Annotated in this window: 63 protein-coding genes (1 of these 63 only partly in view); 7 read left to right on the top strand and 56 right to left on the bottom strand. The window is 62.9% G+C overall.

Going from position 1 to position 55,053, the window contains the following annotated elements:
• The 11 genes from B552_RS0121220 to pilM form a co-directional block, all read right to left on the bottom strand.
• On the bottom strand, positions 1–705 hold the start of the coding sequence (locus B552_RS0121220; protein WP_019451066.1) for a glutamate synthase subunit beta. It extends 762 nt beyond the left edge of the window; the window shows 705 of its 1,467 coding nt (coding positions 1–705); the start codon lies at positions 703–705; the stop codon falls past the left edge of the window.
• Positions 706–816: 111 nt separating this feature from the next.
• Positions 817–5,484: a glutamate synthase-related protein gene (locus B552_RS0121215; protein WP_237718306.1), complete on the bottom strand. Its 4,668-nt coding sequence runs from the start codon at positions 5,482–5,484 to the stop codon at positions 817–819.
• Positions 5,485–5,852: 368 nt separating this feature from the next.
• Complete coding sequence (locus B552_RS0121210) at positions 5,853–6,596, bottom strand: transposase (RefSeq protein ID WP_019451064.1); 744 nt, start codon at positions 6,594–6,596, stop codon at positions 5,853–5,855.
• A 64-nt stretch (positions 6,597–6,660) separates the two neighbouring features.
• Positions 6,661–7,797: a deoxyguanosinetriphosphate triphosphohydrolase gene (locus B552_RS0121205; RefSeq protein WP_019451063.1), complete on the bottom strand. Its 1,137-nt coding sequence runs from the start codon at positions 7,795–7,797 to the stop codon at positions 6,661–6,663.
• Positions 7,798–7,863: 66 nt separating this feature from the next.
• Positions 7,864–8,970, bottom strand: coding sequence for a 3-dehydroquinate synthase (gene aroB / locus B552_RS0121200; RefSeq protein WP_019451062.1), 1,107 nt, complete (start codon positions 8,968–8,970; stop codon positions 7,864–7,866).
• Complete coding sequence (locus B552_RS0121195) at positions 8,967–9,524, bottom strand: shikimate kinase (protein ID WP_051003604.1); 558 nt, start codon at positions 9,522–9,524, stop codon at positions 8,967–8,969. Before B552_RS0121195 ends, aroB begins: the two co-directional genes overlap by 4 nt.
• 255 nt (positions 9,525–9,779) lie before the next feature.
• The gene (locus B552_RS0121190) at positions 9,780–11,909 is read right to left on the bottom strand and encodes a type IV pilus secretin PilQ (RefSeq protein ID WP_019451060.1); all 2,130 of its coding nucleotides are present in this window, start codon (positions 11,907–11,909) and stop codon (positions 9,780–9,782) included.
• Positions 11,906–12,418 (bottom strand): pilus assembly protein PilP, encoded by a 513-nt coding sequence (locus tag B552_RS0121185; RefSeq protein WP_019451059.1) that lies wholly within the window; start codon positions 12,416–12,418, stop codon positions 11,906–11,908. The genes B552_RS0121190 and B552_RS0121185 overlap by 4 nt, the downstream gene beginning before the upstream one ends.
• Positions 12,419–12,441: 23 nt before the next feature.
• A complete protein-coding gene (gene pilO, locus B552_RS0121180; RefSeq protein WP_019451058.1) occupies positions 12,442–13,113 on the bottom strand; it encodes a type 4a pilus biogenesis protein PilO in 672 nt (223 codons plus the stop codon).
• Positions 13,114–13,115: 2 nt separating this feature from the next.
• Positions 13,116–13,754 carry a PilN domain-containing protein gene (locus B552_RS0121175; protein WP_026035898.1) on the bottom strand — a complete coding sequence of 213 codons (639 nt, stop codon included), beginning with the start codon at positions 13,752–13,754 and terminating at the stop codon, positions 13,116–13,118.
• Positions 13,755–13,778: 24 nt separating this feature from the next.
• Positions 13,779–14,849, bottom strand: coding sequence for a type IV pilus assembly protein PilM (gene pilM / locus B552_RS0121170; RefSeq protein ID WP_019451056.1), 1,071 nt, complete (start codon positions 14,847–14,849; stop codon positions 13,779–13,781).
• Positions 14,850–15,339: 490 nt separating this feature from the next.
• Here pilM and B552_RS0121165 point away from each other — a divergent pair, with 490 nt between their 5' ends.
• Positions 15,340–17,718: a penicillin-binding protein 1A gene (locus B552_RS0121165; protein ID WP_026035897.1), complete on the top strand. Its 2,379-nt coding sequence runs from the start codon at positions 15,340–15,342 to the stop codon at positions 17,716–17,718.
• A gap of 177 nt (positions 17,719–17,895) precedes the next feature.
• Positions 17,896–18,531: a DUF1120 domain-containing protein gene (locus B552_RS0121160; RefSeq protein WP_019451054.1), complete on the top strand. Its 636-nt coding sequence runs from the start codon at positions 17,896–17,898 to the stop codon at positions 18,529–18,531.
• A 147-nt stretch (positions 18,532–18,678) separates the two neighbouring features.
• Here the strand turns inward: B552_RS0121160 and cyaY are convergent, their stop codons facing one another.
• Positions 18,679–19,014 (bottom strand): iron donor protein CyaY, encoded by a 336-nt coding sequence (cyaY, locus tag B552_RS0121155; RefSeq protein WP_019451053.1) that lies wholly within the window; start codon positions 19,012–19,014, stop codon positions 18,679–18,681.
• 132 nt (positions 19,015–19,146) lie between these two features.
• Here cyaY and B552_RS0121150 point away from each other — a divergent pair, with 132 nt between their 5' ends.
• Positions 19,147–19,404, top strand: a complete 258-nt coding sequence (locus B552_RS0121150) for a lipoprotein (RefSeq protein ID WP_035880145.1) — start codon at positions 19,147–19,149, stop codon at positions 19,402–19,404.
• A gap of 26 nt (positions 19,405–19,430) precedes the next feature.
• On the top strand, positions 19,431–20,690 hold the full coding sequence (lysA, locus tag B552_RS0121145; protein ID WP_019451051.1) for a diaminopimelate decarboxylase: 1,260 nt from the start codon (positions 19,431–19,433) through the stop codon (positions 20,688–20,690).
• 50 nt (positions 20,691–20,740) lie between these two features.
• On the opposite strand, the gene msrQ is transcribed toward lysA, so the two are convergent.
• From msrQ to B552_RS0121105, 8 genes are all read right to left on the bottom strand, one after another.
• Positions 20,741–21,421 carry a protein-methionine-sulfoxide reductase heme-binding subunit MsrQ gene (gene msrQ / locus B552_RS0121140; protein WP_019451050.1) on the bottom strand — a complete coding sequence of 227 codons (681 nt, stop codon included), beginning with the start codon at positions 21,419–21,421 and terminating at the stop codon, positions 20,741–20,743.
• The gene (gene msrP / locus B552_RS0121135) at positions 21,421–22,431 is read right to left on the bottom strand and encodes a protein-methionine-sulfoxide reductase catalytic subunit MsrP (RefSeq protein ID WP_019451049.1); all 1,011 of its coding nucleotides are present in this window, start codon (positions 22,429–22,431) and stop codon (positions 21,421–21,423) included. The genes msrQ and msrP overlap by 1 nt, the downstream gene beginning before the upstream one ends.
• A gap of 94 nt (positions 22,432–22,525) precedes the next feature.
• A complete protein-coding gene (locus tag B552_RS0121130) occupies positions 22,526–23,359 on the bottom strand; it encodes an anti-sigma factor (RefSeq protein WP_019451048.1) in 834 nt (277 codons plus the stop codon).
• The gene (locus B552_RS0121125; RefSeq protein ID WP_019451047.1) at positions 23,359–23,892 is read right to left on the bottom strand and encodes an RNA polymerase sigma factor; all 534 of its coding nucleotides are present in this window, start codon (positions 23,890–23,892) and stop codon (positions 23,359–23,361) included. The genes B552_RS0121130 and B552_RS0121125 overlap by 1 nt, the downstream gene beginning before the upstream one ends.
• A 29-nt stretch (positions 23,893–23,921) precedes the next feature.
• Entirely contained in the window at positions 23,922–24,353 is a 432-nt protein-coding gene (locus B552_RS0121120; RefSeq protein ID WP_019451046.1) for a hypothetical protein, read from the bottom strand.
• A gap of 297 nt (positions 24,354–24,650) precedes the next feature.
• Positions 24,651–25,874, bottom strand: coding sequence for a c-type cytochrome biogenesis protein CcsB (gene ccsB, locus B552_RS0121115; protein WP_019451045.1), 1,224 nt, complete (start codon positions 25,872–25,874; stop codon positions 24,651–24,653).
• A 106-nt stretch (positions 25,875–25,980) separates the two neighbouring features.
• A complete protein-coding gene (locus tag B552_RS0121110) occupies positions 25,981–28,200 on the bottom strand; it encodes a cytochrome c biogenesis protein ResB (protein ID WP_026035894.1) in 2,220 nt (739 codons plus the stop codon).
• Between the two features lie 169 nt (positions 28,201–28,369).
• Positions 28,370–29,029, bottom strand: a complete 660-nt coding sequence (locus tag B552_RS0121105) for a c-type cytochrome (protein ID WP_026035893.1) — start codon at positions 29,027–29,029, stop codon at positions 28,370–28,372.
• Between the two features lie 324 nt (positions 29,030–29,353).
• On the opposite strand from B552_RS0121105, the gene yihA reads away from it, so the two are divergent.
• Both yihA and hemB read left to right on the top strand, forming a co-directional pair.
• A complete protein-coding gene (gene yihA / locus B552_RS0121100) occupies positions 29,354–30,037 on the top strand; it encodes a ribosome biogenesis GTP-binding protein YihA/YsxC (protein WP_019451042.1) in 684 nt (227 codons plus the stop codon).
• 267 nt (positions 30,038–30,304) lie between these two features.
• Positions 30,305–31,297: a porphobilinogen synthase gene (gene hemB / locus B552_RS0121095; RefSeq protein ID WP_026035892.1), complete on the top strand. Its 993-nt coding sequence runs from the start codon at positions 30,305–30,307 to the stop codon at positions 31,295–31,297.
• 182 nt (positions 31,298–31,479) lie between these two features.
• On the opposite strand, the gene dsbD is transcribed toward hemB, so the two are convergent.
• The 34 genes from dsbD to B552_RS0120925 all read right to left on the bottom strand — a co-directional run bounded on the left by dsbD (position 31,480) and on the right by B552_RS0120925 (position 52,447).
• Positions 31,480–33,441 (bottom strand): protein-disulfide reductase DsbD, encoded by a 1,962-nt coding sequence (gene dsbD, locus B552_RS0121090; protein WP_019451040.1) that lies wholly within the window; start codon positions 33,439–33,441, stop codon positions 31,480–31,482.
• A gap of 28 nt (positions 33,442–33,469) precedes the next feature.
• Positions 33,470–33,850: a divalent-cation tolerance protein CutA gene (cutA, locus tag B552_RS0121085; RefSeq protein WP_026035891.1), complete on the bottom strand. Its 381-nt coding sequence runs from the start codon at positions 33,848–33,850 to the stop codon at positions 33,470–33,472.
• A gap of 101 nt (positions 33,851–33,951) precedes the next feature.
• Positions 33,952–34,347: a 50S ribosomal protein L17 gene (gene rplQ / locus B552_RS0121080; RefSeq protein WP_026035890.1), complete on the bottom strand. Its 396-nt coding sequence runs from the start codon at positions 34,345–34,347 to the stop codon at positions 33,952–33,954.
• Between the two features lie 153 nt (positions 34,348–34,500).
• Positions 34,501–35,481: a DNA-directed RNA polymerase subunit alpha gene (rpoA, locus tag B552_RS0121075; RefSeq protein WP_019451037.1), complete on the bottom strand. Its 981-nt coding sequence runs from the start codon at positions 35,479–35,481 to the stop codon at positions 34,501–34,503.
• A 175-nt stretch (positions 35,482–35,656) separates the two neighbouring features.
• The gene (gene rpsD, locus B552_RS0121070; RefSeq protein WP_019451036.1) at positions 35,657–36,280 is read right to left on the bottom strand and encodes a 30S ribosomal protein S4; all 624 of its coding nucleotides are present in this window, start codon (positions 36,278–36,280) and stop codon (positions 35,657–35,659) included.
• A gap of 280 nt (positions 36,281–36,560) precedes the next feature.
• Positions 36,561–36,962 (bottom strand): 30S ribosomal protein S11, encoded by a 402-nt coding sequence (gene rpsK, locus B552_RS0121065; RefSeq protein ID WP_008642963.1) that lies wholly within the window; start codon positions 36,960–36,962, stop codon positions 36,561–36,563.
• 24 nt (positions 36,963–36,986) lie between these two features.
• Positions 36,987–37,352, bottom strand: a complete 366-nt coding sequence (gene rpsM, locus B552_RS0121060) for a 30S ribosomal protein S13 (protein WP_010812377.1) — start codon at positions 37,350–37,352, stop codon at positions 36,987–36,989.
• Positions 37,353–37,371: 19 nt separating this feature from the next.
• A complete protein-coding gene (gene rpmJ / locus B552_RS0121055) occupies positions 37,372–37,488 on the bottom strand; it encodes a 50S ribosomal protein L36 (protein WP_008642959.1) in 117 nt (38 codons plus the stop codon).
• A 31-nt stretch (positions 37,489–37,519) separates the two neighbouring features.
• Positions 37,520–37,738: a translation initiation factor IF-1 gene (gene infA / locus B552_RS0121050; RefSeq protein WP_019451035.1), complete on the bottom strand. Its 219-nt coding sequence runs from the start codon at positions 37,736–37,738 to the stop codon at positions 37,520–37,522.
• A gap of 27 nt (positions 37,739–37,765) precedes the next feature.
• Positions 37,766–39,109 carry a preprotein translocase subunit SecY gene (secY, locus tag B552_RS0121045; protein ID WP_019451034.1) on the bottom strand — a complete coding sequence of 448 codons (1,344 nt, stop codon included), beginning with the start codon at positions 39,107–39,109 and terminating at the stop codon, positions 37,766–37,768.
• Positions 39,110–39,158: 49 nt separating this feature from the next.
• Positions 39,159–39,593 (bottom strand): 50S ribosomal protein L15, encoded by a 435-nt coding sequence (gene rplO / locus B552_RS0121040; RefSeq protein WP_019451033.1) that lies wholly within the window; start codon positions 39,591–39,593, stop codon positions 39,159–39,161.
• 19 nt (positions 39,594–39,612) lie between these two features.
• A complete protein-coding gene (gene rpmD / locus B552_RS0121035; RefSeq protein ID WP_008642953.1) occupies positions 39,613–39,795 on the bottom strand; it encodes a 50S ribosomal protein L30 in 183 nt (60 codons plus the stop codon).
• Between the two features lie 10 nt (positions 39,796–39,805).
• Entirely contained in the window at positions 39,806–40,324 is a 519-nt protein-coding gene (gene rpsE / locus B552_RS0121030; RefSeq protein ID WP_019451032.1) for a 30S ribosomal protein S5, read from the bottom strand.
• A 21-nt stretch (positions 40,325–40,345) separates the two neighbouring features.
• On the bottom strand, positions 40,346–40,702 hold the full coding sequence (rplR, locus tag B552_RS0121025; protein ID WP_026035889.1) for a 50S ribosomal protein L18: 357 nt from the start codon (positions 40,700–40,702) through the stop codon (positions 40,346–40,348).
• 11 nt (positions 40,703–40,713) lie between these two features.
• Positions 40,714–41,247, bottom strand: coding sequence for a 50S ribosomal protein L6 (gene rplF / locus B552_RS0121020; protein ID WP_019451030.1), 534 nt, complete (start codon positions 41,245–41,247; stop codon positions 40,714–40,716).
• A 9-nt stretch (positions 41,248–41,256) separates the two neighbouring features.
• Positions 41,257–41,652: a 30S ribosomal protein S8 gene (gene rpsH / locus B552_RS0121015; protein ID WP_019451029.1), complete on the bottom strand. Its 396-nt coding sequence runs from the start codon at positions 41,650–41,652 to the stop codon at positions 41,257–41,259.
• Between the two features lie 27 nt (positions 41,653–41,679).
• Positions 41,680–41,985 carry a 30S ribosomal protein S14 gene (gene rpsN, locus B552_RS0121010; protein WP_008642942.1) on the bottom strand — a complete coding sequence of 102 codons (306 nt, stop codon included), beginning with the start codon at positions 41,983–41,985 and terminating at the stop codon, positions 41,680–41,682.
• A gap of 9 nt (positions 41,986–41,994) precedes the next feature.
• Complete coding sequence (gene rplE / locus B552_RS0121005) at positions 41,995–42,537, bottom strand: 50S ribosomal protein L5 (protein WP_019451027.1); 543 nt, start codon at positions 42,535–42,537, stop codon at positions 41,995–41,997.
• Positions 42,538–42,562: 25 nt separating this feature from the next.
• Positions 42,563–42,871, bottom strand: coding sequence for a 50S ribosomal protein L24 (gene rplX, locus B552_RS0121000; RefSeq protein ID WP_019451026.1), 309 nt, complete (start codon positions 42,869–42,871; stop codon positions 42,563–42,565).
• A 9-nt stretch (positions 42,872–42,880) separates the two neighbouring features.
• Positions 42,881–43,249: a 50S ribosomal protein L14 gene (gene rplN / locus B552_RS0120995; RefSeq protein ID WP_019451025.1), complete on the bottom strand. Its 369-nt coding sequence runs from the start codon at positions 43,247–43,249 to the stop codon at positions 42,881–42,883.
• A gap of 275 nt (positions 43,250–43,524) precedes the next feature.
• Positions 43,525–43,803 (bottom strand): 30S ribosomal protein S17, encoded by a 279-nt coding sequence (rpsQ, locus tag B552_RS0120990; protein ID WP_008642939.1) that lies wholly within the window; start codon positions 43,801–43,803, stop codon positions 43,525–43,527.
• A complete protein-coding gene (gene rpmC / locus B552_RS0120985) occupies positions 43,800–43,994 on the bottom strand; it encodes a 50S ribosomal protein L29 (protein WP_019451024.1) in 195 nt (64 codons plus the stop codon). Before rpmC ends, rpsQ begins: the two co-directional genes overlap by 4 nt.
• Before the next feature lie 12 nt (positions 43,995–44,006).
• Entirely contained in the window at positions 44,007–44,423 is a 417-nt protein-coding gene (gene rplP, locus B552_RS0120980) for a 50S ribosomal protein L16 (protein WP_006576240.1), read from the bottom strand.
• Between the two features lie 2 nt (positions 44,424–44,425).
• Positions 44,426–45,223 (bottom strand): 30S ribosomal protein S3, encoded by a 798-nt coding sequence (gene rpsC, locus B552_RS0120975; RefSeq protein WP_019451023.1) that lies wholly within the window; start codon positions 45,221–45,223, stop codon positions 44,426–44,428.
• Between the two features lie 9 nt (positions 45,224–45,232).
• Entirely contained in the window at positions 45,233–45,562 is a 330-nt protein-coding gene (gene rplV, locus B552_RS0120970; protein ID WP_019451022.1) for a 50S ribosomal protein L22, read from the bottom strand.
• Positions 45,563–45,571: 9 nt separating this feature from the next.
• Positions 45,572–45,847 (bottom strand): 30S ribosomal protein S19, encoded by a 276-nt coding sequence (rpsS, locus tag B552_RS0120965; RefSeq protein ID WP_008642928.1) that lies wholly within the window; start codon positions 45,845–45,847, stop codon positions 45,572–45,574.
• Positions 45,848–45,869: 22 nt separating this feature from the next.
• A complete protein-coding gene (gene rplB / locus B552_RS0120960; protein ID WP_019451021.1) occupies positions 45,870–46,700 on the bottom strand; it encodes a 50S ribosomal protein L2 in 831 nt (276 codons plus the stop codon).
• A 2-nt stretch (positions 46,701–46,702) separates the two neighbouring features.
• Entirely contained in the window at positions 46,703–47,017 is a 315-nt protein-coding gene (rplW, locus tag B552_RS0120955; RefSeq protein ID WP_006576245.1) for a 50S ribosomal protein L23, read from the bottom strand.
• Positions 47,014–47,634 (bottom strand): 50S ribosomal protein L4, encoded by a 621-nt coding sequence (gene rplD, locus B552_RS0120950; protein ID WP_019451020.1) that lies wholly within the window; start codon positions 47,632–47,634, stop codon positions 47,014–47,016. Before rplD ends, rplW begins: the two co-directional genes overlap by 4 nt.
• Before the next feature lie 12 nt (positions 47,635–47,646).
• Positions 47,647–48,291 (bottom strand): 50S ribosomal protein L3, encoded by a 645-nt coding sequence (gene rplC, locus B552_RS0120945; RefSeq protein WP_019451019.1) that lies wholly within the window; start codon positions 48,289–48,291, stop codon positions 47,647–47,649.
• Positions 48,292–48,560: 269 nt separating this feature from the next.
• Positions 48,561–49,073: a flavin reductase family protein gene (locus tag B552_RS0120940; protein ID WP_019451018.1), complete on the bottom strand. Its 513-nt coding sequence runs from the start codon at positions 49,071–49,073 to the stop codon at positions 48,561–48,563.
• Between the two features lies 1 nt (position 49,074).
• Positions 49,075–50,316, bottom strand: coding sequence for a styrene monooxygenase/indole monooxygenase family protein (locus B552_RS0120935; protein WP_019451017.1), 1,242 nt, complete (start codon positions 50,314–50,316; stop codon positions 49,075–49,077).
• 33 nt (positions 50,317–50,349) lie between these two features.
• On the bottom strand, positions 50,350–51,138 hold the full coding sequence (locus tag B552_RS0120930; protein ID WP_019451016.1) for an SDR family oxidoreductase: 789 nt from the start codon (positions 51,136–51,138) through the stop codon (positions 50,350–50,352).
• Between the two features lie 79 nt (positions 51,139–51,217).
• The gene (locus B552_RS0120925; RefSeq protein ID WP_019451015.1) at positions 51,218–52,447 is read right to left on the bottom strand and encodes a dienelactone hydrolase family protein; all 1,230 of its coding nucleotides are present in this window, start codon (positions 52,445–52,447) and stop codon (positions 51,218–51,220) included.
• A gap of 322 nt (positions 52,448–52,769) precedes the next feature.
• On the opposite strand from B552_RS0120925, the gene B552_RS0120920 reads away from it, so the two are divergent.
• Positions 52,770–53,783 carry an AraC family transcriptional regulator gene (locus B552_RS0120920; RefSeq protein ID WP_019451014.1) on the top strand — a complete coding sequence of 338 codons (1,014 nt, stop codon included), beginning with the start codon at positions 52,770–52,772 and terminating at the stop codon, positions 53,781–53,783.
• 138 nt (positions 53,784–53,921) lie between these two features.
• On the opposite strand, the gene rpsJ is transcribed toward B552_RS0120920, so the two are convergent.
• Together rpsJ and B552_RS0120910 are read right to left on the bottom strand one after the other, a co-directional pair.
• Positions 53,922–54,230 carry a 30S ribosomal protein S10 gene (rpsJ, locus tag B552_RS0120915; protein ID WP_006160488.1) on the bottom strand — a complete coding sequence of 103 codons (309 nt, stop codon included), beginning with the start codon at positions 54,228–54,230 and terminating at the stop codon, positions 53,922–53,924.
• A 79-nt stretch (positions 54,231–54,309) separates the two neighbouring features.
• On the bottom strand, positions 54,310–55,053 hold a 744-nt coding region (locus tag B552_RS0120910), incomplete at its 5' end, for an EF-Tu/IF-2/RF-3 family GTPase (protein WP_019447976.1).

Genomic DNA, 55,053 nt, shown 5'->3' with positions numbered 1-55,053 from the left:
GGAAACCGTTTCGCGGGCGTAGTTCTTGATGCCGGCCGGCAGCTTGTCGCCATCGGTCACCATCACGCCAGCGCGGAACGTCACGCCCTCGGCCTGCATCTGCTCGATGCGGCGGTCGATCAGGCCCTTCTCCATCTTGAAGTCGGGGATGCCGTAGCGCAGCAGGCCGCCGATGCGGTCGTTCTTTTCGAACACGGTCACGTCATGACCGGCGCGCGCCAGTTGCTGCGCAGCGGCCAGGCCCGCCGGACCCGAACCGATCACGGCCACGGTCTTGCCGGTCTTGTGCGCCGGCACCTGCGGCTCGACCCAGCCCTCTTCCCAGGCCTTGTCGATGATCGCGTGCTCGATCGACTTGATGCCCACCGGCAGTTCGTTGATGCCGAGCGTGCAGGCGGCCTCGCACGGTGCCGGGCAGATACGGCCCGTGAACTCGGGGAAGTTGTTGGTCTGGTGCAGGACTTCGATCGCCGACTTCCAGTCCTGGCGATACACGAGGTCGTTGAAGTCCGGAATGATGTTGTTGACCGGGCAGCCGTTGTTGCAGAACGGGATACCGCAGTCCATGCAGCGCGCACCCTGGATCTTCGCTTCGCTGTCCGACAGCGCGAACACGAATTCCTTGTAGTGCTTCACGCGCTTGACTACGGGTTCGTAGCCTTCGTTCTGGCGCGCAAATTCGAGAAAGCCAGTCGCCTTACCCATGTTGCATCCTTGGTCTTGCTTGGCGCGAGGCGGCCGGGCCGGCCTCGCGTGGGGTCAGAATCTTGTTGGCGCCGCACCGTGGGTACGGCGCCATCTCGTGGAGCTGCCTGATCAGGCGGCCACTGCTTCGCGATCGCTGTCGCGGGCGGCCTGTTCCTTCGCGTACATCTCGCCCAGCGCGCGCTTGTACTCGGTCGGGAAGACCTTGACGAACTTGCGGCGTGCCGTGGTCCAGTCGGCCAGCAGCGCCTTGGCGCGCTCCGAACCGGTGTAGCGGAAGTGCTGCTCGATCAGGTTGCGCAGGATCACTTCGTCAACCTGGCGCGTGCCGCCGGACTTGTGCCACTGCGCCTTGGGCTGGCCCTTCTCCTGGTCGGCCGCCGCGAGCACGGCTTCCAGCGCCACCATCGAGGTGTTGCAGCGCTTGTCGAACAGGCCGTCCTCGTCATAGACGTAGGCCACGCCGCCCGACATGCCGGCCGCGAAGTTGCGACCCGTGCCGCCCAGCACCACCACGGTACCGCCGGTCATGTATTCGCAACCGTGGTCGCCCGTGCCCTCCACCACTGCCGTGGCGCCCGAGTTACGCACCGCGAAACGCTCGCCGGCCACGCCGTTGAAGAATGCTTCACCGGCGATGGCACCGTACAGCACCGTGTTGCCGACGATGATGTTGCGCGTCGGATCGCCACGGAACTCGTGCGGAGCGCGCACGATCACGCGGCCGCCCGACAGGCCCTTGCCCACGTAGTCGTTGGCGTCGCCAACCAGATCCACCGTGATGCCATGGGCCAGGAACGCGGCGAACGACTGGCCAGCCGTACCCTGGAACTGGACGTGGATCGTGTCGTCAGGCAGGCCTTCATGGCCGTACTGGCGGGCCACCACGCCGGACAGCATCGCGCCAACCGTACGGTTCACGTTCTTCACCGGCTGGATGAACGACACGCGCTCACCCTTGTCGATGGCCGGACGGGCCTTGGTGATCAGCACATGATCGAGCGCCTTGCCAGCTTCCGCCGACAGGCCGTGATCCTGCACGTCGGTGTGATAGCGCGGCACATCGGCCGGGAACGGTGCCTGGTAGAAGATGCGGCCGAAGTCCAGGCCGCGCGCCTTCCAGTGCTCAATGCCGGCACGCGTGTCGAGCAGGTCGGCACGACCGATCAGTTCGTCGAACGTGCGGATACCCAGTTGGGCCATGATCTCGCGTGCTTCTTCCGCAACGAAGAAGAAGAAGTTCACGACGTGCTCGGGCTTGCCCTGGAATTTCTTGCGCAGCGCCGGGTCCTGCGTGGCCACGCCCACCGGGCAGGTGTTCAGGTGGCACTTGCGCATCATGATGCAGCCTTCGGCAACCAGCGGCGCGGTAGCGAAACCGAACTCGTCGGCGCCCAGCAGCGCGCCGATCACGACGTCGCGGCCGGTCTTCATCTGGCCGTCTGCCTGCACGCGGATGCGGTTGCGCAGGCCGTTCAGCATCAGCGTCTGCTGCGTTTCGGCCAGGCCCAGTTCCCACGGCGTGCCAGCGTGCTTGATCGACGACCACGGCGACGCGCCAGTGCCGCCGTCATGACCGGCGATCACGACGTGGTCGGCCTTGGCCTTGGCCACGCCAGCGGCCACGGTGCCCACGCCCACTTCGGACACGAGCTTGACCGAGATGTCCGACACCGGGTTCACGTTCTTCAGGTCATGGATCAGCTGTGCCAGATCCTCGATCGAGTAGATGTCGTGGTGCGGCGGCGGCGAGATCAGGCCGACGCCCGGCACCGAGTAACGCAGCTTGCCGATGTAATCCGACACCTTGTGGCCCGGCAGCTGACCGCCTTCACCAGGCTTGGCGCCCTGGGCCATCTTGATCTGAATCTGGTCAGCCGATGCCAGGTACTCGGCGGTCACGCCGAAACGGCCCGACGCCACCTGCTTGATCTTCGAGCGCAGCGAGTCGCCGGCCTGGAGTTCCAGGTCGCGTTCGATCACGTGGTCGCCCAGCAGGCCCTTGAGCGTGTCGCCCTGCTTGATGGGGATGCCGCGCAGTTCGTTGCGGTAGCGCTTCTCGTCCTCGCCGCCTTCGCCGGTGTTCGACTTGCCGCCGATGCGGTTCATCGCCAGGGCCAGCGTGGTGTGGGCTTCGGTCGAGATCGAACCGAGCGACATGGCGCCGGTGGCAAAACGCTTGACGATGTCCTTGGCCGACTCCACTTCTTCCAGCGGAATCGCGCGGGCCGGGTCGACCTTGAACTCGAACAGGCCGCGCAGCGTCATGTGACGGCGGCTCTGGTCGTTGATGATGTTCGCGTATTCCTTGTACGTCTGGTACTGGCCCTTGCCGTCGTCGGCACGCACCGAGTGCTGCAGCTTGGCGATCGAGTCCGGGGTCCACATGTGTTCTTCGCCGCGGATACGGAATGCGTATTCGCCGCCGGCGTCGAGCATGCTTTCCAGCACGGGGTTGTTGCCGAACGCGTCGCGATGCAGGCGCAGTGCTTCCTCGGCCACCTCGAAGATGCCGATGCCTTCGACGTTCGACGGCGTGCCGTGGAAGTACTTCTGGACCAGTTCGCGCGACAGGCCGATCGCCTCGAAAATCTGGGCGCCCGTGTACGACATGTACGTGGAGATGCCCATCTTCGACATCACCTTGTGCAGGCCCTTGCCGATTGCCTTGACGAAGTTCTTGACGGCCTTCTCCGGCGACAGGTCGCCCGACAGACCCGTGGCCATGTCGGCCAGCGTTTCCATTGCCAGGTACGGGTGCACGGCCTCGGCGCCGTAGCCGGCCAGCAGCGCGAAGTGGTGCACTTCACGGGCCGAGCCGGTTTCCACGACCAGGCCGGCGGACGTGCGCAGGCCCTTCTCCACCAGATGGTGGTGAATGGCCGACGTGGCCAGCAGCGCGGGAATGGCCACCTGGCCTTCGTCCACGCGACGGTCCGTCACGATCAGGATGTTGTAGCCCGAACGCACGGCGTCCACGGCTTCCGCGCACAGCGAGGCCAGGCGCGCTTCGATGCCTTCCTTGCCCCAGGCGGTCGGGTAGCAGATGTTCAGTTCGTACGAACGGAACTTGCCGCCGGTGTAGTGCTCGATGTTGCGGATCTTGGCGATGTCCTTGAAGTCCAGCACAGGCTGTGACACTTCCAGGCGCATCGGCGGGTTGATGTTGTTCAGCTCGAGCAGGTTCGGCTTCGGGCCGATGAACGACACCAGCGACATCACCATGTTCTCGCGGATCGGATCGATCGGCGGGTTCGTCACCTGGGCGAACAGCTGCTTGAAGTAGTGGTACAGCGTCTTGTTTTTGGACGACAGCACGGCCAGCGGCGAGTCGTTGCCCATCGAGCCGGTGGCTTCCTCGCCGGCCAGCGCCATCGGGGCCATCAGGAACTTGACGTCTTCCTGCGTGTAGCCGAAGGCCTGCTGGCGGTCCAGCAGCGGCGACAGCGGCTTCTGCTCGGCGGCCACGTCCTCGGGCTTGGCGTCGAGTTCGTCCAGCTTGATGCGCACCGCGTCGATCCAGCTCTTGTACGGCTTGGCGTTGGCCAGGTTGTCCTTGAGTTCCTTGTCGTCGATGATGCGGCCCTGCTCCATGTCGATCAGGAACATCTTGCCCGGCTGCAGGCGCCACTTCTGGACGATGCGCGACTCGGGGAACGGCAGCACGCCGGCTTCCGAGGCCAGCACGACGAAGTCGTCTTCGGTCACGTAGAAACGGGCCGGACGCAGGCCGTTACGGTCCAGCGTGGCACCGATCTGGCGGCCGTCGGTGAAGCAGATCGCAGCGGGGCCGTCCCACGGCTCCATCATCGCGGCGTGGTATTCGTAGAAGGCACGACGGTTGTCGTCCATCAGCGTGTGCTGCTCCCAGGCTTCCGGGATCATCATCATCATCGCGTGGACGAGCGGGTAACCGGCCATCGTCAGCAGTTCGAGGCAGTTGTCGAACGATGCCGTATCCGACTGGCCCGGATAGATCAGCGGCCAGAGCTTGGGCAGGTCGTCACCAAGCACGGGCGACGAGATCGCGCCGGTACGCGCGTTGACCCAGTTCACGTTGCCCTTGACCGTGTTGATTTCGCCGTTGTGGGCGACCATGCGGTACGGGTGGGCCAGTTCCCAGGCCGGGAACGTGTTGGTCGAGAAGCGCTGGTGCACCAGGGCCAGGGCCGACACGGCGCGGGCGTCCAGCAGATCCAGGTAGTACTCGCCAACCTGGTTGGCCAGCAGCAGGCCCTTGTACACGACAGTACGGGCCGACATCGACGGCACGAAGTATTCCTTGCCGTGCTTGAGCTTGAGCGCCTGGATTGCGTGGCTTGCGGTTTTGCGGATCACGTAGAGCTTACGTTCCAGCGCGTCCGTGGTCATGATGTCGCGGCCGCGACCGATGAAGATCTGGCGGATCACCGGCTCGGTCTTGCGCACGGTCGGGGACATCGGCATTTTCGTGTCCACCGGCACATCGCGCCAGCCCAGCACGACCTGGCCTTCCAGGCGCACGGTGCGTTCAAGTTCCTGCTCGCAGGCCAGGCGCGACGCGTGTTCCTTCGGCAGGAAGATCATGCCGACGCCGTATTCGCCGGCGGGCGGCAGCTTCACGCCCTGGCTGGCCATTTCCTCGCGGTAGAACTGGTCCGGAATCTGGATCAGGATACCGGCGCCATCGCCCATCAGCGCGTCCGCGCCGACTGCACCCCGGTGGTCGAGGTTCTCCAGGATCTTCAGACCCTGCGAGATGATTTCGTGGGACTTCTTGCCCTTGATGTGCGCCACCATGCCGACGCCGCAGGCGTCATGCTCGTTGGACGGGTCATAGAGGCCCTGGGCCTGCGGGCGGGCGGCGAGATCGGAGGATTGTTGCGAGTGGTCCACGGGCTGAATTCCGGTGAAGGCTGCGCAGCCAGCAAGGCAGACCGAACGGGGTGGCTGTTGCAGGGGCGCCTCTTTGGCGGGCGTGGCAGACAGCGGGACCGCAGCGGCGTACACGAGCGTGACGCGCCGCACAATGACTGTGGGTGGAGCAACTATAAAAGAATCGTCTGATCCCTTGCAAAAATTTTAAATGGGGTCAGAACACATTAAATTTCGCACCGCTTCTGATCACAAATTAATTGGGGACACATTAAGTTTGGTGCACCAAATCCTCATATTGGTGCATTGGCGGAATCGATGGCTTCACCCTTAAGATCGTCCTCTGGCTCCACAGCCTTTCGGGGGCGCCCCTTCGGCAGCGGATGGACACGACGGGGAGCATGGCGTTCCAGTTGCGCAAGGAAGGCGTCGCTGCCAAGCGGCCATCCGCTGTGTGCGTGCTTCTGCAGTGTCGCCAGCGTCTTGCCCGACAACCCTTCAAGCGTCAGCGCCCGGAAGTTCGACTGACGTTCGAACGGCGTATTGCCAAGGTCCCAGTAGGCAGAGTGATCACTTACAAGCGGGCTTGCCTCGATGCCCACGTGATGACGGTAGCTGCTCCATCGATCGGCCTCCGGCGTCATGGCATCGCCCGCGCGCACGGCGTTGGATTCGACATAGAGCATTGCCGGCAGTAGCCAGGTATCGGGTTCGATCACTGCCGAACGGAAGCGTCCTTCCCAGAGCGTGCCGGTGCGGCCTGCCACGCGGTTGAAATGCCGCGCATAGCGGCGGCCCACCGCCTGCATCGTCAGGCTCAGGGAGTCAGACTCTTTGGGCGTGGCAATCAGGTGGATATGGTTCGGGCGCAGCGCATAGGCGTGAATTGCCAGGTCATGCTCGCGCGCGGCCATGCGCAGGCAGTCCAGGTAGTGGAGATAGTCGTCGGGGCCCAGAAATACGGGCTGGCGGTTGTTGCCGCGTTGCAACACCATGGCCGGCAGGCCGGCGGGAGAGAAGCGGGGAAGGCGGGCCATCGGGCATCCTGCGTAAGCGATGCCCGCAATGATACGCTGATCTGTCCCCGTTTATTGGCGCGGGTCAGCTCGTCTCGCTGACCGCGAAGATCCGGCGGTGCTCGCGGATCGCATAACGGTCGGTCATGCCGGCGATGTAATGCGCGATCAGGCGTGGCTGCTCCCCGCCGTGGCCCGCCTGGTACTGCGGCGGCAGCAGCCGCGAATCCTGCATGAATGCGCTGAACAGGTCGGAGATGATCCGCTGGGCCTTGGCCGACATCCGCATTACCAGGTAATGCCGGTACAGATGGCGGAACAGGAAGCGCTTGAGCGCCGCGGCTTCCTCGTGCACCTTGGGACTGAACGACACCAGCGGCCCGGCTGCGCGCACTGCTTCGATCGACTTCGGGTTGGCGGCAACGATATTGCGGCTGGTGGTCTCTATCAGGTCGACGATCAGCGTGTTGATCATGCGCCTGACCGTCTCGTTGATCGCCCGGCGGCCGTTGATGCCCGGGAACACATCATTCACCTCGGCCCGATGGCGACCCCACATCGGCACTTCGTCGAGCTGATCGAGCGTCAGCAGCCCGGAACGCAGGCCGTCATCGATATCGTGATTGTTGTAGGCGATCTCATCGGCAAGGTTTGCCAGCTGGGCTTCGAGCGAGGGCTGCGTACCCTCCAGGAAGCGCCGGCCCAGTTCCCCGAGCGCCGCGGCGTTGACGCGCGAACAGTGCTTGAGAATGCCTTCCCTTGTCTCGAAGGTCAGGTTCAGGCCATTGAAGCCGCCGTAGCGCTCCTCGAGTTCGTCGACCACCAGCAGGCTCTGCAGGTTGTGCTCGAAGCCGCCGTGGTTCTTCATGCAGGCGTTGAGCGCGTCCTGCCCGGCGTGGCCGAACGGCGTATGGCCGAGGTCATGCGCGAGCGAGATTGCCTCGACCAGATCCTCGTTGAGCCGCAGGTTGCGTGCGATCGAGCGCGCGATCTGTGCGACTTCAAGACTGTGGGTCAGCCGCGTGCGGAACAGGTCGCCCTCGTGGTTCACAAAGACCTGGGTCTTGTACTCCAGGCGCCGGAACGCCGTACTGTGAATCACACGATCACGGTCGCGCTGGAATTCGCTGCGTGAAGACGAGGCCGGCTCGGCATGCACGCGCCCGCGCGTGCGCGCGGAGCGGGCGGCATACGGCGCCAGATGGGCTTCAAGGTCGGTCATTTGGGCGGTCATGCGGCAATCCGTTGTTCCGTTGCAGGTTCAGGGTTGCGAGGCATAACCGATCGCTCAGGCGACCGACGCCTCGGTGGGAGGTTTCAATACCGCGTGGCGCAGCGTGTCACGCAGATCGGCATCCGGCACGGTGGTAATGAACGCGGAGCCGAGCTTGCGCAGCAGGATGTACTTGACGCTGCCCGCCTCGGCCTTCTTGTCCACCTTCATCAGTTCGATATAGCGGTCGATGCCCAGATCCGGCGCCACCACTGGCAGCATCGCCGCCTGCGTCAGTTCGCGGATGCGCGCGCGGGTTTCCGCATCGATAAATCCAAGCCGGTGCGAAAGGTCAGCAGCCATCACCATGCCGCAGCCCACGGCCTCGCCGTGCAGCCATTCGCCGTAGCCCATGCCGGCTTCGATCGCGTGCCCGAACGTGTGACCGAAGTTCAGAATCGCACGCAGGCCACCCTCGCGCTCGTCCTGGGCCACCACAGCAGCCTTGATCTCGCACGAACGCCGCACCGCTTCGGCCATCAGGCCGGTATCGCAGGCGTTCAGCTTGCCGATATGGTCCTCGATCCACGTAAAGTAATCGGCATCGGCAATGGCGCCATGCTTGATCACTTCGGCCAGGCCGGCGGCCAGTTCACGCGGCGGCAGCGTGCGCAGCGTGTCGATATCGGCGATCACCGCATTGGGCTGATGAAACGCCCCGATCATGTTCTTGCCAAGCGGATGGTTGATGCCGGTCTTGCCGCCCACCGAGGAATCGACCTGCGCCAGCAGCGTGGTCGGCATCTGTACGAACGGCACGCCACGCATGTAGCAGGCGGCGGCAAACCCGGTCATGTCGCCTACCACACCGCCACCGAGCGCAACCAGCGTGGTCTTGCGGTCGGCGCCGGCCTGCAGCAGCGCGTCAAAGATCAGGTTCAGCGTTTCCCAATGCTTGAAGCGCTCGCCGTCCGGCAGCACCACGGTGCGCACCGACTTGCCCAGGCTGGCCAGCGTGGCCTCCACGCGCGCCGCATACAGCGGGCCAACCGTTTCGTTCGTGACAATGACGGCGTGCTGGCCACGCACATGCGGCGCCAGCAGTTCGGCGCGGTCCAGCAGGCCGCCGCCGATGTGAATCGGATAACTGCGCGTTCCGAGATCGACTTCCAGGGTGATCATGGTTGGGTGTCCTGCGCCGGCGGCTCTGCTTCCGCGGCATCCGGGGCGATTTCCGCGGGCGAACACACAAAGCCGGCCATTTCAAGTTGCATGAGAACCATATTAGCAAGCTGCGCCACGGTCGGCTTGCCGGTTTCGATAATGAAGTCCGCCACCTCGCGATAGAGCGGATCACGCTCGGCGTAGAGGGCCTCGAGGCGCCCCTTGGGGTCCTCGGTCTGCAGCAGCGGGCGGTTGCGGTCGTGCCGCGTGCGCAGCCACAGGTCATGCGGGCTGGCGCGCAGGTAGACGACGGTGCCGTTGGCCTTGAGCGCGGCGCGATTCTCCTCGCGCAGGACCGCGCCACCGCCGGTAGCCAGCACAATCCCGCTCCTCGACGTCAGATCTGCAATCACCTGGGCCTCGCGATCGCGGAAACCCGCCTCGCCTTCGTGCTCGAAGATCACCGGAATACGGACGCCGCATCGCGCCTCAAGCTCATGATCCGAATCGAAGAACGGATAGTTGAGGCGCCGGGCCACGGTGCGGCCGACGGTGGTCTTGCCGGCGCCCATCAGGCCAACAAAGAAGAGATTCGGGCGATTGGCTGTCACTGGACTGAGGTCTTGCACGATACGGCGGCGAGCGTCTGCACCGGCCCGGGCCACCTGAGGTGATTCATGCGCCATTACGCATGCATCCCGGGGTTTCGGACCCGACTGGTCGTCAGCGACGCCAACGATGCCGCCAAATAGAAAAAGGCCGCGTCGTTTTGCGACGCGGCCTGCCAGTCTACTGCATCCGGGGCCCCTGCTGCACCCGGCTGGCCGTTATTTGAGCGATACGTTGTCGTTCAGGATACGTGGCGTCAGGAACACAAGCAGCTCGGTCCGGTTGTTGACCTTGGCGGTGTTCTTGAACAGGTTGCCCAGCCAGGGGATGTCACCGAGCCAGGGCACCTTGTTCACGTTGTTGGTCTCTTCCTGGCTGTAGATACCGCCGATGACCACGGTGCCGCCGTTCTCCACCAGCACCTGCGTCTGCACGTGCTTGGTGTCGATGGCGAAGCCGTTGGTCGTCTGGATGCCGACGCTGTCCTTGTTCACGTCGACGTCCAGCAGCACGTTGCCTTCCGGCGTGATCTGCGGCGTCACTTCAAGCTTCAGGTTGGCCTTGCGGAACTGCACCGAGGTTGCGCCGCTGGACGTGGCTGACTGGTACGGCAGTTCCGTACCCTGTTCGATCAACGCCTTGATGTTGTTGGCCGTCACCACACGCGGGCTGGAGATGATCTTGCCCTTGCCATCGGCTTCCAGCGCGGACAGTTCCAGGTCCAGGAAGCGGCCGGCGCCGGCGTTGAAGATACTGAATGCCGCCGTTGCCGGGTTCGCGCCGTTGATGACCGCTGCCGGCAGGCTCAGCGCCGGGGTGTTGTCGTTCGTGGCGTTCGGCAGCGAGTTCGCGTAGTTGCTGCTCAGCGAACTACCGGCACGCGGCAGTGCAAAGCCGAGCTTCACACCGAGGTTGCGGCTGAACGTATCGCTGGCCTCGACGATGCGCGCCTCGATGATCACCTGGCGCACCGGAATGTCGATCTTCTGCAGGAAAGTCTGGATTTCCTCGAGCTTGGTGGAGATATCGGACACGAAGAGCTGGTTGGTACGCGGATCGGCCGTCAGCGAGCCACGCTTGGACAGCATGCGCGTGGCCCCCATCGTGCCAGCCGCACCGCCCACCGGCATCGGCATCGCGGCACCCGCACCGCCCGCGCCTGCGGCCAGCCCCAGCAGCATGCGGCGTACGTCGTCGGCGCGCTGGTAGTTAAGCTGGAACACCTGGCTGCGGATCGGCTCAAGCTCGTTGATCTGCTGCTGCGCTTCAAGCTCGAGCTTCTCCTTGGTGGCAAGCTCGGCCTTGGGCGCAACCCACAGCACATTGCCATTGCGGCGCGAAGCCAGGCCCTTCGAGTCCATCACGATCTGCAGCGCCTGATCCCACGGCACATCCTTCAGGCGCAGCGTCAGGTTGCCCTGCACGGTGTCGCTCGTGATGATGTTCAGGTTCGTGAAATCGGCAAACACCTGCAGCAGCGAGCGGATGTCGATGTTCTGGAAGTTCAGCGACAGCCGTTCCCCACGGTAGCCCTGACCGGCAATCAGCTTGTTCGGGTCATCCTTGACCTGGCGCACCTCCACCACGAACTGGTTGTCCGTCTGGTACGAGCTGTACTCCCAGTTGCCGCGCGGCTCGATCGTCAGGCGGGCGCTGCCGTTGGTGTCGCTGGCGCGCATGCTCTGGACCGCGGTGCCGAAATCGGTGACATCGAAGCGGCGGCGCAGGTCCGCCGGCAGCGAGGTACCCATGAAATCGACCACAAGGTTCTGGCCCTGCTGCGCGATATTGATGCCGGAATCGCGCGACGACAGGTCCACCACCACACGACCCGCGCCATCGCCACCGCGCCGGAAATCGATGTTGCGGATCGACGGCCGGTTCGCGGCCATGGCCACGGGCGTCATTGCAGCCGGCGCAAACGTCGGCGCGGCCGCGGTGGCGGCCTGCTGAACGTTATCCAGCAGCACCACGAACTGGTTACCGCGCATCTCCGTGCGGTACGTGGCCGTGCGGGTCAGGTTCAGCACGACACGCGTGCGGTCCCCGATCTGCATCACGTTTGCGCTCTTCAACAGCTTGCCGCCGTAGTCATACTGCGCGCGTCCCGCCGCGAAGCCGGTATCGAAGAAGTCGATCGCGATCTTCGCCGGATTCTGCGTGGTGAAGTCCGCCGGCTTCTGCGCCAGGGGGCCCTGCAGATCGATCGTGAAGACGGTCTGTTCGCCAACTACGTTGGCTTCCATCTGCTTGACCTGGTTGTTTTGCGCCAGAGCGGCCGGAGAGGCCAGCACCAGCACCATTGCTGCCGCGCCCGCAAGCGCCTTGACCCAACGTGCCGTGATCATGCCGATGCCTCCAGCTTCAGGCTGGTCATTTTCTCTTTCCACTCTGAGACCCCTTCCCGAACCAATTCGCGCAACACGATCTCCTGATCGGTGATGCGGATCACCCGGCCGTAGTTCTGGCCGAGATACTGACCCACCTTAACGTGATGGATCTTGTTATCTACGCGTACGACACCGTAGGTCTCGCCGTTTTTCTTCAGCATGCCGAGCATCTTGAAGTTCTCCAGCGGAAAATCCTCAAGCGGCTCATGTCGCCGTCCGGCCTCCGGCGACTCCGACATCGTCTTGTTCAACTCGCCGATCTTCGTCTGTGCGAAGGGTTCCGGCGACTTGGCTCCAGCGTACTCACGCGGCACATAGGGCTTGACCTCGGGCAGCGGATCGGGCGGCGGCGCCTTTGCCGTGCGGGTCTGCGTCATCCATTGCTGCAGGCTCTGGTCTTCGCTGGGGCCACAACCGGCCAGGACGACAACGGCCAGCGCCGCAGCGGCCAGCGTGTGCAGGGCCATGGGGGGGCGTCGGGTCAGCCGGCTCACTTGGCACCTCCCTTACCCTTCTTCGATGCATCCGCAGCTGCCTTGCGCTGCGCAGCCTGCTCGTCCGGATCCAGCGCGCGATAGGCCATGGCCACGGCTTCCATCGACAGCGTGCCGTCCTTGCCAACAGACATGTTCAGGTTACGCATCGAGACGATCCGCGAAAGCGCCGCCACATCGGCATTGAACAGTGCAACGTCGTGGTAGCGGCCGGTGACCTTCAGGTTGACCGGGATTTCGGCATAGTAGGGCTTGATCGTGGCCGCCTGCGGCTTGAACAGCTCGAACTGCAGGCCGCGCGCCACGCCGGCGTGGTTCACGTCGGCCAGCAGGGCATCCATCTCGGTGCTGTTCGGCAACTGGCGCTCGGCCAGCGCCACGCGCTTCTCGACCTCGACCTTCTGCGCGCGCAGCGCTTCGAGGTTCGCGATCTGGGTGACCTTGGACTTGAACTGCTGCTTCAGCGTCTCGTGCTCGGCCTGCTTGCGCTGCAGCTCCTCGCTCTTGTCGCTCCAGTAGAACTGCCAGCCGAGCACCAGCACGATGGCTGCGGCAAGTGTCGAGAACAGGACGCGTGGTGCCGCCGGCCAGGTTTCAGGCTCGTTCAGGTTCAGACCGCGAAACTGCGCGGTCAGGTCCTGCAGGGAGATATCGGAATTGAGCGCCATGATCAGACGTTTCCTCCTGCAGGCTTGGCTGCGGCACCGGAGGCGCCCTTCTTCCTGTCGGCCGGCACTTCCGGCGCGCGATAGGCAAAGCGCATCGAGAATTCGAACAGCCGGCGCTGCTCGCGCAGGTTATTCGTCATGGTGATCGCCTTGGACTCGACCAGATCCGCCTGGTCCAGCCATGCCACCTGCCCGATGTTGCGCAGCAGTTCCGACACGCGCTCGTTGGACTGCGCCACGCCGGACATCACGAAGTGGTCATCGGTCTGCTTGAGACTGGTCAGGTACACGCCTTCCGGCACCTGGCGCACGAGTTCTTCGAGCAATTGCACAGGCAGGTTGCGCTGCGCCTGCAGGCTCTCGATCGCACGCTGGCGGTCAAGCAGGGCCTCGATGTCCTTCTTGAGCGTGTTGACTTCCTTGATCTGGCCATCCATGCGGGCGTTCTCGAGCGTCAACACCTGGTTGCGCGCCGCTACCGCATCGATCTCGGAGTCGATATAGAAACCGCCGAGCAGAACCACGAGCGCCCCCGCGCCCGCTGCTCCGCCCAGCATCGTGTAGACCTTCTTCCGCCGGGCTGCCTTGCGCGCCTCGTGATACGGCAAGAGGTTGACCGACGGAATGGAATTCGTCGTCATGGACATGCTTGTCCCCCCGGTGGGTTATTGCAGTCCGCGCAGTGCCAGTCCCGCACTTACGATGTACGCGGGCAAGTCGCGCTGGAGATAGCGCTCGTTGACCTTGCCTGCGGTCATCATGTTGGCGAAAGGATTGGCCAGCGTGGTCGTGATCTGTGTTTGCTGCTGGATGGCTGCCTGCATGCCGAGCAACGACGCATGCCCGCCCGACAGCAGGATCTCGTCCACGCGGCCCAGGCTGGAACTGGCGATGAAATTGCCGATGGCGCCCTGCACTTCCATGGCCAGCGCTTCCAGCGACGGCTTCAGCAGTTGCGCGCGCCAGGCTTCAGGAAGCGTGTTCTTGCGCTTCTTGATTTCAGCCTTGAGCGCATCGAGCGTGAACATGCGTGCGGCGCTCTGCGTGAGCTGATCGCCATAGCTGTTCAGCGGCTGCTCGTACAGTTCCTTCCAGCCCTGATAGAAGATTGCCTTGGAGCGGCTGCCGCCCAGGTGGACGACGGCCACCACCGGCAGATCCTTGGCATCGGTTTCCGTCAGGCCAGCCGGCACGCCGAGCATCTGCACGACGGAGCGCTGCACGGCGTACTCTTCCACGTCCATCACCTGCGGCTTCAGGCCAGCCATTTCGGCGGCCGTCACGCGCTCCTGCACACGATCACTGTTGGCGGCCGTGACACGCACGCCGATGCCGCCTTCGGTTTCGCTGGGACCAATCACCGCAAAGTCGAAATTGACCGCCTGGGATGGCGGATAGAGGCGGTGCGCCTCCGATTCGACCTGGGAATAGAGTTCGTCTTCGCTGAGGTTGTCAGGAAGACTGACCGTCTGGGATTCGGTCAGCATGGACGGCACGCCAAGCACTACGTCCTTGGTGCGAATGCCAGCCTTGCCGAGCGCGCGCTTGAGCGCGACACCCACGGCCTCGATGTTGACCACGTTGCCATCGGCAACGGCGTTGCGATCCAGCAGTTCGCTGGCGCATTTCTCCAGCCTGTAGTCGTTTTTGCCCGCCCCAACGGACAGCTCAACGACCTTGACGCTGGACGACCCAATATCTACGCCGACCGTAGTCCGGCGTAGAAGACCCGACAAGATGCCCCGTCGCAAGGTGACCCCCTGACATTTGAACTCGCCCACGGCATGTCTGCTCTAATGGTGCGAGCCAGTTTCTTTGGATGAAACGTTTTGCTCTTTTATGCTCGTGGATTCTTACAAAAACCGGAGGCGCTGGCAATGTGCCGGTTTGACCACGCTTTCTTTTTCAGAAGGACCCCGTCAAAGCGTTGCCAAAATCTGACGGTCAACAACGTCTTCGTTGCACAGCGTTGCATCCCGCCGCCCCATCATCTCTCCTGTCCGAGAACCCCGACGATACTCGACGAAACCGCGCCCTCCACGGCTACCGCTTCAAGCGCACGCGCGGCAACGCGCGCCTTGCCAGTCGGCCTTGCGAGGCATCACGGGCAAACCCCGATGGCATTACATCTTGTAACAGCGCGATAGCGCCTTCCGGGCCACAGGAACGCCGGAGCGCGAGGGGCGCAACGATATAATCCGGGGCACTCTGATTAGGTAAACCCTTATGGCCACAGCACAACAGAAGCCGTCCCTTCCCGTCCGCCGCCCCGTGTGGCTGCGGGTCATGATCTGGGTGATCGGACTGCTTGTCGCCGGTATTGCAGCGGCGGCGCTGCTGGTTGGCTATGCGCTGGTTGTCGCGGCGCCGAACCTGCCGTCGCTGGACACGATCACCGACTACCGGCCCAAGATCCCGCTGCGGATCTATACGGCTGACAACGTGCTGATCGGCGAATTCGGCGAGGAGCGCCGCAATTTCGTGCCGATCAACGAGATCCCCGACGTCATGAAGAAGGCCGTGCTCGCGATCGAGGACGACCGGTTCTACGAGCATGGCGGCGTGGACTTCGTCGGCGTGATGCGCGCGGGTCTGGCCAACCTGCGCGGCGGCCTGTCGCAGGGCGCATCGACCATCACGATGCAGGTGGCCCGCAACTTCTTCCTGTCGAGCGAGAAAACCTACACGCGCAAGATCTACGAGATGCTGCTTGCATACAAGATCGAGGCGAACCTGAGCAAGGACCAGATTCTCGAGCTGTACATGAACCAGATCTACCTGGGCCAGCGCGCGTACGGCTTTGCCAGCGCGGCACGCGTGTACTTCGGCAAGTCGATCAAGGACGTGACGCCAGCGGAGGCCGCCATGCTGGCCGGCCTGCCCAAGGCGCCGTCGGCCTACAACCCGGTGGTCAACCCGCGTCGCGCCAAGGTGCGTCAGGAGTACATCCTGCAGCGCATGCGTGACCTGCACTACATCACACCGGAACAGTACGACCAGGCCGTGCGCGAGCCACTGAACGTGCGCAGCGAGGGCAACGAGTTCTCCACCCACGCCGAATACGTTGCCGAAATCGTGCGCCAGCTGATGTATGCGCAGTACCGCGAGGAGACCTATACGCGCGGCCTCACGGTCTACACGACGCTGACCAAGCCCGACCAGGACGCCGCCTACGAAGCCGTGCGCAGCGGCATCATGAACTACGAGCGCAAGCACGGCTATCGCGGTCCTGAAGCGTTTATCGACCTGCCATCGGATTCGGCCGAGCGCGAGCAGGCCATCGACGATGCATTGGTCGAGCATCCGGGTAGCGACGACCTGCGCTCCGCGGTGGTCACCAGCGTGACGCCGAAACAGGTGCGCGCAACGCTGCTGTCGGGTGAAGTGGCGACGATCGAAGGCCAGGCGCTGCGCTTTATCGCGCCGTCGCTGTCGGCCAGCGCGCAGCCCAAGGTCAGGATTCGCCCAGGCGCGATCATTCGCGTCACGCAGGATCCGAAGGACAACGCGTGGTCGGTGACGCAGTTGCCCGAGGTGGCAGCGGCGTTCATTTCGCTGAACCCCGAGGACGGCGCGATCCGTTCGATGGTTGGTGGCTTCGACTACAACCGCAACAAGTTCAACCATGTGACACAGGCCTGGCGCCAGCCGGGATCGAGCTTCAAGCCGTTCATCTACACGGCGGCGCTGGAGAAAGGCTTCTCGCCAGCCACGGTGATCAATGATGCACCGCTGACGATCGGCCCCGACACGGGCGGCCAGGTCTGGGAGCCGAAGAACTACGACGGCAAGTTCGAAGGCCCGATGACGATGCGCCGTGCGCTGGCCAAGTCGAAGAACCTGGTTTCGGTGCGCATCCTGCGCGCGATTGGCACGCAGTACGCGCAGGACTACATCACGCGCTTCGGCTTCGAGGCCGACAAGCACCCGGCCTATCTGCCGATGGCGCTGGGCGCCGGCAGCGTGACGCCGCTGCAGATGGCCGGCGCCTATTCGGTGTTTGCCAATGGCGGCTACCGGATCAATCCGTACCTGATCCAGCGTGTCGAGGACTCGCGCGGCAAGGTAATCTCGGAGACACATCCGCAGAAGGTTGGTGAAGATGCGGTACGCGTGCTCGACGCACGCACGGCATTCATCGCGGACAGCATGCTGCGCGAAGTGGTGCGCAGCGGCACGGCCAACCCGGCCAAGCAGCGCCTGGGCCGCAACGACATGGCCGGCAAGACCGGTACCACCAACGACGCCGTTGACGCATGGTTCGCCGGTTATACACCGAAGCTGGTTGCCATCGCGTGGATGGGCTACGACCAGCCCAAGAGCCTGGGCGTGCGCGAAACCGGTGGCGGCCTGGCGCTGCCGATCTGGGTCGGCTACATGGGCAAGATGCTCAAGGGCGTGCCCGAAAGCCCGGATCGCCAGCCGCCCGAAGGCGTGGTCATGGCGGGCGGCGACTGGACACTCGAGGAAAACGCCGCTGGTGCCGGTGTGGCATCGGTGGGGCTGGGTGATCCGTGGCCGGGCAAGCCGGACGAAAGCTCGCGTCCGCCGCAGGACACAGAGGCCGAGAAGAAGAAGATTCTGGAGATGTTCGGCGGGGCGTGATGCCCCTTCCAGGCCCTGCCGATGACACCTGGCTGTCCAGGCAGATTCGCCATAATCGAAAATAACACCATTGATTGCGAGTAGCGCCCTTTCAATAATGATTATGTAGATATCGCTCCGCAGCAACAACTCGCGGTGTGACATCGACATTTCCCAACCTTGAAAGGGTCTACCGTCATGCCGCCTCTCCTCGGCAGAATTTCGCTGGTTGCCGTTCTGGCTGGTGTCTCGCTCGGCGCCTTTGCTGCCGAGTCCGCCGATCTCTCGGTGGCGGGGACAATTCGTCCTGCTGCCTGCAACATCTCCCTGTCAAGGACAACACTCGACTACGGGACTATTTCGGCAACGACGTTGAGCGACACCCAGGATACGGTGTTGCCCGCCATGACCTTCGACTTGTCCATCATATGCGATGCGCCGACGGTGTTTGCAATCGCGGCGGTAGACAACCGTGCAGGTACAAGAACCGGTGCGAACCAAAATGCCTTCGGTCTCGGGATGGTCGATAATCAACGCGTCGGTAGATACTTGCTGTGGCTTGGCTATCAAACTCCAGTAGGAGACGGCAACGACGTGGTAGCGCTCTGGGGTCAGCGCAGCGGAGGGGGCTGGGAGACGGCTAGTTATTTCAGGCCTATGCCGAACGCCATTACCCTATGGGCAGAGATGGGCACCACAACGCCAAAGGCCTTCACAACCATTCAACAAACCGTATATCTCGATACCCGCATTGCACCGAAGAACAACCTTCCCTCGCTAACAGGCGGAGTTCCGCTAGACGGATCGGCAACACTTTCCCTGGTCTATCTCTGACAAGGGCGGCCGGGCTGCATGCGGTAGCCGCCCGGCCTGGCACAGCCTGACAGGACGGCCCGAAAAACCGCGCCGGCAGGCCCAAAACGAAAGACGCCCGACGAGCCTGGTCGGGCGTCTTGCATTCAGGGTCTGAAGCAGGCCGACCTATCTCAGCACCAACGCCGCCCCGGCCTGCTGGCTCATGTACGCCGACAGCGCCGCATACAGTTCCGCGCCGCTGCGCGTGTCGAGCCACTTGCCGCCGTCGCGGCGGAAGTGGAAGCCACCTGCCTTGGCCGCCACCCACAGTTCCTGCATCGGCGCCTGGCTGTTGACGATGATCTTGGAGCCGTCCTCGAACTCGAGTTCCATCACATTGCCGGTGCGATTGATTTCCACGTCCGCATCGGCGGCATCGGCGGCGGCTTCGATCGCCGCTTCGAGCTGATCCAGGGCCTCGCTGGCCAGAGCCAGGAACTCGCTTTCACTGAGGGGGGGCATGCTACACTCCAAGGCCGCCGGCGCCCCGTTCCAGAAGGGCACTCGGGCCGGCATCAATTGATGGAAAAATCGGGAAGCTCCGCGCTCCCCGCAGCCATCCGAAAAGCCATCCAGACAATGAAGGACTCCCCGATGCTGCGTCGTGGTGCGATTGTATCGGCGTTTGCCGCCATGCTCGCGATGCCCCTTGCCGGGTGCGGCATTCGCGGCCCGCTTTACATGCCGACTGTACCGCCCGCGCAGACACCGCCCGCCGTGGCCGATCCCGGCCTGGGCAAGCCGGATGCGCCAGGTGCCGTCGTACCGGCGCGCCCGATGGCCGATCCAACCACGGCTGCGCCCGCTCCCATCGAACCGGCCCACGGCAGTTCCGCCCCATCAGCACGTTGAGTGCCCGCTTTAGTGCTCGTTAGAACATGACCGACTTCTTTCATCGCCGCGACGGCGCCCTTTCCGTCGAGCAAGTTCCGCTCGCCCGCATCGCCGCCGAGTTCGGCACGCCGACATTCGTCTACTCGCGCGCCGCGCTGACCGCCGCGTACAACGCCTACGCGGCCGCCTGCAAAGGACGCAACGCTCACGTGCAATTCGCCGTAAAGGCCAATTCGAACCTGGCCGTGCTGCAGGTCTTTGCACAGCTTGGCGCCGGTTTCGACATCGTATCGGGCGGCGAACTGCTGCGTGTGATCGCAGCCGGCGGCGACCCGCGCAAGGTGGTGTTCTCGGGCGTAGCCAAGAGCATCGCCGACATGGAACTGGCGCTGAAGCACGACGTGCGCGGGTTCAACGTCGAGTCGATTCCTGAACTGGACCGCCTGAACGCCGTAGCCGGCCGCCTGGGCAAGCGCGCGCGCGTGTCGCTGCGCATCAACCCTGACGTCGATGCCAAGACGCACCCGTACATCTCGACGGGCCTCAAGGGCAACAAGTTCGGCGTCGCGTTCGAAGACGTGCTGCCGACCTATCGTGCCGCCGCTGCGCTGCCGAATATCGAGGTGACTGGCATCGACTGCCATATCGGCTCGCAGATCACCGAAGTGGCGCCGTACCTGGAAGCGCTGGACAAGGTGCTGGATGTGGTCGAAGCGCTTGAAGCCGAGGGCATCAAGCTGGAACACATCGACGTGGGCGGCGGCCTGGGCATTACCTACGCCGACGAGACGCCGCCGGACATCACGGGCTTTGCCACAACGCTGATCGATCGCGTGGCCGCGCGTGGCCATGGTCATCGCGAAGTGCTGTTCGAGCCGGGCCGCTCGCTCGTGGGCAATGCCGGCGTGCTGCTCACGCAGGTGGAATTCCTGAAGCCCGGCGTGGCCAAGAACTTCTGCATCGTCGATGCCGCAATGAACGATCTCGCACGTCCGGCAATGTACGAGGCCTTCCATCGTATCGAACCCGTCACCCCGCGCAACGACGCGCTGGTGAAGTACGACGTGGTGGGCCCGGTCTGCGAATCGGGCGACTGGCTTGGCCGCGACCGCTCGCTGGCCGTCCAGCCGGGCGACCTGCTGGCCGTGATGTCGGCCGGCGCGTACGGCTTCGTCATGAGCTCCAACTACAACACGCGCGGCCGCGCCGCCGAGGTAATGGTCGATGGCGATACCGTGCACCTGGTGCGCGAACGCGAATTGCCGGCCGACTTGTTCCGCGGCGAGCGGCTGCTGAAGGCCTGACCGGGCTTCAGCAATAAAAAGGGCGACGCTTTGCGTCGCCCTTTTTATTTCTACTGTGCCGCCCGCGGTCTGCGCACCCACCACCAGACGCGCATCCCCAACAGCGCGCCCACCACCGCGGCATAGATCGACACCTCGCGGAAATCATGCTTGCCGGCCTTGTGCCACCAGTAGTGCAGGATCGCCAGTACGGCAATCGCATAAATGGCCCGGTGCAGCACCTGCCAGCGCCTGCCGCCAAGCCAGCGCACCGCCGCGTTGGCGGATGTGGCAGCCAGCGGGGTCATCAGCACGAACGCCGCGAAGCCCACGGTGATGAAGGGCCGCTTGCCGATGTCCTTGATCATGTAGGCCACGTCAAACCCGCGATCCACCGCCAGCCAAAGCAGGAAATGCTGCACGCCGTAGAAGAACGCGAACAGGCCGAACATGCGGCGCAGCCGGATCAGCCAATGCCAGCCCGTGATCCGGCGCAGTGGTGTGACGGCCAGCGTCACGCACAGCATCACAAGCGTCCACGTGCCAGTGGAACGGGTCACGAACTCAAGCGGATTGGCGCCGAACTGCCCCGTGGCGCCGAGGTACATCAGGCGGGCAAAGGGCAGCATCGCCAGGCACCAGGCGACAACCTTGACCGCCCGCACACGCGATGGCGCGAGCATGGCGAGTCCGCCGCCCTGCTGTCGCGTGGCTCGTGCCGCGCTGGTGGCCGTCAGGTCACGCTCCGCCATCAGAAATTCTTCCTCAGATCCATGCCCTGATAGAGCGAGGCCACCTGCGCGCCATAACCGTTGAACGGCAGCGTCTTGCGCTTCGGCGCAAACAGCGCCGAGAAGCCGCCGCCGCCCTTGTCTTCGCCGATACGCCGCTCCGTCGCCTGACTCCAGCGCGGATGGTCCACGTCCGGATTCACGTTCGAATAGAAGCCATACTCGTTCGGCGCGGCGATGTTCCAGCTCGTCGGCGGCTGCTTGTCGGTGAAGCGGATCTTCACGATCGACTTCGCGCTCTTGAAGCCGTACTTCCACGGCAGCACCATGCGCACCGGGGCGCCATTCTGGTTCGGCAGCACTTCACCGTAGAGCCCGAACGTCAGCAGCGCGAGCGGATGCATGGCCTCGTCCATGCGAAGGCCTTCGCTGTAGGGCCAGTCCAGCACGCCGCTGCTGATGCCCGGCATCTGCTTCTTGTCGGCAAGCGTGATGAACTGGACGAACTTCGCGCCAGGCTGCGGTTCGACGCGGCGGATCAGCTCCGCCAGCGGATAGCCGATCCAAGGGATCACCATCGACCATCCTTCCACGCAGCGCAGCCGGTAGACGCGCTCCTCCATCGGCGCGAGCTTCAGCAGTTCGTCGAGGTCATAGGCCTTTGGCCGCTTCACCAGCCCCTCCACGGCAACCTGCCACGGGCGCGGCCGCAGCGTGGCCGCGTACCGGGCGGGGTCGGACTTGTCGGTGCCGAACTCGTAGAAATTGTTGTAGGTGGTGACGTCCTCATACGGTGTGCGCTTGTCCGTCACCACGTACGCGTTGTTTGGGGTGGCCGCCAACCGGGGAAGCTTGCCCGGGGTGCCCTGCGCGAATGCCTGCCGCGCGAACCACGGCGTTGCCAGGCTGCCTGCGGCACCGGCCGCGGCCATTGCCAGCAGCCGCCGCCGCGTGGCGAACACGTGTTGGGGGGTGATTTCCGATGCGGCGATATCGTCACCGCGCAGCCATTTCGGGGCAGGAATCAGCATGATGGGGATGGACCTTGGTGGTGCTTGCAGGATTCGACAGCAAGTGTGGCCGCAAAGTTGGTCAGGAAGTTGGCCGGATAGTGCGTCGGCTCGATCATCCCCGCTGGTATTGCTGATAGACCGCATGCGCCAGCGCCAGCAGACGCTCGCGGTCCAGCGGGCCGGCCAGCGCGAATCCCAGGTTACGGTCGACCCAATAGAATGCCATGGCATTCGGCCCGGCGGGCGGACCACCCTGCCCCGGCACCAGCCGTTCCAGCCGGAACGCCGTGTCGGGCGTACCCTGCGCCATGCAGCGCAGCTGCAGCGACAGACGCATGCCGTCGTCGTTCTCGTACATCAGGATGGCCATCGGCCCGCCTTCTGCCACGCCAAGCCGCCCACCGATCAGGTGAAAGCCCTGGGCGCGCAGGTCCGGCACCTGCAGCGGGGCCCCGAGCCGCTTCGACAGCCAGGCCACCATGTGTGCCTCATCGCTGGCAGGCACCTCGACCACGTGGCGCACCTCAGGCGCATAGACGACATGGCTGGCCAGTGCATCGCGGGCAAAACGTTCGACCGGCGCTACGCCGCCCAGATCGGCATCGAAGCGGCCACGCGCCATCCAGCCGCTCGCCCCGCCGATGATGAACGTGGAGACACTGGCCGCCAGCGCCAGCGCCAACGGCCAGCCCGGACGGCGTGACTTGGGGCGTGCAGTGCCTTCGCGCAACCCGCGCGGTAGTGCGGCAAGCGGTACGGCCTCCTTGAGCACACTATTAAGCGAGGCGTGCAGCGCCGCCGTTTGCCGCCGCCAGGCCTCGACCTTGCGCGCGGCTTCCGGGTCTGCGGCCAGGAAGGCTTCGACTTCGGCGCGGCGCGGGCCGCTCAACTGGCCATCCGCATAAGCATGGAGGTCGGCTTCGCCGACAGGGGTCGGGGTCACCATCATTTCACTCGCTGCAGCGCGGTTGGCGCCGCCGCGCCCTCGGGGCCGCCGTCGAGCAGGCGACGCATGTGTTCGCGCGCACGGGCAAGCCGTGACATTACCGTACCGATCGGCACCTCGAGCACCTGGGCCGCCTCGGCATAGGAAAACTGTTCCAGACTCACTAGCAGCAACACCGCGCGCTGCGCTTCCGGCAGCTTGCCCAACGCCTGCAGCAGATCGCGGCGCAGGCCAGGATCCGCGTCATGTGCAGCCACGTCGGGAAGGGTATCGGTAGCGGTCACGATGTCACTCTTGCGCAGATGGTTCAGGCGCAGACGGTGCATTAGCGTCAGCAGCCATGGCAGCAGCCCGTCGGCACCGTCACCCCAGAGCGCCCCGGGGCGCAGGCGGAAGCGCCAGCGATAGCGCAGGGCACGCTCGAGCGTGTCCTGCACGAGGTCGTCGGCCAGCGTGGCGTCGCCGGTCAGGCCGCGCGCGTGGCGCCGCAAGCGCGGCGCCAGCACCACCAACTGGCGTTCAAACGGTTCCATGCCGGGGCTTCCGCTCTACCGCAAGGGGCTCAAGGCGTCGCCACGTGCCAGACGCTGTTGAAGTTGTCGCCACCACGATCACCCTGCCTTGCGTCCTTGGCAAAGCGGTAAAGCGGCTTGCCCTTGTAGGCCCACTGGCGGGTGCCATCGTCACGCGTGATGATCGAGTAGTCGCCCGAGCCGCTCTTGCCCGGTTCGGCCAGCAGCGGCGGCCAGTTGGTCGAGCACATGCCGTTGCATACGCTCTTGCCGCCATTGGCCGGATCACGATCGAACGTGTACAGCGTCAGGCCCTGCGGATCGGTCAGCGCACCGTTGGTGACCTTCACGGTCGGCGGCATGTTGCCGCCGCCCATGTTCATGCCCATGCTGGAACAACCGGCCAGCAGGACAGAGGCAGCACCCATCGCAAGTGCGATCGGGCGGAGCATGGATACAGCGGTGTGACGGGAAGCCATCATGGGGTTCTCCTTCTCCAGTGCGGTGCCGACAGCCGGCGCCGTTCTCCTCCAGTAAACACCTAATGTGATGTGTTTATTCCGCGCAGCCCAAAAAAATGTGGCGCTCAACCGATGAATGTGGCGTTTAAGGTATAGGCAAGATGCCGGAGGATCGGCATTGCGTAATCTGACGAAACGTTGCCGGAGCCGTCACTGGCCGTCGGGCGAAGCCACATCAAAGGCGGATCGCAATGGCCCGAAAGCAACAAGGCCTGCCGATCGCGGCAGGCCTTGTCGTTCAGTCGAAGGCAGTGTGGGTCAGAGTTCGCCGTAGCTGTGCAGCCCGGACAGGAACATGTTGACGCCCAGGAACGCAAAGGTCGTTACCAGCAGTCCCACCAGCGCCCACCACGCGGCAACCGTGCCGCGCAGGCCCTTCATCAGGCGCATGTGCAGCCACGCTGCATAGTTGAGCCAGACGATCAGCGCCCAGGTTTCCTTCGGGTCCCAGCTCCAGTAACCGCCCCAGGCTTCGGCAGCCCACAATGCACCGAGGATCGTCGCGATCGTGAAGAACGCAAAGCCGACGGCGATGGCCTTGTACATCACGTCATCGAGCAATTCGAGCGAGGGCAGGCGCTCGGCCAGAATGCCGTGCTGCTTGAGCAGGTAGGCCACGGACACCATGGCCGCCAGCGAAAACGTGCCATAGCCGATGAAGTTTGCGGGGACATGGATCTTCATCCACCAGCTTTGCAGGGCAGGCACCAGCGGCTGAATCTCCTGCGCGTTGCGCGTGACGGTGTACCAGAGCAGGAAGCCAACCGCGGCCGACACCACCAGCATCACGAACGGCCCCAGTGCACGCGTGGCGTAGCGACGCTCGTAATACAGGTAGAACAGCGACGTGATCAACGTGAAGAGGACGAACACCTCATAGAGGTTCGAGATCGGAATATGGCCGATATCTGCGCCAATCAGGTACGACTCGTACCAGCGCACCATCAGGCCCGTGAAGCCCAGCACCACTGCTGCCCAGCAGAGCTTGCTGCCGATGCTCGCCCCCGTGGCCGACTTCGAGACAAAGCCAACCCAGTAGAACAGTGTCGAAAGGTACACAAGGGCGCTCATCCAGAGGATGGCCGACTGGCTCGACAGGAAATACTTGAGGAAGAATGCCTGCTCGGCCCGCGCCAGATCGCCGTGGTAGAGCTGGATGCCAGACAGCGACAGCACCGCAATGCCCGCCATCAGCGGGCGGACAGCCTTCCAGTGCCAGCCGAGCAGCGCGAAGGTCGGCACCGCGGCAATCAGCACCGCCTTGTCATAGACGTTCATCCAGTGACCGTAGCGCATCAATGCAAACCCGGCGCCCGCCACCAGAAACAGCGCGAAAATCCAGTCAACCGGCCCAAGCCGGCGAAGAAATGAAGGTTCGAGGTAGTCGGCCTCCAGGGCAGCCGCGTCGCGCGGCGCGTCGGGGGCTACGGCAGCCTGCCGCGGCGCCAGGCCGGAATTGGCGTGATTCACATTCGAGGACATGGCATTCCTGCTCTTCGGCGCATGGCGCCTCTGTTATATCTGCCGTGCGTCCCGCCCGCATGTCTCCGCTGGGCCGGACGCCGGTTCATGCTTTTGTACCTTTGTACTATAGCGACGACGCTTTCTTATCATGAGACGCTGATGGCCCGGTTTGCTGTGCCTCGGGCGTCATCGCGCCACCGACCGCACGGCCGATATCGTCGCGCAGTGACGTGAACTCCTTCTCGAAATCCATCGTGCGGCGCTGCGTGGACATTGCCATCAGGACGTGACTGCCACCGGGGTGTCCGGCATCGTCGGCGTGCTTGTCCTTGACCCAGATCCAGACACGCCGCTCGCGGATGTAGAACATCGAGAACACGCCCAGGACCAGCAGCAGGCACCCAAGATACACGATGTTTTTACCGGGCGCACGGGTCATCTGGAACACGCTTGCCTGGACCTGCTGGAAGTCGTCAAGCTGCAGGAATACCGGCGCTTCATAGAAGAAACTGTCCGACAGCGCGTTGATGGCCTGCTGGAGAAACACGCCGCTCTTCGCATCGTTCGGGATGGCAGGCAGCTTGTCCTGCTCGCGCGCCAGTTGCCACAGTTCCCACATGGAGCCATTGAGAATCTTCAGCAGCACGTCGGCGGCCTTTTGCTGATCGGCCTGGGGCACGGACTTCTCCAGGAATGCCGCGATGGCCGTGAAGCCGCCCGGAGGCGCGTCGGCCGACATGCGTGTGGCGCCGGCAAACAGATCCATCGCCCGCATGGCGCTTTCGGCAAGCTGCTTGCGCAGGTCCGCCTTGTCAGCCCCCGGCATGGAGATCTCGGCAAAGCGGCGTGCCGCCTCGCCACGCATTGCCTTGTCCTGCAGCGCCGCGCGCAGGCGCATCCAGTCAGCTACGCTGTTCTGGTCGTCAGCCGGGATACGCAGATAGCGGAACGGCTCATTCGGCGATTCGCGCATGCCGGCCAGGAACACGGACTGACCATCAAGCTGCACGGGCACCATGTAGTTGTTGAACTCGCGCGCCTGACCGTTGCGGTCACGCAGCTTGTACTGCACCGACGGCCCCACATTGCGCAGGTTCTTGTCCTTGTCCAGGCTCGCTGCGGCGCCGAGGTGCTGTTCGAGCGCTCCCAGCGACGACTTGCGCGCCACGCCACGCACATCGGCCTTGCCCGAGGCGTCGGTAACGGTCTCGACGTTCATCAACCGGAAATCGCTGAACTCGACGGTCAGCCCGTCCTTGTCGGCACCGGTTCCAGTGCCGGCGAGCGGTGCATTGCCGCCAACCGTGCCCGCGAACGGGAACGTGGCGTGCGCTGCGCCGGTCATCGGATAGCCAACGAACTTCAGCCGCGAACCGCCGTCTTCGAAGCTTGACTGGTAGATGGCAACGCCGTCGACGACCAGCGGTTCGTTGACCTTGATAGTCGCTTCGGTTTTCTTGCCGGTGGCGCGATCCGTCACGACGACGTCGGAGGCGAACAGCTTGGGCATGCCCGTCGAGTAGAAGTCCACCGTGAACTTCTTGAGCATGATGCTGAACGGCAGGTCCTGCACCAGCGCGCCATCGGCAATGTTGAGGATGGCAGTCGACACGGTCGCGCCCTCGGGTACAAACGCGTTGCCACGGAAGCCCGGGTTGCCAGGCGAGAGCCGGTGCTGCGCGGGAATCTCGCTGATGATGGCGTTGCCGTCGATCGGCGTCTTGCCGCCGAACCACATCTGCGCGCGGATCAGCATATCGCCGTCAAGCAGGCCGCCAAGGCAGATCACGACAATGGCGGTGTGGGCAAGGATGTAGCCGAGCTTGTTCGCCGCACCGGCCTTTGCGGCCAGCAGCGTCGCGCCATCATGCTCGACTGGCTTGACGCGATAGCCGCGATTGCGCAGCAACGCGTCCAGCCGGCCGATGGCCTCGGTGCGACTGCGCGAGGCATCGTATTCGCCGCGATGATGGAACGCGCGCAGGCTGCGCTCGCGAACGTGGTCCTTCCACGAACGCATCTCGACGATCATTTTCGGCCCGTTGCGCGCGATGCAAAGCGACGTCGAGACAACGAGGAAAGCCAGGATCAGCAGGAACCACCACGAGCTGTACACCTTCTGCAGCGACAGCGCATGGAAAAGGTCCGCCCAGAACGGCCCGAACTGGTTGACGTAATTCGGGTACGGCTCATTCTGCTTGAGCACCGTGCCGATGATGCTGGAGATGGCAATCACCGTCAGCAGCGTGATGGCGAAACGCATCGAGGACAGCAGCTCGACGCCGTCGCGCAGCACGCGGTGATGAGTCCTCAGGTGCAATCCTGAAGTGGATGGGGTCGACATGTGCGGTAATGCCTGAAAGCCGGTTTGATGCGGAAAGTGACGCCGATCCCGGCGCCGAAAACAAAAAAGGGTGGACGTGCTTTGGCAAGCAGGCCACCCTCTTCGATTGATGCCGGCACAACGGGTTCATCCCCTGCGGGGATACCCTGCCATGCCAGCCAGGTACGACTTAACGGACGCCAGCGACGTAATCCGCGACCGCCTTGATCTCGGCATCCGACATCCTGGCGGTAATCGTGCTCATGACCGAATTGTTCTTGCGGGTGCCCTGGCGGAACGCCACCAGTTGCGCTTCGGTGTATTCGGAGAACTGGCCTCCAATACGCGGATATTGCGCCGGAATGCCGGCACCAGTCGGGCCATGGCATCCTGCGCAGGCCGGCACGCCCTTGGCGGCGATACCTCCGCGATAGATCTTCTGGCCTTCCTCGATCGTATCCTTGTTCTTCGCCGTGGCAGGCTTGATCTGCTGCTTGGCAAGGTAGGCGCCGATGTCCTTCATTTCCTGATCGGTCAGGGCGGACGCATACGGCGTCATGATGGCGTTGTTACGATCCTTCGCCTTGAAGTCGGTCAGTTGCTTGTGTACGTAGCCCGCCTGCTGGCCAGCCAGCTTGGGGTTGGTGGCTGCGGCACTGTTTCCGGCGGCACCGTGGCAGGAGAGGCAAGCGGGAACATTGCGATCAGGTGCGCCTTGCGAATAAAGTGTCTCGCCCTTGGAGGGATCTGCCTTGGCGGCGGCCTGCTCTGCGGCAGATGCCAGTCCACTCATGGCAGCCATTGGAACGGCCAATGCCATGACACCCAGAAGTTTCGCAATGCGGTTCATTCGTACACCTTGTCAGAATTGTTATGAACACCGTAATGCACGCCGATCGTCCCTTGCCAGGCGGTGAGGAAGCGCCAATTTGGGGGCAGGGGCTGACCGGGATACGCAATGCTGCAACTGACCGGGACATTCTTCCGGGCAATTTAAAGCATCGCCGATGACATCGCGCAAGGATGCCACACGTCACCCGCTCAGGAGACCGTAAACCGGGTTATTGTACAATAAATCGCTTTCCGGATTGACTTAGATCAGTCTCTGTGTCGACGTCCGCATTGCACTTTGTATTAGGCTTTCGCCGCGTCGTCCGCCTCAACGTTCTCTTGTATGTCCCTTCTACACCAGGCCCGCTTCTTTACAACCGTCAACCACCTGCGCGACCTGCCTGCCACGGCGGTCCCCGAGGTAGCGTTCGCCGGACGCTCCAATGCCGGCAAGTCGACGGCCATCAACACACTGTGCAACCAGAAGCGCCTGGCATTCTCCTCGCGCACACCAGGCCGCACGCAGCATATCAACTACTTTACGGTGGCGCCGGTCAAGGCACCGGACCCAATCGGTTTTCTGGTGGACCTGCCGGGCTATGGCTACGCGGAAGTCTCGGGCAGCGCCAAGTTTCACTGGCAAGGCCTGCTATCCGACTACGTGCAGACGCGACCACAGTTGTCCGGGCTGATTCTGATGATGGACGCGCGCCGCCCATTTACGGAACTGGATTGCCAGATGGTCGAGTGGTTCCTGCCCACGGGCAAGCCGATTCACATATTGCTGACCAAGGCCGACAAGCTCACTACCAGCGAGAACGCCAAAGCGCTGCGCGCAACGCGCCAGATGCTGGCTGACTACGCGGAACAGATGGAAGATCCGCCGGCCCTGACTGCGCAACTGTTCTCGAGTCTCAAGCGACGCGGAATCGAGGAGGCGCAGCGCGTGGTGGCCGGTTGGCTGGCATTGCCGGAGGCGCAGCCCGCCGTTTCCGCCACGGATGCGCCCGACGCCCCACAGGGCTGAATTGGCGCGCTACCGCTCTCCCCAAAAAAAACCCCGTTGCGAACAACGGGGATGAACTTTCCCGCCGATTCAGGGCGGGTACCCGCTCAGGGAGGAGTAGCGGGGGACATCCGCGCTGCGCGAAGCAACACAAGGTGTCCGCGAGTATGATGGCGGGCACGCGCAAAAGTTCTTTTTTCTTTCGGCGTACTTCAGATGTTCGCTGCCGCATGGGTCTTGCGGTGGCGTGCGCCGCGCATCCGTCCACGACTCTCCCAAGATTCAGCCATGTCCACGTTCCCCGAGTACCGTCCCCGCCGCATGCGTCGCGATGACTTCTCGCGCCGCATGATGCGCGAGAATCGCCTGTCACCCGATAACCTGATCTATCCGGTGTTTATTCTGGATGGTCAGAATCAGCGTCAGGCCGTGGCATCGATGCCGGGTGTGGAGCGTGTCTCGGTGGACCTGCTGATGCCGGTTGCCGAAGACTGCGTGAAGTTGGGGATTCCTGTCATTGCGCTGTTCCCCGTGATCGATCCATCGTTGAAGACACCGGACGGCATCGAGGCTACGAATGCCGATGGCCTGGTGCCGCGCGCCGTGCGCGCGCTGAAGGACCGCTTCCCCGAACTGGGTGTACTGACCGACGTGGCGCTCGATCCGTATACGAGCCACGGCCAGGACGGAGTGCTCGACGAGAACGGCTACGTCATCAATGACGTGACCGTCGAGATTCTCGTCAAGCAGGCGCTTGTCCAGGCCGAATCTGGCGTCGACATCGTTGCGCCGTCGGACATGATGGACGGCCGCATTGGTGCCGTACGCACCGCGCTCGAAGACGCCGGCCACATTCACACCCGCATCATGGCCTACTCGGCCAAGTACGCATCGGCGTTCTACGGCCCGTTCCGTGATGCTGTGGGCTCCGCCGCCAATCTGGGCAAGGGCAACAAGATGACCTACCAGATGGACCCGGCGAATACCGACGAGGCGCTGCGTGAGGTCGCACAGGACATCATGGAAGGCGCCGACATGGTCATGGTGAAGCCGGGCATGCCGTATCTCGACATCGTGCGTCGCGTGAAGGACGAGTTCCGCTTCCCGACGTATGTGTACCAGGTCAGCGGCGAGTACGCGATGCTCAAGGCCGCGGCGCAGAACGGCTGGCTCGATCACGACAAGGTCATGATGGAATCCCTGTTGGCGTTCCGCCGCGCCGGCGCCGATGGCATCCTGACCTATTTCGCGCGCGATGCCGCACGCCTGCTGAAAGCCTGATCACGGATGGACCTGCCCGGCCAGCGCCGGGCTTCTCGGCCAGCCAGGTCTATACGATTGAACCGCTCGACACCACGGGCGCGTTACTCACCGGGAACGCTTCCGCGCGGCAGCGTGGTAGCCGCAACAAGTGGCTGCCGGGGCCTGGGGCGCTGGCTGGACCGTTAGCCGGCGCACCGTACTCAGGTCTGCGGTTGCGGCCCTAACGCTCGCTCCAGGCTATCGAGGAAGCGGGGCGCCGATTGATAGCCGATCACGCGCACGGGACGCTCCCGGCCATCCTTGTCGAACAGGATGATGCCCGGCGGGCCGAACAGCCCGAAGCGCTTGAGCAGCGCCCGATCGTCGGCATTGTTTGCAGTCACATCGGCTTGCAACAACACGACGTTGGCGAGCCGCGCGCTGACCTTCACGTCAGGGAACGTCAGCTTCTCCATTTCCTTGCAGCTCACGCACCAGTCGGCGTAGAAGTCCAGCAAGACCGGGCGCCCTTCCGCCGCAGCCCGAGCGACGCGTGCGTCAAGCTCGGCAATGCTGCGCACTCGTTCGAAGCGGATCCCTTCAGCGCGCGGCAAAGCTGCACCGATGGACGAAGTACTTGCCAGGTGCGATAACGGTTGCAGGGGATCCCTTCCACCCGATGCCACGCCAACAATCTGGATTCCACCGGCGAGCGCCGCCAGCAAGCCAAGGCCCTTGCCGAGCCGGGACAGCCCTCGCGGATCGGGGCCAAGTGCGTCGAACGCGCCGAGGTACACGGCCGCCACAAGCAGCAGTGCTGCCCAGGCCAGCATGACAACCCATGCAGGCAATACTGGCGTCACCATCCAGATCGCCACTCCGATGAGCAGGAAGCCGAAAAAGCGCTTGGTTGTCTCCATCCACTTGCCGGCCCGCGGAAGCAGATTGCCTGCCCCAACGCCCACCAGCAGCAGCGGAACGCCCATTCCAAGTGCCATCGCCAACAGGGCCGCACCACCAGTCAACGCGTCTCCGGTCTGCGCGATGTAGGCCAGCGCCCCAGCCAATGGCGCCGTGACGCACGGGCCCACGATCAGCGCCGAGATCGCACCCATCGCTGCGGCGCCGACCACCTGCCCACTCTCGTGGCGGCTTGACGATTCGGTCAACCGGGCTTGCCAGCGGTGCGGCATCTGAAGCTCGTAGAGGCCAAACATCGACATGGCCAGCGCGACCATCATCAATGCGAAAGTCCCGAGCACCCATGGAGTCTGCAGTGCAGCGGCAAGCCCTTCTCCGGCCAGACCCGCCGCGACGCCCACAGCCGTGTAGACCACGGCCATGCCGAGCACATAGGCCAGGGACACGACAAAGGCTCGCCAGCGCGTGACATGCTCGCCCACAACGATCGACGACAGAATCGGGACCATCGGCAGAACGCATGGCGTGAACGTCAACAGCAATCCGAGGCCGAAGAACAGCGCGCCGATCAGCGCGAGGTTGCGGCTGGCCAGCGCACCGGCAATGCGATCGCTGTCGTCAGCAAGACTTGTGGCACGGCCAGATTGCGCACTGCCCGTGTTCGCACCAGGACCGGCTGTGGCCGGTGCCTGGGCCGGCGCCTGCGCCTCCGGTGTGGACTGGCCAGGCGCGCTACGGTCTCCGAACAGGTTCGAGAGCGCAGAGCCGCCCACCTTGTAGACGCTCTCCATCGGTGGATAGCAGAGACCCTTGTCAGCGCACCCCTGCGACGTCACGACCAGCGACCACTTGCCATCGGCCGGCGCCTCGTCGACGGGTACCTTGATCACGACGGCGCGGCGATAAGTCTCCATGTCCTTACCGAAGGTCTCATCGAAATGCACGTTGCCCTGCGGCATATCCGGCTTGCCGAGCTTCACACCTGCCGGCTTGGCTGCAAAGGCAAACCGCTCACGGTACAGGTAGTAGCCGTCGGCCACGTCGAAGCGGACTTCGACAGTCTTTGGATCGATCTGCCTGGCTGCGAAACGAAATGCCTGCTCAGGAGGAAGGAAGTCCTCCGCGGCTGCAGCGTGCGCATTGGCCCAGAGGAACAGGCATGCCAATGCAGTCAGCCAGACTGTGGCGATATGCCACAGCCTGCTTTCGCGTGCTGGACCCGCTTTCCAAGCCGTTTCGATGCTGTTGCCCGTCATTGCCATGTGTCTTTGTTCCGATACTTGCACGGCTTCAGCCGTTTTTCTTGGTACCCGTCGCTTCGTTCTGCACCCATGTCAGGTACGCAGGCAAGCCAGTTGCCAGCGGCCACGCGATGAGTTCTGGAACATCATACGGATGCTCGGCGCGGATTACCGCTTCCAGCGCTGCATACTGGCGCCGGGTGGTCTTCATCAGCAGCGGCCATTCCTGCGCCTGCTCAAGCTTGCCTTGCCACCAGTACTCGGACTGGCAAGGCGCAAGGCGGTTCACACAGGCCGCCACACGTGCTTCGAGCACGGCCCTGGCCACCTTGATCGCGGAGGCCTCGTCCGGCAGGTTTGTCATCGCCACCAGCACCGACTCTAGCGAGTCTGCCGCCTGGGGGACAGGAGAGAATTCTGAATCGGTCATGTCATGACGGGAGCACAAAACAAAAGAGCCAGGCAGAAGCCTGGCTCGATTGTAGTGCGGTGTCCGTTAGCCCGTCAGTGTGCGACGGGCGCGGCCATCACTTATTCCGCAGCTTCTTCAGCCGGGGCTTCGGTGACTTCCGGACGATCCACCAGTTCGACCAGCGCCATCGGCGCGTTGTCGCCCTGACGGAAACCGAACTTCAGGATGCGGGTGTAGCCGCCCGGACGGGTGGCGTAGCGCGGACCCAGTTCGGTGAACAGCTTGGTAACCATGTCGCGGTCGCGCAGACGGGCGAAAGCCAGACGACGGTTGGCAACGGTGTCCTTCTTGGCCAGCGTGATGAGCGGCTCGACAACCTTGCGCAGTTCCTTGGCCTTGGGCACGGTGGTCTTGATCAGCTCGTGCTGGAACAGCGAGTTGGACATGTTGCGCAGCATCGCGAGACGGTGCGACGAGGTGCGGTTCAGTTTCCGCAAACCATGACGGTGACGCATGATGATTCCTTTCGATTGTAGTGTTTAACCAGCTCTTCTATCGCCTTTGCATCTTGCACGGGCGCGGGCCGGTAGTGCTTCCATGCCACAAGCGGTATGCCAGTGGCGCGTACGAAATTGCGGGGCCGTGTTGCCACAGCCCCGCAACTCCAATTACTTCTCCAGACCTGCGGGCGGCCAGTTCTCGAGCTTCATGCCGAGCGTCAGACCACGCGAAGCCAGGACTTCCTTGATCTCGTTGAGCGACTTGCGACCCAGGTTCGGGGTCTTGAGCAGTTCGTTCTCGGTACGCTGGATCAGGTCGCCGATGTAGTAGATGTTCTCGGCCTTCAGGCAGTTGGCCGAACGCACGGTCAGTTCGAGGTCGTCGACCGGACGCAGCAGGATCGGATCGATCTGCGGCGCGCGGCTCGAAGCAGCCTCGGCTGCCGATTCCGTGCCTTCCAGCGCGGCGAACACCGACAGTTGGTCAACCAGGATACGGGCCGACTGGCGAATCGCTTCCTCCGGCGAGATCACGCCGTCGGTTTCGATGTTCATCACCAGCTTGTCCAGGTCGGTACGCTGTTCCACACGCGCCGATTCCACGGCGTACGAAACGCGGCGAACCGGCGAGAACGAGGCGTCCAGCACGATGCGGCCGATTACCTTGCCGGATTCGTCGCCGAACTTGCGCACGTTGCCCGGCACGTAGCCGCGGCCTTGTTCGACCTTGATCTGCATGTCGAGCTTGCCGCCTGCGGACAGGTGAGCGATGACGTGGCCCGGGTTGATGATTTCGACATCGTGCGGCAGCTCGATATCAGCTGCCGTCACAATGCCTTCGCCATCCTTGCGCAGCGACACCGTGACTTCGTCGCGGTTGTGCAGCTTGAACACCACGCCCTTCAGATTGAGGAGCAGGTTGACGACGTCTTCTTGCACGCCGTCGATGGTGGAATACTCGTGGACCACCCCAGCGATCGTGACCTCAGTCGGGGCATAGCCGACCATCGACGACAGCAGTACGCGACGCAGGGCGTTGCCGAGCGTATGCCCGTAACCGCGCTCAAACGGCTCCATCACGACTTTGGCGTGGTGGTCGCCCAGCGGTTCGACGGCGATGATTTTTGGCTTGAGGAGTGCTGTTTGCATTAGGTTGTCCTTTTCAATACCCTCGGCTCGTTACACCGATAAGGCTGACGTTTGGAACCTGAAAAACCCATCGCACGATGGGCAATAAGCCCGGCGCGCCGCAAAGCGCGCCGGGCTGAAAGCGAAGCCTTGTATGGAAGGCAAGCGCTGAATCGTTCGATGATCGATTCGGCGATTAACGCGAATACAATTCGACGATCAGGCTTTCGTTGATGTCGCCCGAGATATCGGCGCGATCCGGAGCTTGCTTGAACGTGCCTTCGAACTTCTTGGCGTCCACTGCAACCCAGGTCGGGAAGCCCGACTGCTCGGCCAGCGACAGCGCCTCGGCGATACGCACTTGCTTCTTCGACTGCTCGCGCACCGACACCACGTCGCCTGCCTTCACCTGTGCCGACGGCACGTTCAGCGGCTGGCCGTTCACCAGGATCGCCTTGTGCGAAACCAGCTGACGCGCTTCAGCACGAGTCGAGCCAAAGCCCATGCGGTACACAACGTTGTCCAGGCGCGATTCCAGCAGCTGCAGCAGCTTTTCGCCGGTGTTGCCCTTGCGACGGTCGGCTTCAGCGAAGTAGCGACGGAACTGGCGCTCGAGCACGCCATAGATGCGCTTAACCTTCTGCTTTTCGCGCAGCTGGTTGCCGTAGTCGGACGTACGGGCGCCCGAGGTGCGGCCGTGCTGGCCCGGCTTGCTGTCCAGCTTGCACTTGTCAGCCAGCGAGCGACGGGCGCTCTTCAGGAACAGATCGGTGCCTTCGCGGCGGGAAAGTTTGGCCTTCGGGCCGGTATAACGTGCCACTTTGTCTTCCTTTGATCGATCACGGCGCCATCAGGACGCGCCGCGAGTCCGTCACCGCTTGTGACGGACGGTGGGCTTATGGTTCTTCATCCGCTGCGGCACAGCCGCACGGACGCAACGCAAAAGCACGACAGTGCGCCCGGCTGACAAGACAAAAGCCTCATTCCCCGGACGCAAAACGAAAGCCCGCCGCAACGAATTGCAGCAGGCGAACGCGCGATACTACCACAGTCCGAAGGCGAGGGCATAACCCCTCGCTATTCTTCGGCAAGCCTGGCGCTTAGATACGGCGGCGCTTCGGCGGACGGCAGCCGTTGTGCGGCACCGGCGTCACATCTTCGATCACGGCGATCTTGATGCCCAGCGCGTTCAGCGCACGGACAGCCGATTCACGGCCGGGACCCGGGCCCTTGATACGCACTTCCAGGTTCTTGATACCCTGGTCTTGCGCAACACGGCCTGCGTTCTCAGCAGCAACCTGGGCAGCGAACGGGGTCGACTTGCGCGAACCCTTGAAGCCCTGGCCACCGGCGGTCGCCCACGACAGGGCGTTGCCCTGACGGTCGGTGATCGTGATGATGGTGTTGTTGAACGAAGCGTGGACGTGCGCGATGCCGTCGGCAACGTTCTTCTTGACCTTCTTACGCGCGCGCTGGGCGGCGTTATTCGGACCTTTTGCCATTCGTTTCTTCCTATGCCTTCGGCTTTACTTCTTCAGTGCCACGCCGGCCTTGCGCGGACCCTTGCGGGTACGGGCGTTGGTGCGGGTACGCTGACCGCGCATCGGCAGACCCTTGCGGTGACGCATGCCACGATAGCAACCAAGGTCCATCAGACGCTTGATGTTCATCGTGGTTTCACGACGCAGGTCACCCTCGACCGTGACCTTGCCAACTTCGTCACGAAGCTTTTCCAGGTCGGCGTCGGTCAGATCCTTGACCTTCTTGTCAAACGGTACACCGGTGGCCTCGCAAATCTTGCGGGCGCGCGAGCGGCCGACACCGTAAATAGCCGTCAGGCCGATTTCGGTGTGCTTGTGGTTCGGGATGTTAACCCCTGCGATACGTGCCATTCGTCAATCCTCTTTCCGATTAGCCTTGGCGTTGCTTGTGGCGGGGATCCGACGAGCAGATCACGCGCACGACACCGTTGCGCTTGATGATTTTGCAGTTGCGGCAAATGCGCTTAACAGAAGCCAGCACTTTCATGATTTTCCTCTTCCTTCAATTCCTGTTCGCTTCACTTCGTCCGGAAGACGATGCGTGCGCGTGACAGATCATATGGGGTCAGCTCGACAGTCACCTTGTCACCCGGAAGAATCCGGATGTAGTTCATTCGCATCTTGCCGGAGATATGGCCCAGTACTACGTGGCCGTTCTCAAGCTTGATACGGAACGTCGCGTTGGGGAGATTTTCCAGGACCTCCCCGTGCATCTGGATGACGTCGTCTTTTGCCATACCTGAGCCTGTCCCGACCTACCATTTTTAACGCAAGGTCAGGTTACCCTTGAAATTCGCCTTCTTCAGCAGCGACTCATACTGCTGCGACATGACATAGGACTGTACCTGCGCCATGAAGTCCATCGTGACGACCACGATGATCAGCAGCGAGGTTCCGCCGAAATAAAACGGAACGTTCCAGCGCAGCACCAGGAATTCCGGCAACAGGCAGACCAGTGTGATGTAAATCGCACCAGCCAGCGTCAGGCGCACCAGGATCTTGTCGATATAGCGCGTCGTTTGCTCGCCCGGACGGATGCCCGGAATGAAGGCACCACTCTTTTTCAGGTTATCCGCCACTTCCCGGCTGTTGTACACCAGAGCCGTATAGAAGAAGCAGAAGAAAACAATCGCAGTCGCATACAGCAGGATGTACACCGGCTGACCCGGCGACAGCGTGGCAGCCAGGTCCTTGATGAACCGACCTACCGCACTCGTCGAGTCCGACGTGAACCAGCCTGCAATCGTCGCCGGGAACAGAATGATCGACGATGCAAAGATCGGCGGAATCACCCCTGCCATGTTCAGCTTCAGCGGCAGGTGCGACGACTGACCGCCGTACACCTTGTTGCCGACCTGACGCTTGGCATAGTTCACCAGGATCTTGCGCTGGCCGCGCTCGATAAACACCACGGCGAAGGTCACACCAGCAATGATCGCCACGATCATGATCGCCGCGATGATGCTCATGGAACCCGTGCGGACCAGTTCGAACAGTCCGCCGATCGCGTTGGGCAGGCCCGCCGCGATACCGCCAAAGATGATGATCGAGATGCCGTTGCCCAGACCACGCTCGGTGATCTGCTCACCCAGCCACATCAGGAACATCGTGCCGGTTACCAGCGTGATCACGGCCGTGGCCCGGAACATCAGACCAGGATCGAGCACGAGGCCCGGCTGCGATTCCAGCGCAACCGCAATCGACAGCGCCTGGAACGTGGCCAGAACCACGGTGCCGTAGCGCGTGTACTGCGTAATCTTGCGTTGCCCTGCCTGCCCTTCCTTCTTCAGCGACTCCAGCTGCGGCAGCACGATCGTCAGCAACTGCATGATGATCGACGCCGAGATGTACGGCATGATGCCGAGCGCGAAGACGGTAAAGCGCGACAGCGCACCGCCCGAGAACAGGTTGAACATCCCGAGGATGCCACCCGACTGAGACTGGAAAAGCTTCGCAAGCTGGTCCGGATCGATCCCCGGCACCGGAATATGTGCACCGATGCGGTAAACGATCAGGGCCAGCACCAGGAACATCAGCCGGCGCTTGAGATCGCCGTACTTCGCCGTGTTCCTGGCTTGCGCGCTTGCATTGGGTTTCGCCGTGGCCAAACGATGCTCCGACTGTGACTTCGCCTATGCTGCGAATGCTACTGCGTAATTACGCTGCGATCTGGCCGCCAGCGGCTTCGATCGCAGCCTTGGCGCCAGCGGTGGCGCCCAGACCCTTGATCGTCACCTTGCGGGTCAGCTCACCGGCCTTGATGACCTTTGCGCTCTTGACCAGCTCGCCCACCAGGCCAGCTTGCTTCAGGACCAGCAGGTCCACTTCAGCAGCTTCCAGGCGTTCGATGTCACGCAGGGTCACTTCAGCGGTGAAGGCCTTGGTCAGCGAGGTGAAACCACGCTTCGGCAGGCGACGATACAGCGGCATTTGACCGCCTTCGAAACCCACCTTGTGGAAGCCGCCCGAACGCGACTTCTGACCCTTGTGACCGCGACCAGCCGTCTTGCCCAGGCCGGAGCCGATACCGCGGCCGACGCGACGCTTGGCGTGCTTCGAACCGTCAGCCGGTTTCAGGTTGTTCAGTTGCATGTTGCTCTCCAAGTCCCGATCAGGCCAGAACCTTGACCAGGTACGAGACCTTGTTGATCATGCCGCGCACGGCGGGCGTGTCCTGCAGCTCCGAAACGGAGTTCAGACGACGCAGGCCCAGACCACGAACGGTGGCGCGATGATCCTCGCGCGTGCCGATCAGGCTGCGCACGAGTTGCACTTTTACGGTTTTCTGCGACATTTCGTTCACCTTAGCCGAGGATGTCTTCGACCGACTTGCCACGCTTGGCGGCGATTTCCGCCGGCGTGCTCATCTTGGCCAGACCATCGAGGGTGGCGCGAACCATGTTGTAAGGGTTCGTCGAACCGTGCGACTTGGTCACCACGTTCGTCACACCCATCACTTCGAAGATTGCGCGCATCGGGCCGCCGGCGATCACGCCGGTACCTTCCTTGGCGGGCATCATCAGGACCTTGGCGGCGCCGTGACGACCAACGACTTCATGTTGCAGCGTGCCGTTCTTCAGCGCGACCTTGACCATCTTGCGACGGGCTTCGTCCATTGCCTTCTGCACGGCCACCGGAACTTCCTTGGCCTTGCCCTTGCCCATGCCGATGCGGCCATCGCCGTCACCCACCACGGTCAGCGCAGCGAAACCGAGGATACGGCCACCCTTCACCACCTTGGTGACACGGTTGACCGAGATCATCTTCTCGCGGAGGCCGTCGTCGCGTTCGTCCTGTTGGACTTTTGCTTGCATCTTTGCCATGACGTATCTCTCTGTGAGCGCTTAGAACTTGAGGCCGGCTTCGCGCGCAGCGTCAGCCAGGGCCTTCACGCGGCCGTGGAAGCGGAAGCCAGCGCGATCGAACGCGACGGTTTCCACGCCGGCAGCCTTTGCCTTCTCGGCAACGCGCTTGCCCACCACGGTGGCGGCAGCGACGGTAGCGCCGTTGCCATTCAGTTCCTTGCGCACTTCTGCCTCGGCGGTCGAAGCCGAAGCCAGCACTTGCGTGCCGCACGGCGAGTACACCTGAGCGTAAATATGCGTATTCGTACGGAACACGGTCAGACGATTGACTTTCAGTTCCGCGATTTTGGCGCGGGTCTGACGTGCACGGCGCAAACGAGCGTCTTTCTTGTTCATCATTGCACCCCTTACTTCTTCTTGGTTTCCTTCAGGATGACACGCTCGTCGGCGTAGCGAACACCCTTGCCCTTATAGGGCTCAGGCGGACGGTACGCGCGAACTTCCGCGGCAACCTGACCGACTTTCTGCTTGTCCGCACCCTTGATGATGATCTCGGTCTGCGTCGGCGTTTCCGCCTTCACGCCTTCCGGCATCTCATGGATCACGTCGTGCGAGAAACCAAGCTGGAGCTTCAGCGCAGCGCCTTGCAGTTGAGCGCGGTAACCCACGCCAACCAGCGTCAGCTTGCGCTCGAAACCGGTGGTCACGCCCTTGACCATGTTGGCCGCCAGGGCGCGCATGGTGCCTTGCAGGGCGTTTGCTTCACGCGATTCGTCAGCCGGGGCGAACGTCAGCGTGCCGTCGGCAACATTGACCTTGACCAGGTTGTGAATCGGCTGAGTCAGCGTACCAAGCGGGCCCTTCACGGAGAGCACGCCAGCCGCCACGTTCACTTCTGCGCCTTTCGGCAGCGCGATGGGAGCCTTACCTACACGGGACATGTTTGCTCCTTACGCGACGTAGCAGAGAACTTCACCGCCCACGCCAGTGGCACGTGCCTTGCGGTCGGTCATCAGACCCTGCGGGGTCGAGATGATCGCCACACCCAGGCCGTTCATCACTTGGGGGATGTCGCTGCGGCCCTTGTACACGCGCAGGCCGGGCTTCGAGACGCGCTCAATGCGCTCGATGACCGGACGGCCGGCGTAGTACTTCAGACCAATGGTCAATTGCGCCTTGCCGCCATCTTCCTGCACCGAGTAGTCGTCGACGTAGCCTTCGTCCTTGAGGACCTTGGCGATCGCAACCTTCAGTTTCGACGAGGGCATGACCACCGACGCCTTCTGCACGCCCTGGGCGTTGCGGATGCGCGTCAGCATATCGGCGATAGGATCGCTCATGCTCATACTGTTTCTCCTGTAGCCTGTGCGTAATTACCAGCTGGCTTTCGTCAGACCCGGGATTTCGCCCTTGAAGGCGATTTCGCGGATCTTGTTACGCGCCAGGCCAAACTTGCGGAAGGTACCGCGGGGACGACCGGTGATCGCGCAGCGGTTACGCTGGCGGGTCGGGTTAGCGTTGCGCGGGAGCTTTTGCAGCTCGAGGCGCGCCAGATAACGCTCTTCTTCCGACTTTTCTTGGTCGTCAATAATGGCCTTGAGGTTTGCGCGCTTGTCGGCGTACTTCGCCACGAGCTTTGCGCGCTTCTTCTCACGTTCAATCAGAGCCAGTTTAGCCACGGTTACCCCTTAATTACGGAACGGGAACTTGAACGCGTTCAGGAGAGCCTTGGCTTCCTCGTCGTTCTTAGCCGTCGTCGTGATGCTGATGTTCAGACCACGCAGTGCGTCGATCTTGTCGTACTCGATTTCGGGGAAAATGATCTGCTCTTTCACACCGATGTTGTAGTTGCCACGACCGTCGAACGAACGGCCCGACACACCACGGAAGTCACGCACGCGCGGCAGTGCCACGGTCACGAAACGATCGAGGAATTCGAACATACGCTCACCGCGCAGGGTCACCATCGCACCGATGGGGTAGCCCTGACGGATCTTGAAGCCGGCGATGGCCTTCTTGGCCTTCGTCACCACGGGCTTCTGACCAGCAATCTTGGTCAGGTCGCCAACGGCCAGTTCAATGACCTTCTTGTCATTGATCGCTTCGCCCAGACCCATGTTCAGCGTGATCTTGGTGAAGCGCGGCACTTCCATGACCGACTTGTAGCCGAACTGCTTCATCAGCGCCGGCACAACTTGTTCTTTGTAAAACTCTTGCAGACGTGCTGTCATGCTCAACTCCTATCTGTGCCCAGAATCAAGCGGCCAGTACGGCACCGGTCGTCTTCAGCACGCGCACGCGCTTGCCTTCTTCGACCTTGATACCGATGCGCGACGGCTTGCCATTGGCATCTACGAGCGCAACGTTGGAAATATGCAGCGGCATCAGCTTGTCGACCACACCGCCGGTCGTGCCCAGCATCGGGTTCGGGCGAGCGTGCTTCTTGGCAACGTTCACGCCTTCAACCACGACCTTGTCACCCTGCACTGCTTGCACCGTACCGCGCTTGCCCTTGTCCTTGCCGGTCAGCACGATAACTTCGTCGCCTTTGCGAATCTTGTTCATGGCGGCTCCTTACAGCACTTCCGGAGCGAGCGACACGATCTTCATGAAGCGCTCGGTACGGAGTTCACGAGTCACCGGCCCGAAGATACGGGTGCCGATCGGCTCGAGCTTGTTGTTCAGCAGGACAGCGGCGTTGCTGTCGAACTTGACGAGCGAACCGTCAGCGCGGCGCACGCCCTTGGCGGTACGCACGACGACTGCGTTGTAGATGTCGCCCTTCTTCACGCGACCGCGCGGCGCTGCGTCCTTCACGGTCACTTTGATGATGTCGCCCACGCTCGCATAGCGGCGCTTGGACCCACCCAGTACCTTGATGCACAGCACTTCGCGCGCACCAGTGTTATCGGCCACTTCGAGCCGGCTTTCTGTCTGAATCATGGTGTTATCTTCCCAACTTAATCGGCCAGACCTTCTGATGTGAAGCCTGCCGGTCAGTCTTGGTCCCGTCGGTACCTGGCATTGCGCCCATACCGCTTGGGTTGATCAACTTGGAAGTCGGTAGTGCCTGTTACCCCGAGACTACGGGATGCCAGGCCCTGGCTCGCTCCATCGGCCCGCCCTGGTGATACTGCAAAGGCGAACGCAACAAAGCGGAAGTCCAGGATTATAGCAACACAATCCTGGACTTGCAAGTCATCAAAGCACTGTTGTACTTAGATGACGCGCGCAGCTTCTACCAGCCGGGAAACCACCCAGGACTTGGTCCGCGACAGCGGACGGGTTTCCTGGATCTCGACCTTGTCGCCTTCCTTGTACTGGTTGGCTTCGTCGTGTGCGTGGTACTTCTTCGAACGCAGCACGTACTTGCCGTACAGGGGGTGCTTGACGCGGTTTTCGATCAGGACCGTCACGGTCTTGTCCATTTTGTCGCTCACGACACGGCCCACGAGGGTCCGGCGAAGCGACGTTTCAGTCTTCGCAGCTTCAGTCATTTCGCGTTCGCCTTCTCGGTCAGCACGGTTTGCACGCGCGCGATGTCGCGGCGCACCTTCTTCAGCTGGCTGGTGTTCTGCAGCTGTTGGGTGGCCTTTTGCATGCGCAGGCTAAATTGGGCCTTCAGCAGCTCGGAGAGCTCCTGGTTCAGACCAGCGGCGTCCTTGCCGCGCAGTTCGGATGCTTTCATCCCTAACTCTCCTTACGTACCGACCTGACGCACCACGAAATTCGTGGCGATCGGCAGCTTGGCGGCCGCGAGGCGGAACGCCTCACGCGCCAGCTCTTCGCTCACGCCATCCATTTCGTACAGCATCTTGCCCGGCTGAATTTCAGCCACGTAGTATTCCGGGTTGCCCTTACCGTTACCCATACGGACTTCGGCAGGCTTCTTCGAGATCGGCTTGTCCGGGAAAATCCGGATCCAGATGCGGCCGCCACGCTTGATGTGACGGGTCATCGCACGACGTGCCGACTCGATCTGACGAGCGGTCAGACGGCCACGGCCCATTGCCTTCAGGCCGAATTCGCCAAAAGACACGGCGTTACCACGGGTAGCCTTACCCGTGTTGCGGCCCTTCTGCTCCTTGCGATACTTCCTACGCTTCGGTTGCAGCATTGTTATTCTCCACTCTTCGTATCTGCGCCAGGCGCAGCACGACGACCAGCACCGGCACCACCGCGGCGGTTGCCAGCCGGACGGCCTTCACCTTCGCGGCGACGGCCTTCCGGACGACCCGGGCGACGACGACGGTCTTCTTGCGGCTCTTCCACCACGGGCGCGTCGTTGCGGCCCAGGTGATCACCCTTGTAGACCCACACCTTGACACCGATGATGCCGTAGGTGGTTTCGGCTTCGGAGAAGCCGTAGTCGATGTCGGCGCGCAGGGTGTGCAGGGGCACACGGCCTTCGCGGTACCACTCGGTACGTGCGATTTCGATACCGTTCAGACGGCCCGAGCTCATGATCTTGATGCCCTGGGCACCCAGACGCATGGCGTTCTGCATCGCGCGCTTCATGGCGCGACGGAACATGATGCGGCGCTCGAGCTGCTGCGTGATCGAGTCGGCGATCAGCTGCGCATCGGTTTCCGGCTTGCGGATTTCCTCGATGTTCACGTGCACGGGCACGCCCATGCGACGTTGCAGCTCGGCCTTGAGCAGTTCGATGTCCTCACCCTTCTTGCCGATCACCACGCCCGGACGCGAGCTGTAAATGGTGATACGTGCATTACGGGCCGGACGCTCGATCACAACACGGCCAACCGAAGCGTTCTTGAGCTTCTTCTTCAGAAACTCGCGAACCTCGATGTCTTCTTTCAGCATGCCGGCGAACTTCGTGTTGTTGGCGTACCAACGCGAAGCCCAGTTACGGCTGACGGCCAGACGGAAGCCAGTCGGATGAATCTTCTGTCCCATCGTGACTCCTTAGTTGCCGAGCGTCACAGTGATGTGACAAGTTTGTTTCTCGATGCGGTTGCCGCGGCCCTTCGCCCGTGCGGTGAAGCGCTTGAGCGAGGTTGCCTTGTCGACGAAGATCGATTTGACCTTCAGTTCGTCGATGTCGGCGCCTTCGTTGTGCTCGGCGTTGGCGATGGCCGATTCGACCACCTTCTTCACGATCCCGGCAGCCTTCTTCGGGCTGAAAGCCAGGACGTTGAGCGCGCGCTCAATCGGCAGACCGCGGATCTGGTCAGCGACCAGACGCGTCTTCTGGGCGGAGATACGGGCACCGCGATGAATCGCTTTCACTTCCATGATGGCACCTTACCTCTTCGCTTTCTTGTCAGCCGCGTGGCCCTTGAACGTGCGGGTGATCGCAAATTCGCCGAGCTTGTGGCCAACCATGTTTTCCGTCACGTACACCGGCACGTGTTGACGGCCGTTGTGCACGGCGATCGTCAGGCCGATGAAGTCCGGCAGAATGGTCGAACGACGCGACCATGTCTTGATGGGCTTCTTGTCCTTGCCGCCAACGGCTGCTTCCACCTTCTTCAGCAGGTGGCCGTCGCAGAACGGACCCTTTTTTGCGGAACGAGTCATATCTTTAGCTCCTACCTACCGATTAGCGCTTGTGGCGACGCTGGACGATCATGCTGTCCGTGCGCTTGTTGCTGCGGGTACGGTAGCCCTTGGCCGGGGTACCCCACGGCGACACAGGATCGCGACCAGCAGCGGTCTTGCCTTCACCACCACCATGCGGGTGGTCGACCGGGTTCATCACCACACCGCGAACGGTCGGGCGAATACCGCGCCAGCGCGTTGCACCGGCCTTGCCGATCACGCGCAGGCTGTGCTCTTCGTTGCCCACTTCACCGATGGTGGCGCGGCATTCGATATGCACGCGACGCACTTCACCGGAGCGCAGACGAACCTGAGCGTACAGGCCTTCACGGGCCAGCAGCACGGCGGAGCCACCAGCAGCACGCGCAACTTGCGCGCCCTTGCCAGGCAGGATTTCGACGTTGTTGATCGTGGTACCGACCGGGATATTGCGGATCGGCAGGTTGTTACCGGCCTTGATCGGCGCTTCCGAGCCGTTCATCAGCGGCTGGCCGGCCACCATGCCCTTCGTGGCGATGATGTAGCGGCGCTCGCCGTCGGCGAACAGCACCAGCGCGATGTTCGCGCTGCGGTTCGGATCGTATTCCAGGCGCTCGACCTTGGCGGCGATGCCGTCCTTGTCGTTACGCTTGAAGTCGACCACGCGGTAGTGGTGCTTATGACCACCGCCCTTGTGGCGGGTGGTGATGTGACCGTTGTTGTTACGACCCGACTTCTGGAATTGCTTTTCCAGCAGCGGAGCGTGCGGGGCGCCCTTGTGAAGGTCCTTGTTGACGACCTTCACCATCGAGCGACGACCCGGGGAAGTCGGCTTGGTCTTGACGAGTGCCATGATTACTTGGCCTCCGCTTCAAAATTGATTTCCTGACCCGGCTTCAGCGACACGTATGCCTTCTTCACGTGGTTGCGACGGCCCATGAAGCGGCCAAAGCGCTTTTGCTTGCCCTTCTGGTTCAGGATCTGAACGGACTGCACCTCGACCTTGAACAGCAGTTCGACGGCGGCCTTCACTTCTGCCTTGTTGGCATCGCGAGCCACTTCGAACACGACCTGTTCATTCTTGTCGGCGACCAGGGTTGCCTTTTCGGAAACCACCGGCGCGAGCAGCACCTGCATCAAACGATGATCGTTCTTGGCTACTTGCGTCATTTCAGCAACTCCTCGATCTGCGCGACAGCCGCCTTCGTCACCAGCACTTTCTTGTAGTGCACGAGCGACAGGGGATCGGCATGGCGCGGCTCCACGACTGCCACGTTCGGCAGATTGCGCGAAGCCAGGTAGAGGTTTTCGTCGAGGCTGTCGGTGATGATCAGCACCGAGTCCAGGCCCATGGCCTTGAACTTGTCGGCCAAGAGCTTGGTCTTGGGCGCATCGACAGCGAAACCGTCCACGACGTTGATACGACCTTCACGTGCGAGCTGCGAGTAAATCGAGCGCATACCGGCACGGAACATCTTCTTGTTGACCTTCTGGCTGAAGTTCTCTTCCGGCGAGTTCGGGAAGATACGGCCACCGCCACGCCACAGCGGCGAGGACGACATACCGGCACGAGCACGGCCCGTACCCTTCTGGCGCCACGGCTTCTTGGTCGTGTGCTTGACCTCTTCACGATCCTTCTGCTTACGGTTACCGCTGCGAGCGTTGGCCTGGTAAGCGACGACGATCTGGTGAACGAGGGCTTCGTTGTAGTCACGGCCGAACACTTCGGCAGACGCGGCAACGCCGGCGCCGATTTGACCGTTGTCCTGGAGGAGCTTGAGTTCCATTACATGCGCTCCTTAAGCTTTGGCCTTGACGGCCGGGGTCACGATGACCTTGCCGCCCTTGGAACCGGGGATGGCGCCCTTGACCAGCAGCAGCTTGCGCTCTGCGTCGATCTTGGCGATCTCGAGGTTTTGAACGGTGCGGGTAACATCACCCAGGTGACCCGTCATGCGCTTGCCAGGGAACACGCGGCCCGGATCCTGCGCCATACCGATGGAACCCGGCACGTTGTGCGAACGCGAGTTACCGTGGGTGGCACGACCCGATGCGAAGTGGTAGCGCTTGATGGTACCGGCGTAGCCCTTACCGATGGTCACGCCCTGCACGTCGATCTTCTGGCCGACCTGGAACAGGTCCACCGACAGCGAGCTGCCTGCTTGCAGCTCGGCAGCCTTGGCTGCATCGATGCGGAATTCTTTGATGACTTCGCCAGCTTCCACACCGGCTTTGGCGAGATGACCCGCCAGCGGCTTGGTAACGCGGCTTGCGCGTCGGCTGCCAAAGGTGACTTGAACGGCGGTGTAACCGTCGGTCTCGTCCGTCTTGATTTGCGTCACGCGGTTGTCGCCGACCTCGACCACGGTAACGGGAATCGAATCACCGTCGTCCGTGAAAATACGGGTCATGCCAACCTTGCGACCTACAAGGCCAAGGCTCATGGTTTGCTCCATTCCCGGCTGCGATTGGCCGGGGCTGATTGATACACGAAAACTGTGTGAGTGCGGGTTGCGCGAAAGAGATTGCGCGTGACCAAAACGGTCCCCGCTACCCGGAGAAACGGGTAGCCTTACAATGTAACCCAGCGGTTTGGAAAGGGCAAGTTCATTTGCCCTTTTGCGCTGGAAATCGAGCGGGCGGCAACAGGATTCGGCGAAATTGAGGAGCAAAGCCGACTTGCGGCGGCGCGATGGCCACCGAAGCACGCAATTCAGGCCGCAACACGGACGAAATCGCCGCCGTAGAACACCAGCGGCTCACCTTCCGAGGCCGTCAACCCCTCCACTGCACCGACGATCAGCAGGTGGTCGCCGAGAGCATCGGCCCGCTCGACCCGGCACGAAAGTGTCGCGAGCGCCCCTTCAAGGTATGGCACGCCGCGCGGACACCGCCGGTGCGGCACGCCCGCGAACTTGTCGGGCTGCGGCTTCGCAAATCGACGCGCCAGTTCGTCGTGCCCGGCACGCAGGATGCTCACGCCGAAGAGAGCGCCCGGCGTGAACAGCCCGGCGTTGGGCGAATGCAGTGCCAGGCTCCAGACGATCAGGGGCGGCTCCAGCGATAGCGATGCGAACGAGTTGACGGTCAGCCCTACCGGCCTGCCCTCGGGCGCGCACGTACCAATGATCGCCACGCCAGTCGCGAATCGCCCGCAAACCCTTCGCAGGGTGCGTGGGTCGGGCGCGCCGCTCGGCTCGGTTGCGATTTCCGTGACGGGATCCATGTCACGCTGCCTTGGCCAGTTGCTGGTCGATCAGCTGCTGGCACGCGATCGGATCGGTCCACCATGGGAAGAAATCAGGCGGGTTGTCAAAGCCGTTGGCGATGCGGGAGGCCAGTGACGGCGATTGTCCGGCCGCGCCAAGTAGACCAAGGATATGGGGCGGCGGCGGGGTCAGCAGCGAGTTGGTCCAGTTGACGACATCGCCCGCGTATTGCCAGTACCGCTCGAACGTGGCGTTCATCCAGCCCGCGTCGTATGGACGGCCTTCATGTGCCAGGATGGCATCCAGATAGACCTTGCAGCATTTGGCGGCATTGTTCGAACCTTGCCCGGTGATTGGATCATTGACGACCACGGCGTCTGCCATGCCGAACACCAATCGGCCAGACGGCAGGGTCAACACAGGCTTGCGCACGGTCGGGGCGAAGCGGCCGGACAGAATGCCGTTGGCATCGGTCAACGCAATGCGTTCGCAGCGCTCGGCTTCCCAGGGCAGATAGGTTCGCAGTATGCGCAGGCTCTCCTCGAGGTGTGCCTCGGGCGTGCGCGCATCGGACCAGCGGTCCATGTCCCCGCCGGGAACGCCTTCGAACACCATGATCTCGCACGGCCCGGACAATGTCAGCGCCGGAAACACGAAGTACTCGCCCACGCCGGGAATGAGGTTGAAACAAACCCGTGAGAACGGCGTGCGGGGCGCCATACCAGTGACATAGGTCAGCGCCAGCGCGCGCTGGGGCGTATTGAAAGGGCTGCGCGCGGCATCCCGCTCGAATCGGCTGACGATCTCCCCCTTGCCCGCGGCCAGCAGCACCAGGTCGTGCTCGCTAGTCAGCGTCTCAAGTTCGTCCAGGCCGACATCGACAATGCGCAAGTCGCCGCCGCGTGCGACGAAGGCATCCATCCACGCCGGCATCTTCAAACGCTGGTCCACAGCCTGTGCCGGGCGATGCAGCGGTGCGGCCCAATCGATGACCTTCTCGCCACGCAGCTCGGGATGGGGTACAGCCAGGCCGATGCCTTCGACCGGGGGGCACGTGTCATCCCACCAGTTGAGACCAAGATCGCGCTCGGTCTGCAGCGCGCGGTCGAACATGCATTGGCTCGACATCACCTTGCCTGCGCGAATCTGGTCTGCCGTGCGATTGGACAGCAGCGTCACGCGGCAGCCCCTGGCTTGCAGCCCGAGGGCCATTTGCAATCCGGACTGGCCGGCGCCGACGATGGCAATACGTTGGCTCATGGTTGTCTCCGTGGTCTGTTTTCGGAATGCGATTCAGCCGGCCAGCTTGCCGATGGCCGGCACGTTCTGTTCGGGGCCCATTGCGCTGTAGCCGCCATCCACCGCGTAGTCGGCGCCGGTAACGAAGCTGGCGAGGTCCGAGCACAGGAACAGCACGACCTGCGCAACCTCGTCCGGTTCGCCGACGCGGCCAAGCAGGTGGAACGGGGCCGCCACGGCATCGGTGCGCGCGCGGTTGCCGCCGCTGACTTCGTCCATCAGCCGACACCAGGTCCATCCCGGCGATACGGCATTGACGCGGATGCGGTCCGGTGCAAGGTCCATCGCCATGCTGCGCGTCAGTTGCGCCATGGCTGCCTTGGAGACCGGGTAGAGCCAGCGCCCGGTCTGCGCGACGTTTGCAGAGATGCTGGTGAAGTTGACGATGGCCCCGCCGCCACGCGTGCGCATGTGTGGATGCACGGCCTGCGCGAGCATGACGCCGGACACCACGTTCACATCGAGTGCCGACAGCCAGTCGGCACGTGTGGAACGAAAGCCGTCATCCAGATAGGTGCAGGCCAGGTTGACGAGGAAATCCACGCCGCCGAAGCGGGTGGCCACCTGCGCCACGGCGCTGCGGACCTGATCGTCGTTCGTGATGTCCGTGGGCACGAACATGGCCATCTGTCCCAACGATGCGGCCACCCGCTCGCCACCCGCGGCATCGATATCGAGGATCGCCACGCGCGTACCCGCCTCGATGAACGCGCGGGCTACGCCTGCGCCGATCAGCGTGGCGCCGCCCGTGACGATCGCAACCTTGTCCTGCAAGCCTTTCATGATGGTGTCTCCTCTCTTAATTTGCGGGACGGCCTCTGACGTGCCGTCCCTGCGTTTGGCCGCCTCACAGGGCAGCCCGTCATTTGCCTTCGCTCTTGCTCCAGCTTGTCATCAGCGTGTTGGACGGCAGCGACTCATCCAGCAGCTTGCGCGCTGTCTCCACGCCCGCCACAGGCAGGCCCTTGGGATCGAGCACGCCGATCTGCACCAGCACGCTGGCCTGGTCCCAGTAGATGTGCTCGTGATAGAGCTTGTCGCCGCGGAACTTGACGATGGCGATCAGCGGGATCTCGACGCGCTTGCCGGTCGGCGGCACGCCGGGAAGCATCCAGTCGATCTCGCAGGTGTGCGTGAAGCAGAACAGCATCTCGTCGACGACCTGGCTGGCGCCGATCGTGCGCGACAGCGGGATCAGCGTGGTGTCGGGCGGATTGTTGTGGACGAAGTGATGCTGGTAGAAGCGTTTGAGTTGGCGGTAGCCCACACCGCCGGTCATCGTCGGGATGTGGTTGACGTACGGTTCGGCCACCATCGTGGCCATGGTGGCATCGACATCGCGCGTGGCGAATTCGTGCTCGCAGTGCTTGTCCCACAGCGCCGAGAAGTCATAGTGCGGACCCATTTCGGCGCGCAAAGCCGCGATCGAGCGCTGGTGCGCCATCAGCGCCGAAGCCTTGTCGAAGTGCTCGCCCCCGGCGCGTGCGAAGGCGTGGTCCATGCCCGGATACACGTACAGCTCGACGCCGGGCCGGCCGGCCAGTGCTTCGCGGATCTTCGCCTGGGCCTCGGGCGGACAGAAGCCGTCGCGTTCCGCGATATGAAGCACCAATCGACCGCGGATGTTTTCTGCCTCGGCCAATGCACGTTCGATGCCAACGCCGTAGTACCCCACGGCGCATGCCACGTCCGGCAGCCGGCATGCCGCCAGGTAGGCCAGCTTGCCGCCAAGACAGAACCCGAGCACGCCGGTATGACCGGCGCATTCCGGGCGCTGCCGCAGCGCAGCGAGTGCTGCACCAACGTCCTGCACGCCCTTGTCCTCGTCAAACTGCTGATACAGCCCTAGCGCGCGCTGGAAGTCCGCGCCACGGTCGGAGAGTTCGATGCCCGGCGCGATACGCCAGAACAGGTCCGGCACCAGCACGGTATAGCCTTCCTCGGCGTAGTAGTCCGCCACCTGCCGCATGGTGGCATTGACCCCGAAGATCTCCTGGCACAGCACGATACCGGGGCCCTTGCCCGCGGCCGGGGTGGCGAGATAGCCGCTGAAACTGCCGTCCTGCGTGTGGATCTGGATAGTCTGGCCCATGCCATTTGCTCCTGAAGGATTCTGTGGGGATGACCGCCGTACGCGCCTCCGCCGTTGCCTTCATGATGGGAGACCCGCACCGCAGCAAACTAGCCGCCTAGTGCAGCGGCTATCCGATTAGTGCAGGAAAGTGTGTCCGTGTTCAAGCGGGGGGCCGGGGATGTAAGCGAATCCGCTATAGTGGTGCGCAGCAAATCCGCCGCTGCGCACCGTGCCAGCCGGCGGACAGCCGCCGGAATCATGTGGCGCGCACGTTTAACCGTGGTGGTGATTCCCTGCGGATGAGCGGCAGCGCCCGGGCCGGCTCCGCCAGGAGCGAGACATGCCGCAGATGCCCCCCACTGCCCCGGCCACGGCGCCGCTGGCAGGTGCCCTGCTTCACGACACTGCACGGCTGGTGTTCGATTCGGACGACCTTGACACCACGCGCGCCCGGGTCAGTTCCGTCTTCAAGCCTCATCGGCTCACGCTCCATGGCAGCACGCTGCACGCGCGCATGCATCACGTACCCGTCGGCGCGGTTTCCTTCAATCGGCTCAGCTATGGCGGCGATGTGACGATCGACCCGGGTCCGCTCGGCGATTTCCTGCTTGTACAGATGCCGATGGCCGGCCAGGCAGACATTCACTGTGGCGGACAGCACGTCGTCTCCGATACGGAAATCGCCTCGGTGCTGACACCGAGCGAACCGCTGCGGATGCGCTGGAGTGCTGACAACGACCAGCTCATCGTGCGCGTCGAGCGCAGTGCACTGGAGCGCGTCTGCTCGGCGTACCTGGGATGCAGACCGAACCAGCCGCTGCGTTTCCAGCTCGGCATGGTGTGGCGAAATACTGCGTGGCAATCACTCGTGCAGTATCTCGCCGACACGCTCGACCATGCGCCGCAAGCCACGAGCCACCCGCTCACGGCATGCCAGCTGGAACAGCTGGCGATCGGCACGCTGCTGACGTGCCAGGCGCACAGCCTCTCAGACATGTTGCGCGAGCACGGCAAGCCTCTGGCGCCTCGACACGTGAAGGTGGTGGAGGAATACATCCATGCGCACGCCGAGACAGCCGTGACGCCGGCGTTGCTGGCGGAGATGGCGGGTGTCAGCCTGCGCAGCCTGTATGCGGGATTCCGCGAGCATCGCGGCCTGAGCCCGATGGCCTACCTGCGCACGGTGCGGCTGGAACGGGTACGGCAGGATCTGCTTAATGACGCGACGTTGTCGTCGGTGACGGGGGCTGCGTTGCGCTGGGGTTTCGCCCACCTTGGACGATTCAGCGCGGAGTATCGGCGCGCATTCGGGGAGTGCCCAGGAGAGACCTTGCGGCGGCGCGGTCGAGGCTGAGCGGGGCAAGCCGGGACAAGCTGGGCTAATACCGGGGCAAGCCGGGCTAAAACTGGGGCGAACGCCACAAAACAAAAACGGCGAACCGAAGTTCGCCGTTTTCGCTGCATCAGACCGCAGGAGCGGCCCGAAACATATTTACACCTTGATCTCGACGTCCACGCCTGCCGGCAGGTCGAGCTTCATCAGCGCGTCGACGGTCTTATCGGTCGGGTCGACGATGTCCATCAGGCGCTGGTGAGTGCGGATCTCGAACTGATCGCGGCTGGTCTTGTTGACGTGCGGCGAACGCAGGATGTCGAAGCGCTGGATACGGGTCGGCAGGGGCACGGGACCCTTGACGATTGCACCGGTACGCTTGGCGGTATCCACGATTTCGGCGGCCGACTGGTCGATCAGGCGATAGTCGAAAGCCTTCAGGCGGATACGGATCTTCTGGTTCTGCATGATTGTTCCTTAAAAGAGCGATGGGCCATCGGCCCGGATTATAGGGGACATGCCCGCAGGCATGTCCCAGGAAGGTTGCTTAGTCGAGGATCTTTGCCACAACGCCGGCGCCGACGGTACGGCCACCTTCGCGGATAGCGAAGCGCAGACCTTCTTCCATGGCGATCGGGGCGATCAGCTTGACGGTGATCGACACGTTGTCACCCGGCATGACCATTTCCTTGTCCTTCGGCAGCTCGATCGAGCCAGTCACGTCGGTCGTACGGAAGTAGAACTGCGGGCGGTAGTTGTTGAAGAACGGCGTGTGACGGCCACCTTCGTCCTTCGACAAGATGTACACCTCACCGGTGAAGTGGGTGTGCGGCTTGATCGAACCCGGCTTGCACAGCACCTGGCCGCGCTCGACGTCTTCGCGCTTCGTGCCGCGCAGCAGCAGACCCACGTTGTCGCCAGCTTGACCCTGGTCCAGCAGCTTGCGGAACATTTCCACGCCCGTGCAGGTGGTCTTGACCGTCGGACGGATACCGACGATTTCGATTTCCTCACCGACCTTCACCACGCCACGCTCGATACGGCCGGTCACCACGGTACCGCGGCCCGAGATCGAGAACACGTCTTCCACCGGCATCAGGAACGTACCGTCCACGGCGCGCTCCGGCGTCGGGATGTACGTGTCCAGCGCGTCGGCCAGGCGCATGATTGCCTGCTCGCCCAGGTCGCCCTTGTCGCCTTCCAGCGCCAGCTTGGCCGAACCCTTGATGATCGGGGTGTCGTCGCCCGGGAAGTCGTACTTCGAGAGCAGTTCGCGCACTTCCATTTCCAC

Source organism: Cupriavidus sp. BIS7 (genome assembly GCF_000292345.1).
Taxonomy (GTDB): Bacteria; Pseudomonadota; Gammaproteobacteria; order Burkholderiales; family Burkholderiaceae; genus Cupriavidus.
Note: the sequence above shows the minus strand (reverse complement) of the source record. Positions and strands in the feature narration are given on the sequence as shown.

Excerpts from the sequence above, each read along its gene's own strand:
- B552_RS0121105 (WP_026035893.1), bottom strand. The coding sequence starts at position 29,029 with ATGAACCGCATTGCGAAACTTCTGGGTGTCATGGCATTGGCCGTTCCA.
- B552_RS0121210 (WP_019451064.1), bottom strand. The coding sequence starts at position 6,596 with ATGGCCCGCCTTCCCCGCTTCTCTCCCGCCGGCCTGCCGGCCATGGTG.
- B552_RS0121205 (WP_019451063.1), bottom strand. The coding sequence starts at position 7,797 with ATGACCGACCTTGAAGCCCATCTGGCGCCGTATGCCGCCCGCTCCGCG.
- rpsK (WP_008642963.1), bottom strand. The coding sequence starts at position 36,962 with ATGGCAAAAGGTCCGAATAACGCCGCCCAGCGCGCGCGTAAGAAGGTC.
- B552_RS0121130 (WP_019451048.1), bottom strand. The coding sequence starts at position 23,359 with ATGGTGACCCCGACCCCTGTCGGCGAAGCCGACCTCCATGCTTATGCG.
- msrP (WP_019451049.1), bottom strand. The coding sequence starts at position 22,431 with ATGCTGATTCCTGCCCCGAAATGGCTGCGCGGTGACGATATCGCCGCA.
- B552_RS0121160 (WP_019451054.1), top strand. The coding sequence starts at position 17,896 with ATGCCGCCTCTCCTCGGCAGAATTTCGCTGGTTGCCGTTCTGGCTGGT.
- ccsB (WP_019451045.1), bottom strand. The coding sequence starts at position 25,874 with ATGTCCTCGAATGTGAATCACGCCAATTCCGGCCTGGCGCCGCGGCAG.
- B552_RS0121120 (WP_019451046.1), bottom strand. The coding sequence starts at position 24,353 with ATGATGGCTTCCCGTCACACCGCTGTATCCATGCTCCGCCCGATCGCA.
- rpmD (WP_008642953.1), bottom strand. The coding sequence starts at position 39,795 with ATGTCGCAGAAAACCGTAAAAGTGCAACTCGTGCGCAGCCTGATCGGC.
- rpoA (WP_019451037.1), bottom strand. The coding sequence starts at position 35,481 with ATGCAAACAGCACTCCTCAAGCCAAAAATCATCGCCGTCGAACCGCTG.
- B552_RS0121195 (WP_051003604.1), bottom strand. The coding sequence starts at position 9,524 with ATGGGCGCCGGCAAGACCACCGTCGGCCGCACCGTGGCCCGGCGCCTC.
- lysA (WP_019451051.1), top strand. The coding sequence starts at position 19,431 with ATGACCGACTTCTTTCATCGCCGCGACGGCGCCCTTTCCGTCGAGCAA.
- cutA (WP_026035891.1), bottom strand. The coding sequence starts at position 33,850 with ATGACCGATTCAGAATTCTCTCCTGTCCCCCAGGCGGCAGACTCGCTA.
- B552_RS0121185 (WP_019451059.1), bottom strand. The coding sequence starts at position 12,418 with ATGGCCCTGCACACGCTGGCCGCTGCGGCGCTGGCCGTTGTCGTCCTG.
- dsbD (WP_019451040.1), bottom strand. The coding sequence starts at position 33,441 with ATGGCAATGACGGGCAACAGCATCGAAACGGCTTGGAAAGCGGGTCCA.
- rplV (WP_019451022.1), bottom strand. The coding sequence starts at position 45,562 with ATGGAAGTGAAAGCGATTCATCGCGGTGCCCGTATCTCCGCCCAGAAG.
- rplD (WP_019451020.1), bottom strand. The coding sequence starts at position 47,634 with ATGGAACTCAAGCTCCTCCAGGACAACGGTCAAATCGGCGCCGGCGTT.
- rpmC (WP_019451024.1), bottom strand. The coding sequence starts at position 43,994 with ATGAAAGCATCCGAACTGCGCGGCAAGGACGCCGCTGGTCTGAACCAG.
- rplR (WP_026035889.1), bottom strand. The coding sequence starts at position 40,702 with ATGAACAAGAAAGACGCTCGTTTGCGCCGTGCACGTCAGACCCGCGCC.
- rpsM (WP_010812377.1), bottom strand. The coding sequence starts at position 37,352 with ATGGCACGTATCGCAGGGGTTAACATCCCGAACCACAAGCACACCGAA.
- B552_RS0121125 (WP_019451047.1), bottom strand. The coding sequence starts at position 23,892 with ATGGAACCGTTTGAACGCCAGTTGGTGGTGCTGGCGCCGCGCTTGCGG.
- cyaY (WP_019451053.1), bottom strand. The coding sequence starts at position 19,014 with ATGCCCCCCCTCAGTGAAAGCGAGTTCCTGGCTCTGGCCAGCGAGGCC.
- B552_RS0121165 (WP_026035897.1), top strand. The coding sequence starts at position 15,340 with ATGGCCACAGCACAACAGAAGCCGTCCCTTCCCGTCCGCCGCCCCGTG.
- B552_RS0121150 (WP_035880145.1), top strand. The coding sequence starts at position 19,147 with ATGCTGCGTCGTGGTGCGATTGTATCGGCGTTTGCCGCCATGCTCGCG.
- B552_RS0121175 (WP_026035898.1), bottom strand. The coding sequence starts at position 13,754 with ATGACGACGAATTCCATTCCGTCGGTCAACCTCTTGCCGTATCACGAG.
- rplF (WP_019451030.1), bottom strand. The coding sequence starts at position 41,247 with ATGTCCCGTGTAGGTAAGGCTCCCATCGCGCTGCCGAAAGGCGCAGAA.
- B552_RS0120920 (WP_019451014.1), top strand. The coding sequence starts at position 52,770 with ATGCCGCAGATGCCCCCCACTGCCCCGGCCACGGCGCCGCTGGCAGGT.
- B552_RS0121110 (WP_026035894.1), bottom strand. The coding sequence starts at position 28,200 with ATGTCGACCCCATCCACTTCAGGATTGCACCTGAGGACTCATCACCGC.
- rpsC (WP_019451023.1), bottom strand. The coding sequence starts at position 45,223 with ATGGGACAGAAGATTCATCCGACTGGCTTCCGTCTGGCCGTCAGCCGT.
- B552_RS0120925 (WP_019451015.1), bottom strand. The coding sequence starts at position 52,447 with ATGGGCCAGACTATCCAGATCCACACGCAGGACGGCAGTTTCAGCGGC.
- hemB (WP_026035892.1), top strand. The coding sequence starts at position 30,305 with ATGTCCACGTTCCCCGAGTACCGTCCCCGCCGCATGCGTCGCGATGAC.
- rplP (WP_006576240.1), bottom strand. The coding sequence starts at position 44,423 with ATGCTGCAACCGAAGCGTAGGAAGTATCGCAAGGAGCAGAAGGGCCGC.
- rplN (WP_019451025.1), bottom strand. The coding sequence starts at position 43,249 with ATGATTCAGACAGAAAGCCGGCTCGAAGTGGCCGATAACACTGGTGCG.
- B552_RS0121190 (WP_019451060.1), bottom strand. The coding sequence starts at position 11,909 with ATGATCACGGCACGTTGGGTCAAGGCGCTTGCGGGCGCGGCAGCAATG.
- rpsS (WP_008642928.1), bottom strand. The coding sequence starts at position 45,847 with ATGACTCGTTCCGCAAAAAAGGGTCCGTTCTGCGACGGCCACCTGCTG.
- rpmJ (WP_008642959.1), bottom strand. The coding sequence starts at position 37,488 with ATGAAAGTGCTGGCTTCTGTTAAGCGCATTTGCCGCAACTGCAAAATC.
- rplQ (WP_026035890.1), bottom strand. The coding sequence starts at position 34,347 with ATGCGTCACCGTCATGGTTTGCGGAAACTGAACCGCACCTCGTCGCAC.
- infA (WP_019451035.1), bottom strand. The coding sequence starts at position 37,738 with ATGGCAAAAGACGACGTCATCCAGATGCACGGGGAGGTCCTGGAAAAT.
- rplW (WP_006576245.1), bottom strand. The coding sequence starts at position 47,017 with ATGACGCAAGTAGCCAAGAACGATCATCGTTTGATGCAGGTGCTGCTC.
- rpsH (WP_019451029.1), bottom strand. The coding sequence starts at position 41,652 with ATGAGCATGAGCGATCCTATCGCCGATATGCTGACGCGCATCCGCAAC.
- pilO (WP_019451058.1), bottom strand. The coding sequence starts at position 13,113 with ATGGCGCTCAATTCCGATATCTCCCTGCAGGACCTGACCGCGCAGTTT.
- rplO (WP_019451033.1), bottom strand. The coding sequence starts at position 39,593 with ATGCAACTGAACAACCTGAAACCGGCTGACGGTTCGAAGCACGCCAAG.
- rplE (WP_019451027.1), bottom strand. The coding sequence starts at position 42,537 with ATGACAGCACGTCTGCAAGAGTTTTACAAAGAACAAGTTGTGCCGGCG.
- yihA (WP_019451042.1), top strand. The coding sequence starts at position 29,354 with ATGTCCCTTCTACACCAGGCCCGCTTCTTTACAACCGTCAACCACCTG.
- rplB (WP_019451021.1), bottom strand. The coding sequence starts at position 46,700 with ATGGCACTCGTCAAGACCAAGCCGACTTCCCCGGGTCGTCGCTCGATG.
- rplX (WP_019451026.1), bottom strand. The coding sequence starts at position 42,871 with ATGAACAAGATTCGCAAAGGCGACGAAGTTATCGTGCTGACCGGCAAG.
- msrQ (WP_019451050.1), bottom strand. The coding sequence starts at position 21,421 with ATGGCGGAGCGTGACCTGACGGCCACCAGCGCGGCACGAGCCACGCGA.
- B552_RS0120940 (WP_019451018.1), bottom strand. The coding sequence starts at position 49,073 with ATGGATCCCGTCACGGAAATCGCAACCGAGCCGAGCGGCGCGCCCGAC.
- rplC (WP_019451019.1), bottom strand. The coding sequence starts at position 48,291 with ATGAGCCTTGGCCTTGTAGGTCGCAAGGTTGGCATGACCCGTATTTTC.
- B552_RS0121215 (WP_237718306.1), bottom strand. The coding sequence starts at position 5,484 with ATGGTGGCGCACATCAAGGGCAAGAAGTCCCACGAAATCATCTCGCAG.
- rpsJ (WP_006160488.1), bottom strand. The coding sequence starts at position 54,230 with ATGCAGAACCAGAAGATCCGTATCCGCCTGAAGGCTTTCGACTATCGC.
- rpsQ (WP_008642939.1), bottom strand. The coding sequence starts at position 43,803 with ATGACTGAAGCTGCGAAGACTGAAACGTCGCTTCGCCGGACCCTCGTG.
- B552_RS0120935 (WP_019451017.1), bottom strand. The coding sequence starts at position 50,316 with ATGAGCCAACGTATTGCCATCGTCGGCGCCGGCCAGTCCGGATTGCAA.
- aroB (WP_019451062.1), bottom strand. The coding sequence starts at position 8,970 with ATGATCACCCTGGAAGTCGATCTCGGAACGCGCAGTTATCCGATTCAC.
- rpsE (WP_019451032.1), bottom strand. The coding sequence starts at position 40,324 with ATGGCAAAGATGCAAGCAAAAGTCCAACAGGACGAACGCGACGACGGC.
- B552_RS0120930 (WP_019451016.1), bottom strand. The coding sequence starts at position 51,138 with ATGAAAGGCTTGCAGGACAAGGTTGCGATCGTCACGGGCGGCGCCACG.